Source organism: Hoeflea sp. 108 (assembly GCF_000372965.1).
Lineage (GTDB): Bacteria > Pseudomonadota > Alphaproteobacteria > Rhizobiales > Rhizobiaceae > Aminobacter.
In genome coordinates this window covers 4958604-5013881 of sequence record NZ_KB890024.1, presented here as the reverse complement: position 1 = coordinate 5013881, position 55278 = coordinate 4958604, and the positions used below count along the sequence as shown (strand labels likewise).

The window sequence follows — 55278 nt, the reverse complement described above, 5'->3', positions numbered from 1 at the left end:
GGACAAGAAGGGCGAGGCCCCCTTCTCAGTCGACGCCAACCTGCTGCACTCCTCGTCGGAGGGCAAGGTACTGGAAGATCCGGCCGTCGAGGCGCCCGAATATGTCCACATGCGCACGATTTCGCCTGAAGCCGCGCCCGATAAGGCGACCATCATCAAGATCGGCTTCGAAAAGGGCGATGCCGTTTCGATCAACGGCGAGCGCCTGTCGCCGGCGACCCTGCTCGCCAAGCTCAACGATTATGGCCGCGACAACGGCATCGGCCGCCTCGACCTTGTCGAGAACCGTTTCGTCGGCATGAAGTCGCGCGGCGTCTACGAGACCCCCGGCGGCACCATCTTGCTCTCTGCGCACCGCGCCATCGAATCGATCACGCTCGACCGCGGTGCGGCGCACCTCAAGGATGAGCTGATGCCGCGCTACGCCGAGCTGATCTACTACGGCTTCTGGTTCTCGCCCGAGCGCCAGATGCTGCAGGCGGCGATCGACCTCAGCCAGAAGGACGTCGAGGGCGAAGTTACGCTCAAGCTCTACAAGGGCAACGTCATGGTCATCGGCCGCGAGAGCGCGAAGTCGCTCTATTCCGACAAGCTGGTCACGTTCGAGGACGACCAGGGCGCCTACGACCAGAAGGACGCTGCCGGCTTCATCAAGCTCAACGCTCTGCGCCTGCGCACGCTGGCCGCGCGCAACCGGTAATGATGAGCTTTTCTTCTCCCCGTTCTAAGGGAGAAGATGCTGGCAGGCTGATGAGGGGCCATGCAAGCCCCTCATACTTACGCGCTGCCCCTCATCCGGCCCTTCGGGCCGCTTTTCCCCGTGAACTCGGAGAAGGAACCCGCCTCCTTGGCCGACGGGTAGCGTGCCCAGAAGATGTGATGTTGATAATGTAATTCCCGTACAGGAAAGCGCATCACCAAAAAGCGCTGTTGATCCAAAAGACGCGAAGTTGACATCGAATTCACGGAAAGCCTCAATGGAAACATTGAGGGGGATGAATTCCAGATGATCAGCAAGAATAGTATATGCGCGTTTTCATGTCTAATTTTGGCGTCTTGCGCATCTAGCAACACCATCAAGACATCATCTAGCACCGCTATCGTGCAGACATCAGCTGAGGCGATGTGCGGTGGTGCTGGTGCGGCAAACGTTGCGCAAAAGCAGGCAGCGATCGAAACTCTCAAAGCTGGCTTTGACCGTTACATCATCTTCGACTCGGCTGCATCGAGCGACGTTCAGGTGACGCAGATGCCCGGAAGCTACCAAACCAGTGGCACTGCCATGATCTATGGCAACAGGGCAACCTATCACGGAAATACACAATATATCCCTGGACCAACAATCGTCTCAGGCGGATATCAGCAGTCGTTTGCCATAAAGATGTTCCGCGAGGGTGAAAGCGGTGCTTCGGATGCGGTTTCTGCGCGGGAGACGCTGGGTCCGAAATGGCAGCAGCTTGTGAAGGTCGGCACAATCCGCACCTGCACCTAGGTCATAGCGCGATTGGTTGACGTGGGCGCGCTGGTGAGGGCGGGGCTCATTGCCTCGTCTCATTCACGCTCCGCCTTCATACATATCCCGGAGATATGTCCGCTTGGCCACCTCATCGCGCGCCGAGAATAGATAACTGCTGAATGCCAGCCGTTCGTGGTTGACCGCGGCCAGTTCCCAGACGCAGAACGTGGCTCGATGCGGCCCGGGCAGCGGAAACAGCGAAAAATCGGGTGCGTTGGCCGTCTTGGCATAGACGGTTTCCCACATCTCGTTGGCATTGCGCCACGAGCTCACCAGCAGGAAATGGAAGTCGCCGCCGCAGCGGTGCAGGATGACGAAGCCGAGCTCACCCTTGAGGTCGAGGCGGCCGGTCGCCGTTTCGGCTGCGAGGAAGCGGCGGGCGAGCGCGTCGGTATCGCGCGTCACCGGCGTGTCGCGCTCTGCGATGTCGTACCATTTCAGCAGGCCGCCGCCAGATGTCGCCGGCAGGCCCGGGGTCACTGATTTGGGGTAGTGGGCATAACCTTCGACATTGCCGAAGGGCGAGAGATCGGCGGGCAGGCCGCTCAGGCTGTTCATGAAAAAATCCTCGTCCGCATCGAAAAAGCCCGGTGCAGGCACCGGGCTTTTGTCATTCTGCGTCCGAGGTCCTGGCTTTGCCAGTGCTCCGGAAATGTCTCCTGACAGGGTCGTGTCAGGTCTGCGGGCTTTAGTTTCCGTCAATCTCGGCGCCGATGATGGCGATGGCCTGCTGGTAGACGCTGGCCGCGTTCCAGCCCTGGAGTGCGGCGAAATTGGCCTGGCCGGGCTGGTAGCCAGCGCCTGGCTGCCAGCCATGGCCGCGCAGGAAGTTGGCGGTTGAAGCCAGCGCGTCGGCCTTGGAGCGGACCATGTCGATCTTGCCGTTGCCGTCGCCGTCGGCGCCGTACTTCAGCACGTTGACAGGCAGGAACTGAGTCTGGCCGATTTCGCCATGGGCCGCGCCGACGGCGTTGGTCGCCAGCGTGCCCGACTGGACCAGCTTGAGGGCTGCGTAGAGCTGGTCGGTGAAATAGTCCGAGCGGCGGCAGTCATAGGCGAGCGTCGCCACGGCCGACAGCGTGTGCTGATTGCCCATATAGGCGCCGAAACCGGTTTCCATGCCCCAGATCGCGATCAGCGGGCCCGCCGGAACGCCGTAGCGCTGCTCGATGCTCTGGAAGAGTGCGGCGTTCTGCTTCTTCAGCACCTTGCCCTTCGAAGCGATGGTCTTGCCGCCGCGCTTGGCCATGAACTGGTCGAGCGAGAGCTTGAAGCTTTTCTGGTTGCGGTCGGCGTAGATCGTCTTGGTGGCATAGGTCGTATCGGACAAAGCGTCGAGCGCCCTGCCGCTGATGCCGTTGGCTGCGGCTTCCTTCGCAAACGAAGCCTTCCAGGCCTCGAAGCCGCCTGAGTTGTTGCCGCACTGGGCAGCGTATGCGCCGCCAGCCGTCACCGCCAGCATGGCGGAGGCCGCAGCAAAAGTCTTCACCTTGGCAAGTATTGCCATGCCGTACTCCTGATGCCTGAATCAATGCCCTTGGGAGGGAAGTTGCCAGCCGCACGCTCTCTTGTCATCGTTAAGAAGGCGTTTACGTCCCCACTGTCTTGCAATGGCTGGTGGCAAAAAACTCGCACACGATCAAGCGGTGAATGTGGCGAGAGCGGGGAAAAACCATGGAAGATGCCGATGTTGTGATCGTCGGTGCGGGTTCCCGGGTCTTTCGACTGCAAAGAGCTATGCCCGAGTTTGTTCAACCTCAGGGTGCCGGAGGCGGGGGACGTGGGGTTGGGGCAGGCCATCCTGCACAGGCCGGCCCGACTGGCTGCAGTGAAAGGCCGGAACAATTTGTGAGCGGAACGTCGGCATTTTGGCCGGAACGGATGCTAACGGGTCTCGTTCCCTGCTCCTGGGGGACCAAGAAAAGGAGCGAAAAGATGAAACCCACCTTGCTGCTACCCGCTGTCGCGGGGGCACTTCTCGCCTTCTCCGTCCCCTCTTTTGCGGAGACCGCCGTTTCCGCCGCCACCGATTTGAACGTGCGCGCCGGCCCCGGGCCGCAATATCCCGTCATCGGCGTGATCGATGCCGGCCAGTCAACGGTGCTGCGTGGCTGCCTCGAAAACAGCAAGTGGTGCTCGATATCAGATTCCGGCGGTGAGGGCTGGGTCTATGCCGACTATCTTGTTGGCGATTTCGGTGGTCAGGACATCGTTTTGTCTCAGCGCCCTGCAGGTTCCGACGTGGTCGTGGTCGATCCGACGGCCGCTGGCGGTGCCGGTGACGTGGTCATCGATGACACGACCGGCGCCATCATTGCCGGCGTTGCCGGACCGGCGATAGAGCCGCCTGGCGAGGTGCGCAGCTACGTAACCAGCCACCGGATCGAGCCTGTCTATCTGGACGGCGAGGTTGTCGTTGGGGGGAGCCTGCCCGATACGGTGGATCTGACCGAAATCCCCGACTACGAGTATCGCTACGTCTATGTGAACGGCCAGCCGGTGCTGGTCGAGCCGTCCAGCCGCCGCATCGTCTATGTGGTGCGTTAATCCTTGGCGAGATCGCCGGGCTTGACGCCCGGCGGTGCTCACACATGGACCTTGCTGAGATTGCCTTCGGTCGCATCGTCGGCCGGGCGCAGCGAAGCGCGAAGCAGCCAGAGATAGAAGGCTGTCACGACAAGGACGACCAGCCAACCCGGCAACGGTCCGAGGCTGGCGTTGGCGGCCAGGTCCCAGAGCGACGACACGAGGTCGGCACTGCCATGGCTTTGCAGCGTCGGGGTCGTGATCTTGAGCACCCATGCGAGCAGCAGGATCAGGAACATCCAGATGTAGTTGCGTCTCAGCCGGCGCGAGAAGGCGTCAGCGTAGGAGATGCGGAACTGCGGATCGCGGAGGCTTTCGGCCAGCATCTGCCGCCAGTTGACGGTATCTCCGGCAAGCGGCGAGAAGATCGGCGCGAAATAATAGCGTTCGAAGGTGCGCACCCGTGAACGGTAGACGTCGAAGAAGCGATAGCGGCGCGCTTCGATCCATAGCAGGAGGAAGACGAGCAGCATGGCAAACAGCAGCACGCCGTGATGAGCGCTCGGCGTCGACAGGGACACCGACAGCATCGCGGCGACTACCGTGATCGCCCAGTTGCTGGTGCGGTCGATGCGGTCGCGCCAGCCGGCCATCCTCGCCATTTCGGCGCGATGATAGTGCGCCATCGTGTTGACGATCTCGGTCGAGGTCATGGGCGTCAGCGCCCCGGGCTGGAGCAGCTCGGTCTTCACCATTTCCGGCATCGCAACCTCCCTGGTGTGGGCAGGCCGCGGCTTCCAGGTGTGCCGTAGTGCCGCGCCGGTGGCCGATGCAGCCCGCTGCCTTGGGATTTTATACCCGCCAGCCCCGAATTGTACGGAAAACCGCGGTCAGCTGTCTCTCGGCACGCTATTTTCGCGGCGCTTGACCAGGGCAGCGAAATCATCGGCCGGAATGGCCTTCGAATAGAGATAGCCTTGGCCGATGCGGCAGCCCATGCCAAGGAGCACGGCCTCGTGGGCCAACGTCTCGATGCCTTCAGCGACGACGGTCATCGCCATGTCGTTGGCCATGCCGAGCACGGCGCGCACGATCGCGGCGTCCCGGGGTTCGTTGAGCAGGTCACGCACGAAGCTGCGGTCGATCTTGAGCACGGTCAGCGGAAACCGCTTGATGGTGCTGAGCGCCGCGTGTCCGGTGCCGAAATCGTCAAAGGCGAGGCCGACGCCGGCCGTCGCGAGTTCGCGGAAAGGTGCGAGCGTGCGCTCTTCATTGTCGAGGGCGATGGTCTCGGTGATCTCGAGTTCGAGGGCGCGGGACGGCAGGCGATGCCGCTCGAGCGCTGCCATCACCGTTTCGGCCAGGTTGCCGGCGTTGACCTGCACGGCGAACAGATTGACTGCCATGCGCAGTGCCGGCAGGCCCTCGGCGCGCCAGACAGCCGATTGCCGGCAGGCCTCGTCGAGGATCCAGTTGCCGACCGTCAGCGCGCCGGAATGGGTTTCGAGTACAGCCAGGAAGTCGGCGGGCTCGAGCAGGCCGCGTGTCGGATGGTTCCAGCGCAGCAGCGCTTCGGCGCCGACCACCCTGCCCGAGTTGAGGCACACCTGAGGCTGGTAATGAAGCGTGAACTCGCCGGCGCCTATGGCCCGCAGCAGCTCGTCCTGAAGCGCCCGCCGCACCGCCACCGCGTTGAGCATGGACGGCTCGAACATGCAGTAGCTGGAGCCGCGCTGGCGCGCCCGGTAGAGGGCGAGATCGGCGCTGGCCAGCAGCTCCTCGAGGTCGCCGCCGTCGCGCGGGCCGACCGCGCCGCCGATGCTGACGCCGAGCTTCAAAAGGTGATCGCCGATGCCGAAGGGCTTGTCGAAGGACTGCAGCAAGGCACGGGCCGCAGCCGCGGCCGTCGCCGGGTCGTCGATGCGACGCAGGAGCACGGCAAATTCGTCGCTGCCAAGCCGGGCCACCATGGCATCGGCCTCGACGGCAGCGGGCAGCCGCACGGCAAGCGCCTGAAGCAGCGTGTCGCCGGTGGCATGGCCCAGCGTGTCGTTGATCCTTCTGAAGCCGTCGAGATCGATCAAGAGCACGGCAGTCTGCTCGCCGATCTCGAGCGCTTCCTCAAGGCGCATGTCGAACTGGAAGCGATTGGGCAGGCCCGTCAGCGCATCCTGGTGGGCGAGCCTGTGCAACCTGATGTCGCGCTGGCGGCGATCGGAGATATCGCGGATCAGCCCGCCCATGGCCACGCCATGGGGGCCGTTCCAGACCGACAGCGACAGCTCAATCGGGAATTCGTTGCCGTCGCGCCGCTGCGCCGTCACTTCGACTGTCTTGCCGCTCAGCTTCGAGCGCTTGCCGGAACCGACCTTGGCCACCCCGGCTTCGTGGGCGCCGCGCAGCCGTGGCGGAATGATCAGGTCGAGCGTCTGGCCGATCATCTCGTCGTAGTCGTAACCGAACATCCTTTCGGCCGTTTTGTTGACGAAGGTGATCTTGCCGTCGGCGTCGATGACCACCAGGGCGAACTCGATGTTCTCAACAAAGCCGGCCAATGACGGCGTGGCCTCGCCAGCCGCATCAGGTTGAGGAACGCCTCGCGTATGTCGTTTGCGCATCTGAACAAGCTGCTTGAAAGTAATTCAAAATTGCTTGGTGGGTCGTTTCGTAAAACACTATCATATGAACACTATTCTGGAGTGATTAACGGGTTTCGCGCAAGGTGTCGCAAACGATAATTGAGTGAAGTCTTATATAACTGGTGATATGCGCCGAGATCGTATGGGGATAAGTCTTGCGAATTGCACTGATCGTATCGGGTGCGGTCCCTTGCAGGGGCTATGGCGGCACCCAACGGCAGGTCGAGTGGCTGGCCAGGGAGCTGATGCGGCGCGACCATCAGGTCGTGGTCGTTGCCGGCCATGTCACCGGCCCTGCCTCCTTCGAGTTGCGGCAGGCCTCGACCGAGCAGCAAATCCGCGAGGCCATTCCGGCGGATACGCAACTCGTCCATTGTCATGGGCCGCATCTCGAGCTTCCGCTGCCCACCCTCAACACCATGCATGCGGTGGGGGGGAGCCTTGCCGACAGCGACGGCAACTGGAGCTTCGTCAGCGCCAGCCATGCCCGGAATCATGGCCGGCAGAGCTTCGTCTTCAACGGCTTTCCCGTCGATGAGTACCGCCTGTCCGCAGGCAAGAACGACCGGCTGCTTTTCCTTGCCGGCATAGCGCGGGCAAGCAAGAACCTGAACCGCGCGGTGGGGCTCGCGCGGAAATACGATTTTGGCCTGGACATAGCCGGAGGCGCGCGCTGGATGCTGCTGACGCGCAGCCAGGTGCGCCGCGACCTCGTCTTCTTCAAGAGCCTTTCGCCGCGCTATCATTTCCACGGCATCGTCGATGGCGACGAGAAGCTCGCTTTGCTCGGCCAAGCGCGTGCCTTCCTAAACCCGATCGCCTGGGAGGAGCCCTTTGGCATGGCACCGGTCGAGGCGATGCTGTGCGGTACGCCGGTGCTGGCGACACCCCGCGGGGCGATGCCTGAGATCGTCGATCCGGAGACGGGGCGGCTGTTCGAGACGGACAAAGAGTTTGCCGCAGCCCTCGATGATGTGTCGGCGCTGGCACCGGCGCGTTGCCGCGAGGTGGCGGCCGAACGTTTCTCCATTGCCAGGACCGCGCATGGCTATCTCGATCTCTATGCCCGTATCCTCGACGGCGAGCGTCTGCCGTGACGCCGGCGCGGCGCAAAAGTGGTGGCAAAGCTTGACTCCCCGGCCATTTTCCTGTCTACAGCCCTCGAAATTCCGCGAAGAGTTCCACTCCTAGCGGCCGACCGGGACACCCCAGAGGTTGTCAAACGATCCCGGAGGCCAACACCCGGCAGCGCGATGCGCCCCCGGGTGCTTTTTGGTTTTGGCCGCATGAATGGTTTGGCGCTTGGGCGCGGAGGCATTACTTCTCGGCCAACGCATGTGTGTCCGGGAAAGGGAAAGTCGAATGTTTGAATCGCTGCAAGAGCGGCTTGGATCGATCCTGAACGGCCTCACTGGCCGTGGCGCGCTGTCGGAGGCCGATGTTACGGCCGCTCTGCGCGAGGTCCGTCGCGCCCTGCTCGAAGCCGACGTCGCGCTCGAGGTCGTCCGTTCGTTCACCGACCGGGTGCGCGAGAAGGCCGTGGGTGCCGCGGTTCTGAAGTCGATCAAGCCCGGGCAGATGGTCGTCAAGATCGTCCATGACGAGCTGGTCGAGATGCTCGGCGCCGAAGGCGTTGCCATCGACCTCAACGCGCCGGCCCCCGTCGTCATCATGATGGTCGGCCTTCAGGGCTCGGGCAAGACGACGACCACCGCCAAGATCGCCAAGCGGATGACCGAGCGCCAGGGCAAGAAGGTCCTGATGGCCTCGCTCGACACGCGTCGCCCGGCCGCCCAGGAGCAGCTGCGCCAGCTCGGCGAGCAGACCAAGGTGGCGACGCTGCCTGTTATTGCCGGCCAGTCGCCGGTCGACATCGCCAAGCGCGCCGTCCAGGCGGCCAAGCTCGGCGGCCATGACATCGTCATCCTCGACACCGCCGGCCGCACCCATATCGATGAGCCGCTGATGGTCGAGATGGCCGACATCCGCAAGGTGTCGGACCCGCACGAAATCCTGCTCGTGGCCGACTCGCTGACCGGTCAGGACGCCGTCAACCTCGCCAAGAGTTTCGACGACCGCGTCGGCATCACCGGCCTGGTGCTGACCCGCATGGACGGCGACGGCCGTGGCGGTGCCGCCCTTTCGATGCGCGCCGTCACCGGCAAGCCGATCAAGCTGATCGGTGTCGGCGAAAAGATGGATGCGCTGGAGGAGTTCTATCCCAAGCGCATCGCCGACCGCATCCTCGGCATGGGCGACATCGTTTCGCTGGTCGAGAAGGCTGCCGAAACCATCGACGCGGAAAAGGCCGCGGCGATGGCCAAGAAGATGCAGTCGGGCAAGTTCGACCTGAACGACCTCGCCGACCAGCTTGGCCAGATGCAGAAGATGGGCGGCATGGGCGGCATCATGGGCATGATTCCCGGCATGGGCAAGATGAAGGACCAGATGGCCGCGGCCGGCCTCGACGACAAGATGTTCGGCCGCCAGCTCGCCATCATCTCGTCGATGACCAAGGCCGAGCGCGCCAATCCCGACGTGCTCAAGCATTCGCGCAAGAAGCGCATCGCCGCCGGTTCCGGCACCGATGCGGCCGAGATCAACAAGCTGCTCAAGATGCATCGCCAGATGGCCGACATGATGAAGGCGATGGGCGGCAAGGGCAAAGGCGGCGGCCTCATGCGCGGCATGATGGGCGGCCTGGCCTCCAAGATGGGCCTCGGCGGCATGATGCCCGGCGGCGGCATGCCTGACCTTTCCAAGATGGACCCCAAGCAGCTCGAGGCGCTGAAGAAGCAGGCTGAGGCAGCCGGTCTCGGCCAGGGTCTCAAAGGCCTTCCCGGTGGCATGCCGGGTCTCGGCGGCGGTCTTCCCGGCCTGCCTGGCGGCATGAAGCTTCCGGGCCTCGGCGGCGGCCTGCCCGGCCTCGGCAAGAAGAAGTGAGGGCCCATGACCGACATCGACCCTAAGGCCCGGCTGCAGGAACTGCGCGCTTCGATCGACAACATCGATGCAGCACTCATCCATATGCTGGCCGAGCGTTTCCGCTGCACCCAGGCGGTCGGCGTGCTCAAGGCCACCCATGGCCTGCCACCGGCCGACCCGGCGCGCGAGCAGACCCAGATCGCGCGTCTGCGCCGGCTTGCCGACGATGCGCATCTCGATCCCGATTTCGCGGAGAAGTTCCTTAACTTCATCATCCGCGAGGTGATCCGTCACCACGAAATGCTGGCCGCCGAACACAATGGCGCGCCAGACAAGACTACCTCCGCCTGACGGCGGAACAGACTTAAGACCAAGAACCCAAGACAGAACCACTCCAGGAGTAAGAAAATGTCCCTCAAGATCCGTCTGGCCCGCGCCGGCTCGAAGAAGCGCCCCTACTACCACATCGTCATCGCTGACGCCCGCAGCCCGCGCGACGGCCGCTTCATCGAGGCGATCGGCGCCTGGAACCCGCTGCTGCCCAAGGACGGCGACCGCATGAAGCTGGACGCCGACCGCGCCAAGTACTGGCTGTCGAACGGCGCCCTGCCGACCGACCGCGTTGCCCGCTTCCTCGATGAGGCTGGCGTCGTCAAGCGTGAAGCCCGCTCGAACCCGACCAAGGGCGAGCCGGGCAAGAAGGCCCAGGAGCGTCTGGCTGCCCTCAAGAAGGCGCAGGAAGACGCTGCTGCTGCCATCGCAGCTGCAGCTGCTGCCCCGGCCGAGGCTTCGGCCGAGTAATTTCCGGGTACCCGGAACACGTAAACGGGCAGGGAAACCTGCCCGTTTTTTTGTGCCCGCCAGTCTACTGGTCGAGGATGGAAGGGGCGGCGCTTCCGACTTTGCTGTGCCCGTGCAGGTTGATGTGTGCCGGTCCTCGCGATAGGGATTTCCACCGGCGATATCACGGTAACGGGCCACGACGTGGACGCGACGAGGGCATGGGCCGGTCCCCGCACTATGACACTTATATGACGTTGCGCTTAAGCAGGCGGTAAGCCTGCACCCGATAGGTTGCGCCGCGACGGCGCCCGGCCTTCCTGCCGTGCCGGCATGAGGCCGTGCCGTCGGGCCGAAACGTTCGGCATGCTGACAACAGATGCGATGCCTTCAGGCGTCCGGCGAGTGCCGGACCGCGGAAATCGGCAGTCGCACCAGCGACAGGTGACCGGATGCTTTTGGCAATGCGAGCTTGGGATAAGGCGAAGGCGTTTCCGCCGGAAACGCGTGACGGCGCCGCCGAGCGGCCGGCGGTCATGCGCGCTGCCGACCTGCCGCCTGATATCGATACCGAGTTCGACGATGTCAGGCTGGTGTTGCGCCGCTGGCAGGCTGCACGCGTCGATGGCGGCTTGCCGCCCTATGAAGAGTTGGCGCTCGGCAGCATCGGCCGCTTCGCCGACGAGATGGCGGTGCTGCGCCTGCAAACGGACAAGGACGGGTTCATTCTGCGCGCCGGTCCGCGCTTCACCACCATTGCCGGACTTTCCGAGCCTGCAGCGACGCTTTCCGTGCTGCCCTTCGCCTTCCGCCGCGCAATTGCCAGCGCCATGGACCAGGCCCGCGCCGCCGCTGCGCCGAAGCTGACGTTCTGCCGGTCGCTGGTCGACGGCATGGTCTCCACCGTCGAGGTGCTGGCGCTGCCGCTGGCCTGCCGCTGGCCGGGCGAATATTTCATGGTCTTCGCGCGCCCGCGCAAGAGCCAGATCGACCTTGCCCGCCTGTTGATCAACTCGACCGACGAGGGCATCCTGGCGCTCAGCCCGCTGGAAACCGCCGGTGGCGAGATGCGCGACTACCAAATTCTCTCGGTCAACAACGCCGCCGCAAGGCTGCTGGGCCTTTCGACCGAAAACACCCGTTTCCGGCTGCTGTCCGAAGCACGGGCGGCGCAGGCTTTGTCGGAGGCGCTTGCCCAGCTTGGCCTGGCCCGCGCCCATGGCGTGGCGGCACCCTCGCTCGAGCTGGCCTACGACCTCGATGGCGAGGCGGTGTCGCTGCAGGTCGGCGTGGTCGAGACGGGCGGCCTGCTTGCCGTAACGCTGACCGACGTGCGCGAGATCAAGAACCGCGAAGCGCTGTTCCGCTCGCTGTTCGACGACAATCCGGTGCCGATGTATGTGCGCAAGGCCGAGGGCGGCGCGTTCCTGAGCGTGAACGCCGCGGCGCTCAACCTCTATGGTCGCAGCCGCGACGAGTTCCTGGCGCTTGGACTTCAAGACCTCGATCACGGCGACGGACAGGCGAGTGCAGCAATCGAGGGCGAGCGCCATGCCCGCCACCGCACTTCCACCGGCACCGAGCTTGATGTCATCGAATACGCCCGCCACATCCGCTTCGGGGCGGCGCCCGCGACGCTGTCGACCATCGTCGACATCACCGAGCGCAAGCGCGCCGAGGATCGCATTTCCTTCCTTGCCCATCACGATCCGCTGACCGGCGTCGGCAACCGCACCACCTTCTCGCAGGAGATCGAGGAGGCTGTGGCCACTGCGGTCGCCGGCCACCAGCCCTTTGCTCTGCTGCTTGTCGATCTCGACGATTTCAAGGTCGTCAACGACACGCTTGGCCATGCGGCGGGCGATTCCCTGCTGATCGAGACCGCGGCCCGTATTCGTCGGCTGCTGCGCCGCAGCGACCTCGTCGCCCGTCTCGGTGGCGACGAGTTCGCAATCCTGCTGCGTGGAGCGCTGAGCCGTCCCGATGTCGAGGCGCTGGCGCGTCGCATCATCCAGGCCATCGGCGAACCGCATCTTTATGACGGCCACAAGCTGACGATCGGCGCGAGCCTCGGAGCGGCTATCGCGCCAGCCGATGCGCGCGAGACCGGCGCGCTGCTCAAATGCGCCGACCTCGCGCTCTACCGCTCCAAACGCGAGGGCAAGGGTGCGTTCCACTTCTTCGAACCGGAGATGGACGCCGAGATGCGCGACCGGCGCGAGCTCGAATTCGAGCTGCGCTGTGCCGATCTCGACCAGGAGCTCGAGCTTCACTACCAGCCGATCATCTCGGTCAAGACCGGCGGCCTGCGCGGCTTCGAGGCGCTGGTGCGCTGGCGCAATCCCCGGCGCGGCATGGTCTCGCCGGCGCAGTTCATCCCGCTGGCCGAGGAGACCGGTATGATCGAGCCGATCGGCCGCTGGGTGCTCAACGAGGCCTGCCGTCGCGCCGCTGACTGGCCGTCCGATCTCGTTATCGCGGTCAACGCATCTGCTGTGCAGTTCCGTGGCGGCCATCTCGCCGAGGATATCGGCCAGGCTCTGGCCGCATCCGGGCTTGTGCCGGCGCGACTGGAAATCGAGATCACCGAATCCGTGCTGCTTGCCGATACGGGCGCAAATCTGGCCGTGCTGCAGCGGCTCAAGGACATCGGCGTGCGGGTTGCACTCGATGATTTCGGCACCGGCTATTCGAGCATGAGCTATCTTCGCCGCTTCCAATTCAGCCGGCTAAAGATCGACCGATCCTTCGTTCGCGATATCGGCAACAGCCGCGAATCCATGGCCATCGTGCGCGCGATCATCGGCCTCGGGGCCAATCTCGGCATCGACACGACGGCTGAAGGCGTGGAGACCGGCGCACAGCTCGAACTGCTGAGGCAGGAGCGCTGCGGCGAAATCCAGGGCTTCCTGTTCAGCCCGCCAGTGGACTGCACAGGGGCCGCCCGCATCATCGAGAGTTATTGCGGCGGTGCAGTCCACGTCGCATGAGGTGATGCCTCGGCGAGCTTGCCGCCTTGACCGTGGCCGTCAGCCATCCCACCCTCCGGCCAAACGGAGGAAAATCATGTCGAAGAGAGAATCGTCCATCAATCCAGAGGGCGTCTACGAGCCGTTTTCGGCGCTCGAAGCGCCGCTGGAGGTCTTCAGCCATGGCGAGCGTTTCGGCTCCAGCTTCCGGCACCTGTCGAGCTTCGGCGGCGGCAGCCATGTCGGCGTGGCGCTGGAGGAGCTGCCGCCGGGCAAGGAAACCAACCCGTCACACTACCACATGCTCGAGGAGGAGCATCTCTACGTCCTCGACGGTGTGGCGACGCTGAAGCTCGGCGACCGTACGTATGTCATGAAGGCTGGCGATTATGTCTGCTTCCCGGCCGGCCAGAAGGTCGGCCATTCGCTGTACAACCACACCGACGCGCCCTGCCGCTACATCATCATCGGCGAGCGCAACCCCAACGACGTCATTGTCTATCCGGAATCGGGCCGCGTCAGCGTCCGGCTGACGGGCGAAGGCTACAGCGGGGCGTCGGTCATGGAGTACTGGGAGGGTATCGACGCGAGCAGGCAGCAGGCGAAGCGATGACTTTGGGCGAGACTGACCTCGGCGTCCTGCTGGCCTCCATGGAGCCGGAGCTTTGGCCCGAGACCTATGTCTTTGCGACCGTGCCGGAGGGAGCGCCGGTGCCGCCGGATACGGTGATGAGCTTTCGCGAGCGAGAGGGCACAACCCTTATCCTGCGGGAGGCAGACGCGAGGAGCGCTGGACTTGCCGCGGCCTTTTCATGCCGGATGATCACGCTGAATATCCATTCGTCGCTCGAAGCGGTCGGCTTTCTTGCCGCGATCACTGCGCATCTCGCTTCCGCGGGCATGGGCGTCAATCCGGTCTCGGCCTACTACCATGACCATCTGTTCGTGCCGGCAGGGCGAGCGGAGGAGGCGATGATGCTGCTGAGGCAGCTTGCGGCGGAGGCGGCTGCTCACGAATAGTAGTAGTGCTCGGCCGGAAGCATCTGCGGTGGGGTTTCGCCCAGCGCTTCGAACACCGAGATCTCGCAGACGCGGCAAAGGCCATCGAGGGCGAGGTCATTGGCCTCCATGCCGAAGGGGTCCTCCAGCTCTTCCGACAGCGCGTCGAGGCCGAAGAAGGTGTAGGCGATCAGCGCCGTGAACAGCGGCGTTCCCCAGCCGGCGGAGCCCGCGAGCCCGAAGGGCAGCAGCAGGCAGAAGATGTAGGCCGTGCGCTGCAAAAGTAGCGTGTAGGCGAAGGGCAGGGGCGTGCCCATGATGCGCTCGCAGCCGGCCTGAAGTGCTGCCATCGCCGACAGGCGCTCGTCGAGGATGCGGTAATCCATTGCTTCCAGCGTGCCGCTGCGCTTGAGGGCGCCGAGCTTGCCACCCATGCGCCGCATGACGGCGTCCGGTCTGTTGGTGGCGGCGTGGATTTCGTCGACGGCATCGCCGATGAAGGGGCGCGCCGCGTCACGCGTATCGATCCGGCGCAGTTCGCCGCGCAGGAAATGACAGAAGGAGAGCGAATCCATCAGCAGCGGCCGCAGCGCCTCGCGTTCTGAAATCATCGCGGTGGAGGCGCGGCACAGGTTGCGGATCTCGAACACCAACTGCCCCCACAGCTTGCGCGCCTCCCACCAGCGGTCATAGGCGGCGTTGTTGCGGAAGCCGAGATAGATGGACAGCGCCACGCCGAGCAGCGCGAAGGGCGCCACCCCGGCGTTGCCGAAATCGAGCCCCAGCGCCTGCACCAGCGCCACCACGACGGCGCCATAGGCGGCAAAGCCGATGATCTGCGGCAGGATGCGCGGCACGACGGACCCGCGCATGACGAAGAACAATTTGAGCAGGTTCGTGCGGGGGCGGACGATCATGTGGGGCGGTACCTCTTTGCAGCGGATACTGTGCCGCGGAACCGGCCAAAGTCATCCCCTCAATCGCGACAGGCGTGACGATTTCTTGGAGCTGAAGCGGAGCGCGGCTTGGGATCACTTTTCGTAGGTTCGGCCCGTCAGCTTGTCCATGACCCGGCGCAGCAGCCCACCACGCCTGAGCCGGCGAACCTCCTCCGACAGCTCGGCCGCCCTGCTGGACAGCTCGCCGATCAGGAGTTGCAGCTCTTCGCTGGGGCCAAGCCCTTCCCGCAACTTGAGGAAGCGGCGGTCATAGATTCGCCGCTGCTGGAGAAACCGTTCGATGATGGCGGCCAGCGCGCGCTCGTCCTCATCCGCTTCGCGGCGCGGCCACTCCCTTTCAGACAGGACTTCGCGATAGATCGTCTCCAGAGCCTGGGCGCCCCTGTCGCTGCTGAAATCGCGCCGGACGAGCGCGGTTACGGCTCGGGCATCGTCCGCACCGTAAGCTGTCAGCTCGCGATCGAGCAACTCCGGCGAGGCTGCATCCGACAGCGCACCATAGGCAAAGTTGATGGCTGCAAAGTCGTCGAACCTGCCTGTGGTCACAAGACCGCCGATACCGAAGCGGTCGGCATTGATCACCGCGCATCCCTTGGCCATGGCTTCGAGTGCCATCCGCCCGCTGGCGAATGCCAGTTCGATCCCGTCAAGACGTTGCACCACGTCGGTGGCCACCTTACCAACCAACTCGCCGCGGAAGGCGATGCCGTGCCGCCGGCAAGCCTCTGCGATCATTGGTGTGAAGGGGATCGCTCCTGGATGAGCGAAGACCGCTGCCGTTGTCAGCAGCGGTGGCGGCGCCAAGACGCGTCCTACACGCTGGAGGTCGACGGTGTTCGACCAGAAGGCAATCTTCGAAGCGTCCACCCCGCATTCGTCGACAAGCCGGCCGCGCAGGCCGGACCGAACATGAAGATAGCGCCTGATCCGGGGATGTATGGGAGGATCGTCAAGTTCGCTGGTGAAATCGTGACAAACGAAGATGGCCGGTGTGCCCGGAAAGCGTGCCAGGGCTGCGATTGTCGGACCGGCATGATGGCCATGGATGATGTCAGGCGCTTCGCCGAACGTTTCCAGCGACGTCAGCACCGGCGAGCCCGTCGCCCGGATTTCCGCTGCAGCCGGACCGATGACCGGCGCAAAGGTTGCCACCGAATGGCCGCGCCGACGCAGCGCCAGGACCATGTCGCGCACCAGCGTTTCGGTGCCGCTGCGTGCCCTCAAGACGGCGTTCGTCATCAGAATTCGCAGGGGCCGACCCGTGCCCTGGGCAAGGCTGCCGGTAGCGTCAAGGCTGTCGCGTGCCATGCTCCCGTCTCCGATGCATCAACCCACCCACCCATGACTTGGCGCTAATGTATCGAAGCAATGCCCGGGATCAACCATTCAGCCAACTACCGGCCGGGTCCTCGCGGACATAGAGAACATCAGGCAGGCCTTCTTCGTTGCCCGAGCCATCGCCGAAGGCTTCCGCGCGGAAGTCGTGGCGTTCGTAGAAGCGGCGTGCGCCTGAATTGGCCTGGAAGCAATGGAGCTGGACGCGGGGCATGGTCGATGTGGCGTGCCGCAGGAGGCGGCTGCCGATGCCGCGGCCGGTCCAGTCCGGATCGAAATAGAGCTGTTCGACCCAGTCGTCCTTGATCGATATGAAGCCGACGATGCGGTCTGCGGCGGTTACGACGGTGACAGCCTGGTGGGCGAGGAGCACATGCCGGACGAAATACAAGTCCTCGTCCGGCGTGTGGAGTTGTGGCATCCACTCGAAGGCAGCAAGCGCCGCCCTCAGGACGCGGGCGATGTCGTGTGCGTCGCCGGCTTCGGCCGGACGCAGCACGACATCGAACATGGCGTCAGGCGGCCTTCTGCTTCGGCTTGATCAGGCCGCGCTCGACCAGAAGTTCGGCGATCTGCACGGCGTTGAGGGCCGCGCCCTTGCGCAGGTTGTCGGAGACGATCCACATCGCCAGGCCGTTGTCGACCGTGCCGTCCTCGCGGATGCGAGAGATGTAAGTGGCGTCTTCGCCGGCCGAGTCGAGCGGCGTGGCGTAGCCGCCGTCCTCATGCTTGTCGATGACCAGGCAGCCCGGCGCTTCGCGCAGGATGTCGCGCGCCTCGTCGGCGGTGATCGGCTCTTCGAACTCGACATTGACGGCTTCGGAGTGGCCGATGAAGACAGGCACGCGCACGGCGGTGGCCGTCAGCTTGATCTTGGGGTCGAGCATCTTCTTGGTCTCGGCGACCATCTTCCACTCTTCCTTGGTGTAGCCGTCCTCCATGAAGACGTCGATGTGTGGAATGACGTTGAAGGCGATGCGCTTGCTGAACTTCTTGGCTTCGACCGGATCGGCGACGAAGACGGCGCGCGTCTGGGTGAACAGCTCGTCCATGCCTTCCTTGCCGGCGCCCGACACCGACTGGTAGGTCGCAACGACGACGCGCTTGATCTTGGCCTTGTCGTGCAGCGGCTTCAGCGCCACAACCATCTGGGCGGTCGAGCAGTTCGGGTTGGCGATGATGTTCTTCTTGGTGAAGCCGGCAATGGCGTCCGGGTTCACTTCCGGCACGATCAGCGGCACGTCCTGGTCGTAGCGGAAGGCCGACGAATTATCGATGACGACGCAACCCTGCTTGCCGATCTTGGGCGACCATTCCTTGGAGATATTGCCGCCGGCCGACATCAGGCAGAGGTCGGTGTCGGAGAAGTCGTAGGTGTCGAGCGCCTTCACCTTCAGCGTCTTGTCGCCATAGGACACTTCGGTGCCCTGGCTGCGGCGCGATGCCAGCGGCACCACTTCGCTGGCGGGGAAGCCGCGTTCCTCGAGGATATTGAGCATTTCGCGGCCCACATTGCCCGTGGCGCCGACGATCGCAACCTTGAAACCCATCAGATCACTCCTGTCCCTCTCCGCTCGTTCCTGGAGAAAACCCGCTGGCCAGCGCGGGCTTCATCCCCCGGGCCAGACCCGGGAGAGGGTGAGCAGGCCAAGGGAAATCACACCGTTTTGGTGGTGGTGGTTTTGGCCATGGTTTTGGTCGAAAGCAGGGAAACGGCTCCGCGCCCGGCACGACTTCTGTCGTGGCCGGGGAAATCGAATGCGAAAAGCGCCATCAAGAGGCCGCGCATCGGAGGGTTCCCTGTTCGCCGCCGCTTTTATCGGGTTTCGGCGAAGAGTCAATCGCGCGCGCAGGTTGCCGAGGGTAGTGTCTTTGGCAAACTTGAATTGCCTTGTACTATTCTCGTCGAGGCGCAGATGCGGGATCAGGCCAATGGGCGAGCCAATCGATGCGAAACTGCCGGTTGCGACCGTCATTGGCGGTCGTCATGGCAGTCTCCGGCCACTTGAAGCCTCCGATGCCGTCACGCTCTACCGGCTTTCGCATGACGAGAACGTCGCTGCCGCCTGGGCCGAGATGAAGGTCGGGCCGTTTGCCGACGAGACCGCATTCGCCGCCCATGTCGATGTGCTTGTCTCCGACCCGAAGCGGGCGTTTTTCGCCGTCATCGATCTTCGGGGCGCCGTGCTGGGCTGGTTGTGCCTGATGGAAGCGAGGGCCGCACATCAGGTCGTCGAGCTCGGCTACGTGCTGTTCACGTCAAGCATGCAACGCACGACGCTTGCGAGCGAGGCACTCTATCTGGTCATGCGCCACGTCTTCGAGGGGCTTGGCTATCGCCGCCTGGAATGGACCTGCACCGCCGAGAACAACCGGTCGCGAATTGCCGCCGACCGGCTCGGCTTCACTTATGAAGGGACCTTGCGCGAAGGTTTGCTGCTCAAGGGGCTGGCAAGAGATATCTGCATGTATTCGATGCTGTCGTCCGAGTGGCCGGCCTGTCGCGCCGTCATGGAAGAGTGGCTGGAGCCGGCCAATTTCCTGGATGGCAGGCAGCTGCGGTCGATGACCGAGATCAGGGCACGGCGATAGCAGGCTTGCGTCGCTGATGCTCCGCAATTGTTGATCCCTTGTGCCTGAACATTCGTTATATATGCTTGGCTACAGCGGGCGCCGTCCTTGTGACGGCCTTGTTCTTATGGCGAATTGACGGGGCGGCCGAACTCTGGAGGATCGGCAGCTTGGCGGCATGGTCCGCCGCGCATGGCAGCAGGAATGGTCCGGGCTTTGGGAGGAGCTTATGAGCGGACAGTTTTTTGGACGGCATGAGGATGCCGTGCAGGCTGCGGTCGCTTCCGACGAGGCGGCACGCTCGGCGCTGGTGGCGTCCTGGCGGCGGTCGTCGCGGCTGCATCGTCTCGACCCCGGCGAGCACAAGCCGCCGCAGCGCCTCACCGAGCAGGAGTTGCGCGACGCGCGCCAACGCATCGAACCGCTGATCCATGCCGCGCAAGCGAGCCTCGACCGGCTCTATCTCGCCGTCGGCGGCGTCGGCTGCTGCGTTCTGCTGGCCGATCGCGACGGCGTGCCGATAGAACGGCGGGGCGCGATCTCCGACAACCAGACCTTCCACAAATGGGGCCTGTGGACCGGCACCATCTGGAGCGAGGAAAGCGAAGGCACCAACGGCATCGGTACCTGCCTTGTCGAACAGCGGGCGCTCACCATCCACCGCGACCAGCATTTCTTCGCCCGCAACACGGCGCTGTCCTGCACCACGACGCCGATCTACGATCATGAGGGCAATGTCGCCGCCGCACTTGATGTTTCGTCCTGTCGGGCCGACCTGACCGAAGGTTTCGTCAATCTCATCGCCCTCGCGGTGAACGACGCCGCCCGCCGCATCGAGGCCGACAATTTCCGTCTCGCTTTCCCCGAGGCGCGCATCCTGCTGACGCCGGCTGCCGAGCGCAATCCGGGCGCCATGGTGGCCGTCGACGCCGACGATCTGGTCATCGGCGCCACCAGGCAGGCGCGCCTCGCCCACGGCATCACCCGCGAGCAGCTAGAGCGCCGGCTGCCGGTCGCCGACCTTCTGGGCATGCCCCAGCGGGTGTCGGGAGACCTCGACGAGGCCGAACGCGCGGCACTGCATCGCGCGCTGGCCCGCGCCGACGGCAACGTCTCGGCGGCGGCCCAGAAGCTCGGCATTTCCAGGGCGACGCTGCACCGCAAGCTCAACCGGCTGGGCATCCGCCGCGACCATTGAGTTTTGCAGCGCCCGACTGTCGCAGAACTGCGACAGTCGCCGCCTGCCATCGCTTCCCCTGGGGCTGACAGCTTTCGCAACATCTCCGACGCTCTTTGTCGACGCGCCGCATCCTGCGGTGCCGCTTCTCGGGAGGAAGAGATGAACAAGGTGGAATTCTCGCGCACGGCCAAGATCCCCTTCGCCAAGCGCTACGACAATTACATCGGTGGTGCGTGGGTGGCGCCGAAATCGGGCCGCTACTTCGAAAACGTCTCGCCGGTCACCGGCCGGCCGCTGGGCGAGGTCGCCCGCTCCGACGCAGCCGACATCGAGGCAGCACTCGATGCCGCCCACAAGGCCAAGGACGCCTGGGGCAAGACTGCGCCCGCGACCCGCGCGCTGATCCTCAACCGCATCGCCGACCGCATGGAGGAAAACCTCGACTGTCTGGCGCTGGCCGAGACCTGGGACAACGGCAAGCCGATCCGCGAGACGACCGCCGCCGACGTGCCGCTCGCCATCGACCATTTCCGCTATTTCGCCGGGGCGCTGCGTGGCCAGGAGGGCAGCCTGTCGCAGATCGACGACGACACCGTCGCCTATCATTTCCACGAGCCGCTGGGCGTCGTCGGCCAGATCATCCCGTGGAATTTCCCGCTGCTGATGGCCTGCTGGAAGCTGGCGCCGGCGCTCGCCGCCGGCAATTGCGTGGTGCTGAAGCCGGCCGAGCAGACGCCCGCCACCATCATGCTGTGGGCCGACCTGATCGGCGACCTGTTGCCCGAGGGCGTGCTCAACATCGTCAACGGCTTCGGCCTCGAGGCGGGCAAGCCGCTGGCGTCGAGCCCGCGCATCGCCAAGATCGCCTTCACCGGCGAGACGACGACCGGCCGGCTGATCATGCAATACGCCTCGCAGAACCTGATCCCGGTGACGCTCGAACTCGGCGGCAAGTCGCCCAACATCTTCTTCCAGGACGTGACGGCGGAAGACGACGACTTCTTCGACAAGGCGATCGAAGGCTTCGTCATGTTCGCGCTCAACCAGGGCGAGGTCTGCACCTGCCCGAGCCGGGCGCTGGTGCATGAGAAGATTTACGACAAGTTCATGGAACGCGCGCTGAAGCGCGTCGAGGCAATTGTCCAGGGCGACCCGCTCGATCCGGCCACCATGATCGGCGCGCAGGCCTCGTCGGAGCAGCTGGAGAAGATCCTGTCCTATATGGACATCGGCCGCCAGGAGGGCGCTGAGGTGCTGACCGGCGGCGAGCGCGCGCATCTGCCCGGTGACCTCGCCGGCGGCTATTACGTCAAGCCGACCGTGTTCAAGGGCCACAACAAGATGCGCATCTTCCAGGAGGAGATCTTTGGGCCTGTTGTCTCGGTCACCACCTTCAAGGATGATGACGATGCGCTGTCGATCGCCAACGACACGCTGTACGGCCTCGGTGCCGGCATCTGGAGCCGCGATGCCAACCGGCTTTACCGCTTCGGCCGCGCCATCCAGGCCGGGCGCGTGTGGACCAACTGCTACCACGCCTATCCGGCGCACGCCGCCTTCGGCGGCTACAAGCAGTCGGGCATCGGCCGCGAGACGCACAAGATGATGCTCGACCACTACCAGCAGACCAAGAACATGCTGGTCAGCTACAGCCCGAAGAAGCTCGGGTTTTTCTGAGATGACGAGCGTTCCTCTCCCCGTTCACGGGGAGAGGATGCCGGCAGGCAGGTGAGGGGCAGCGCTGACCCGACCGCGTTCGCGCCGCCCCTCATCCGTCACTTCGTGGCCCTTCTCCCTGCAGGCGGGGACAAGGAAGAACCGGAACCCACTCATGTCCTCGCATCATCCTCTCGACAAGGTCTCGGCAACACCCGGCGCCGTCGCCCTGCTCGACGAGATCATCGCCGACCACGGGCCGGTGCTGTTCCACCAGTCCGGCGGCTGCTGCGACGGCTCGTCGCCGATGTGTTATCCGCGCTCCGACTTCATCGTCGGCGACCTCGACGTGCTGATGGGCACCATCGGTGACACGCCCGTCTACATCAGCGCCTCGCAATACGAAGCCTGGAAGCACACCGACCTGATCATTGATGTGGTGCCGGGGCGCGGCGGCATGTTCTCGCTCGACAATGGCCGCGAGAAGCGGTTTCTCACCCGCTCCATCATCTGCGCCGTGCCGCTGCCAGGCAGCGTCTAGAGTAATTTCAGGAAAAGTGCGCAGCGGTTTTCCGTCCGGAATAGCGCAAAAACAAAGAGATGGAGGGTTTCCGCGATTCGAAGAAAAGCGGAAGGCCTCTAGGGCTACCTGTCGGTGAGCTTGACGCGCTGGCCGCGCTTCGGCCAGGGCCGGACCGGCAGGGGCTGGTCGAGCAGGGTGGTCAACTCGGCTGGCAGGCTCGATATGGCCTGTTTGGTGGCTGTGCCGTCGGCGATGCTGACGATGCTGTCATAGAATTCGCTGCCGTCGGCGGCGCGCGGCGGCACGGGGTCGTGCATGACGCTGATGACGGTCACGCCGGGGCAATTGTCCTTGATGGCGCGGTGGAAGGCGATCTTGGCCTCGTGGTCGAGCGCGCCGGTGGCCTCGTCGAGGAACAGCAGGCCCGGCTGGTGCAGCAGGATGCGGGCGGCGACGAGCTTCTGCTTCTGCCCGCCGGAGAAGACCTGTTCCCATATCCTGCCGTCATGCAATTCGCTGTCGAGATGCTCGATGAAGTCGCCGAGGCCGGCCTTGTGCAGCGCCACCGCCACCTTCGCCTCCGAATGGCCCTCGGCGCTGCCCGGCAAGCAGACGAGCTGCTTGAGCGTGACTTGCGGCAGCTTCACGTCCTGAGTGGCGTAAAAGGCCGAAACGTTCTCGGGAAAGACGATGTCGCCGCGGCCATACGGCCAGAGCCCGTTGATCGCCTTGACCAGCGAGGTCTTGCCGCAGCCGGATTCACCGCGCACGAAGCTCCATTCGCCGCGCCGGAAGCGCAGGCTGGTCACCGTCAGGAAGGGTTGCACGTCGCTGCCGCGATGCATCAGTTCCAGGTTGCGCAAGGCAAGTCCGAAGACGGCGTGCTGGCTGGCGAAGCGGAATTCGGCCTGGCCCGTTCGGCCATAGTGCTGCTGCGGCTGCTGAACGTTTTCGATTGCCTCGGCCAGGTCGATCACCCGCACGCTGTTGGCGCGCAGCGTGGCGATCGCCGGCATCACCTGGATGAACCAGGAGCATTGCCCGATCAGTGAGTTCACCAGCTCGGCGCCGGTGACGTAGCCCTTGAGATTGATCTGGCCCTGCATGTAGGGGATCAGCCCCGGACCGTAGGCAATGAAGCGGGCGGCGACGAAATTGTAAATCAGCTCGAACGACATGTAGCCGGCATTGACCGTGTTCAGGCGGGCCCAGGTCTTGTCGATGTCGCGGTAGTGGCGCTCGTGCATGGCCTGCTGCACGCCTTCTCCACGCGATGCGGCGACGTGGAAACTGCGGCGCAGAAGCGTGTTCATCTCGCCGCGATAGCTGCCTTCGGCCTGCTGCATCCTGACGTTCAACCGCTCCATCAGCCCGCCGAGCTTCATGGCGATGAAGGTGTTGAGCGGCACGTAGGCGGCGACCGCGCCTAGCGCCAGAACGAAGCTGCCATAGTCGCCGAGGAATTCGAGCCCACGCACCGGCGCCGATGTCTCCCACAATTTCTGGCCGACGAAGAACAGCGAGGTGGCGACGCTCATCACCCCCATCGCCAGGCCGATGGCACCGCCGGTCATGCCCTTGATGGCGTCCTGGACCCGCTGGTCGATGTTGTCGGGCGCAGCCCGGCCCTCGCCGGCGTCGTGCTGGACGTGGAAATGGGTGTGGTTGGCATCGAGCAGAGCGGCGTTGAAGCGGCCATCGAGCCAGCCCCGCCATTTGCGATGCAATGTCGTGGAGAAGAGGTGGCGGATGCCCGTGAAGCCGGCATCCTTGAGCAGCACGAGAATGAAGAGCGTGCCGGCGGCGGTGAGCAATGACGCAAGCGGCGTCACGTTGGCGGGATCGTGGAAGAAGGCGATCGAATTGACCAGTTCGCCCGAGGCTTCGGCCATCCATACGCTGGCCTTGCTGGAAAGTGCGGTCAGGAGGGCTATCACCAGCGTCAGCCCCCAGGCTTCCTTCCAGCGATCCGAGAACCAGTAGGCCCGCATCAGGCCCCAGAAGCTTCGCATCGCCGAGACCGGCGTCCGGGGAGGCGGCCTTGAGGCGCCGCGTCGCCATGTCATCGATAGGTAGCGAGGTCTGCCGACCCGAATCACTACGTTCCCTACCCCATTGCCCTTTTAGCGAAGGGTAACATGAGTGGCCGTTTCTCAAACCGGATTATATCGGGAGATGCATTGGCGGCGTTGTTTTCGCGGCATCTGTGCCGGTGGGAACACAGGCCGGGCGTGGCTGCGCGCCGGACTTGCCGGGTGTGAAAAACTCTGCTCACAGTTGTTAGAGATCAGCCGCCGGAGGGATCATGCGCGGGGAAATGCTACATTACGACGAGGCGCAAGGCTTCGGCTTTATCGAAGGCGCCGACGGCAACCGCTACGGCTTCACGCGCGAGGACCTGCGCCAGGCGATGGCAGTCGGCAAGGGAACGGAGGTCGAGTTCACCCCGTCAGGCGGACAGGCCCGCGACGTCTTTCCCATTCATGCGCCTGTTGCGCGCAGTGCCGGACCGATGCCTCAACCCGGACGATCGGTGCCGCAGTTCGGCCGCCGCGGCGTGGCGGACAGCCAGCCGGCTCCGGCGCAGGCCGTGCCTCGCGCGCCGAGATACGAACCCGCCTACAGCGATGCAGCCTATGGCGAACCGTCAACTGGACTGTGGTCTTACTTTTGGCGAGCGATCACGACGAACTATGTCAATTTCAGCGGCCGTGCACGTCGCAAGGAATATTGGGCTTTCACGCTGTTCATGATCCTGGGCGGAGTGGTGCTCGGCGCCTTGATCGGCATCTTCGCTGCAGTCTCCGGCCAGGATGAGCAGAGTCTGCCGATCATGGTGCTCTTCCTGCTCAGCGCCTTCGGCCTGGCCATGGTCTTGCCCAGCATTGCCGTCACCGTTCGGAGGATCCACGATCTCGGCTTGTCCGGCTGGTTCTATCTGCTGATCTTCGTACCCTTTGGCGGATTTGTGCTTCTGGTCTTCACCTTGCTGCCGTCGCAGAAGCACGACAACAAGTGGGGGCCGGTGCCGGAGGGCGTAAGCGTGCCCGCGCTCTACATCCCGGATGCGTAGCGACATCAACAAGGACAAAGAAAAACGGCGCCCAAGGGCGCCGTTTTCAGTTCTTCAGTCGGCAATCAGGCGAAGAACTTCGCCACGATGGCGTCACCCATCTGAGTGGTGCCGACTTCGGTCTTGCCTTCCGACATGATGTCTTTGGTGCGCAGGCCGTCGTCGAGGACAGCGGCAATCGCGGCCTCGAGGCGGTCGGCCTCGGCCACCATGTTGAACGAGTAGCGCAGGCACATGGCAAATGACGCGAGCATGGCGATCGGGTTGGCGATGCCCTGGCCGGCGATGTCGGGCGCCGAGCCGTGCACTGGCTCGTAGAGCGCCTTGCGTTTGCCGGTAAGCGCGTCGGGCGCGCCCAGCGAGGCCGAAGGCAACATGCCGAGCGAGCCGGTCAGCATCGCCGCGACATCAGACAGCATGTCGCCGAACAGGTTGTCGGTGACGATGACGTCGAATTGCTTGGGCCAGCGTACCAGCTGCATGCCGCCGGCGTCGGCCAGCATGTGGTCGAGCTTGACATCGGCATACCTGGCCTTGTGGGTGGCGGTCACCACCTCGTTCCACAATACGCCCGACTTCATGACGTTGCGCTTTTCCATCGACGTCACGCGGTTCTTGCGGGTGCGAGCCAGTTCGAAGGCGACGCCCGAGATGCGCTCGATCTCGAAGGTGTCGTAGACCTGCGTGTCGATGCCGCGCTTCTGGCCGTTGCCGAGATCGATGATCTGTTTCGGCTCGCCGAAATATACGCCGCCGGTCAGCTCGCGCACGATCAGGATGTCGAGGCCTTCGACCACGTCCTGCTTGAGCGACGACGAGCCGGCCAGCGCCGGGTAGCAGATCGCCGGACGCAGGTTGGCAAACAGCTCCATGTCCTTGCGCAGGCGCAAAAGGCCGGCCTCGGGGCGCACCTCATAGGGAACTGCGTCCCACTTCGGGCCGCCGACTGCACCGAACAGCACGGCGTCAGCCGCCATCGCCTTGGCCATGTCGGCATCCGAGATCGCCTGGCCGTGCGCGTCATAGGCCGAGCCCCCGACGAGACCTTCCTCGGTGGTGAAGCCGCTGCCGAGTTTCTCGTTCATCGCCGAGATCAGCTTGCGGACCTCGGCCATGGCCTCGGGGCCGATGCCGTCGCCGGGCAGGAGAAGAAGATTGCGCGTCGCCATGGAAAGCCTTTCCGAAAGATGCGTGAACCGCGGACTTGCTAGCCTTGGCAGGGCGTCGGTGCAAGCAGGAAAGGGCGTGCCAGAGCGGCCAAATGACTCCACCAGCTCCTGTTTTTCGCGATTTGTGTCTTCATCGGCTCCGAGGTGACCTACCCAATCTCCAGCAGCAGCGCGCGGTGATCGGATATCTCGGGTTCCTCGACCACCTCAAAGCCGCGCACATCGGCGTTGCCGCTGACCAGCATATAGTCGGCATATCGCGGCGATTTCAGGTAATGCGAGGTCCGGGTGTCGGTGAAGCCACGCGACGTCACCAGTTCGGTCAGCCCGATGTCGCGCAAAGCCGAAAGCATCCGGCTCTCGGGCAGCACGTTGAAGTCGCCGCAGACGACGAGCCCGTCGCCGTGGTGACGTATCCTGTCGATCAGCTCGATCAGCCTTGCCGTCTGGGCGTCGCGGGCAGGGGAGTCGCCCTTGCCGTCGAGCTCGCGCAGGCCGTGGAGATGAACGACGACTGTTGTCCGCCCGGTCGCGTAGTCGTGCAGTCGGACGGCATGGGCGTTGCGCGAGCGCGGGTGCTCACCGAAGCCGTCGGCCGAGAAGGCGCCGTGGATAAAGTCCTGCATCTGTCCGACGATTGGAAGCGAGCACCTGACGAAGGTCGCCAGTCCCCATTCCGACTGCAGCATCCGGTCGCCGTCATGGAGAGGGCCGCGCGCGGCGGGGCAGAAGAACGCCTGGTGGTCGGGCAGTGCGCTGGCCACCTCGGCAAACAGGTTGGCGCGCTGCAAGAGCTCGCCGCCGCCATCACGATAGGTAAGCCACGGGGAGGTTGCCGCTGGCGTGCTGGTCGCCTCCTGCAGGCAGAGCACATCAGGCTCGGCGTCCCCGACATAGGTGACAAGTTCCTCGCCGAGCCTGCCGCCCCAGCCGTTCAACGATAGGATGCGCAAGCAGTCCCCCTTGCGGTCACAAACGCTTCAGCGCCGTCACCTCGATCTCGATCTTCATCTCCGGCTTGTTGAGCTGGCAGACGATCATCGTCGCTGCCGGCCGGATGTCGCCGAAGGTCTCGCCGAGGATCGGGAACACCAGGTCCACATAGGCCTGGTCGGTGATGTAGTAATGCGCGCGCACCACGTCGGCCATATCGAAGCCGCCGTCCTTGAGCGCCTTGGCGATGGTCGCCAGGCAATTGCGCGTCTGCGCCTCCACGTTGTCGGGCATGGTCATGGTGGCGTAGTCGTAGCCCGTCGTGCCGGAAACGAAGCACCAATCTCCCTGGACCACGGCGCGTGAATAGCCGGCAGTCTTTTCGAAGGGCGATCCGGTCGAAATCAGTTTGCGCATCTCTTTCTCATTCTCCCTGTATCAACGACTTGGTCATCGCGCCCTTCAATTCGGCCGGCCATTCGGCCAATGCTGGCCAGGTGTCCGGCTCCGACGCATCGCCCTGCCTGGCGAAATAGAGCTTCCTGCCGCCGGCATCGATGCCGATGAAGGAATCGTTGATGCCGCAGGCATGGGGCACGCAGCCGGTTGCGAAGACCAGGCCCGAGGTCGTCTTTTCCGGACCGCTCGACACCGAGAGGCCCAGCGCGACGCCTTCGAGCTTGTCGCCCAACATGGCGCTCGCTGCTTTGTAGATGTCGGCGTTGTCGAAGAAGTCGACGGGGTAGAGGACGTCTTCGACCTTTAAGTTGGCCCAGGTCGTGTCAGGCTGCGGCGTGAAGGCCAGCTCGCCGGCCATGGACAGGCCGTCTCCCGGCGACCATTTGCGAACGGGCGACTTGGTGCCTGGCAGCAGGTAGGGCACGAAATAGAGCGTGTCGCTGGTCGCGGCAGCTGGCGGGGTGCCGCATTCGCCATCGCCGACCACAGTGGACTGGATGCCCGCCTCGGTCTTCCAGGCGAGCACGGTTTCCGGCCCGCAGGCGTTGCCGCCGTCGCCTATCGCAAAGATCGCCACCTTGGTGCCGTTGAGATCGACCGTGCGGTCGTGGAAGGCGACGTAGTTCTTGGCCAGTTCCTTGCCTTCATAGGCAAGCACCTTCTCGCCCTCGGCGTTCTCCTTGATGGTGAAGTTGCCGCCTTCGAAGGCAATGGTCTGCGGCTCGCTGTCCTGGGCAATGGCGAGCGTCGGCAAAAGCGCGATCGATACGGTTACAAGAAGAATGGATGGTTTCATGCGGCGCTCCATTGGCTGGGCGTGAGCGATGTGCCGAGGCGCAGTCGTGCGCATGCCCCGAATCCCGAGGCACGACAATGGCATGGCATGGGCACAGTGTCAGCCGCCGGCGGCTGCGACAGCTATACGCCAGGGCGCGGTGGCGGCGCGGCTCGCCTTCGGCCGGCTCGCACAAACCTTCAAGACGAGACATGCCTCCTGGCTCCAGGCTGGCCCGCACAGCAGCAATGCCAGGAGGTTGATCGTGCAGCAGCAGCTTTTCGCAGTACCGGCCATCGAGCCCGTTCTCGCACTCATTGCCACCGCGCTGGTCGTTATGGGCAGCCCCGGTCCCTCGACCATCAGCGTCACGGCGCTTGGCAGCGCGTTCGGATTGCGACGCTCGTTGCCCTATCTCGCGGGGGTCATCATCGGCACCAGCGTCGTGCTTGTCGCGGTCGCCGCGGGGCTTGCGTCGGTAGTCCTGTCGCAACCGAGGCTGGCGCCGCTGCTGCTCGGCCTGTCGGCGCTCTACATCCTCTATCTGGCCTTTGCGATCGCGACGGCGCCGCCGCTTGCCGAGACGCCGGCCCAGGCGTTGGCCCCTGGCTTCACCGGCGGCCTGCTGCTCGCGCTTGCCAATCCGAAGGCCTATGTCGTCATCGGCGCGGTCTTTGCCGGAACCCAGCTCGGATTGCGGCCGGAGCTGATTGAGACGTCGGTGAAGACGGCGATTCTGCTGGCGCTGATCGTAGTCATCCACTTTGCCTGGTTCGGCGCCGGCACAGCCTTTGCAGGCCTGCTGCGGCGGCCATTGCTATCACGTATCGTCAATCTCGCCTTCGCAGCTGCACTTGTGGTCACCACCTTGTCCTCCCTGCGTACGCTCTGGTGAACCGCATCCAAGGAAAAAGCCCCGTTCGATGGAACGGGGCTTTGGTCTTCTCAGCTATGAAGTGGGGGGGGCGATCAGGCCCAGGGACGGCTATCGCCGACTTTCTTTTCATAGGTGTCGATCGAGCCGGCCTTTTCCATAGTCAGGCCGATATCGTCGAGGCCGTTGAGCAGGCAGTGACGACGGAAATCGTCGAGGTCGAACTTGACCACGCCGCCGTCGGGGCCGCGGATTTCCTTGGCTTCGAGATCGACCGAGATGGTGGCGTTGGCGCCGCGCTCGGCATCGTCCATCAGCTTGTCCAGATCTTCCTGGCTGACGGTGATCGGCAGGATGCCGTTCTTGAAGCAGTTGTTGTAGAAGATGTCGGCGAACGACGTCGAGATCACGCAACGGATGCCGAAGTCGAGCAGCGCCCATGGCGCATGCTCGCGGCTCGAGCCGCAGCCGAAATTGTCGCCGGCGACGAGAATCTCGGCCTTGCGGTAGGCCGGCTTGTTAAGCACGAATTCGGCGTTCTCCGAACCGTCCTCATTGTAGCGCATCTCGGCGAAAAGCCCGGTACCAAGGCCCGTGCGCTTGATCGTCTTGAGATAATCCTTGGGGATGATCATGTCGGTGTCGACATTGACGATCGGCAGGGGGGCGGCGACGCCCGTGAGCTTGGTGAATTTTTCCATGGCTTTTGCCCGTCTGGCTGTTGCGGGGGATTTTTGCTTGCCTCGCTTTACACAAGCTTGGCCGGGAATCAAAGCGTTTCGACGCTGGGGAAGCCCGGCTGCGGCATCGAGCGATGGCTCGCTGGGCACGGACGCCCCCTCAAGGCCCCGTTCCGAAGCGACGTAAGCACCGGCCGAAATCAGGTTCGCGCCAGGCAACAATCGGGGTCTCGCGATGAATCCCCGTTCGGCTTGTGGGCGTCGCCGATGCAGCCATGGCTTGTCATCGGGGACTTGCTTGCGCTTTAACAGGGCGCGGGGTGCCTGCAACGCAAACCCGGTGCGAGGACGGCCGAATGAGAGTGATCAAGGCAGTCCTTGCCCTGCTTCTGGCTGCAGCCGTCGCCATTGTCGTCGCCCGCCTGCTCTTTCCGTTGCCCTCCATCGAAGGCCGCCCTGCTGAAGCCGCGCTGCCTGCCGTCACCGACGGGGTGCTGGGCCGGATGGCCGGCGAGGGCAGCAGCGCCAATCCGGGCAAGAGCGGCGTGGTGCCGATTGCCGGCGGTCACGATGCCATCGCCAGCCGGCTGGTTATGTCTGCGGTCGCGACGCACTCGATCGACGCGCAATATTACATCTGGCACGACGACACTTCCGGCCGCCTCCTGCTGCGGGCGCTCTACGAGGCGTCGAAACGTGGTGTGCGAGTGCGCCTGCTGCTCGACGACAATGGCGTTCCCGGTCTCGACCGGACGATGGCGACCTTGGCCGCGCAGCCAAATTTTGAGGTCCGGCTGTTCAATCCGTCGACGGTACGCCGGCCCAAAATGCTCGGCTACACCTTCGACTTCTTCCGTATGAACCGGCGCATGCACAACAAGTCGTTCATCGTCGATGGCGTGGCGGCCATCGTCGGCGGGCGCAATGTCGGCAACGAATATTTCAAGGTGGGCGACGAGTCCTATTATTTCGACCTCGACGTGCTCGGCACGGGCCCGGTCGTGCAGGACACGTCCGCCGCCTTTGACCGCTACTGGAACAGCGCCTCGGTGTTTGCCGCCGAAAGCATCCTCGACATGTCCGCGGCCAATCTGGAGACCTTCCTGGCCGAGACCGACGAAGCTGCGGCACGGCCCGAGGCGGCCGAATTCATCACCCCCGACGCACCCATCTACAAGCGGCTGCGCAGCGGCGCGCTCGGGCTCGAATGGGTCGACGTCAAGCTGGTCGTCGACGATCCGTCGAAGGGCGAGGGCAAGGCGACCAAAGACCAGCTGATGATTGCCCAGCTGGCCAAGGTGATAGGCCCGGTCAGCAAAGGCCTCGACCTGGTGTCGGCCTACTTCGTCCCGGGCAAGGCTGGCACGGACTACTTCGATGGCCTCGCCAGAGCCGGCGCCCAGGTGCGCATCCTCACCAACGCGCTGGAGACGACAGACGTCGCGATGGTGCATGCCGGCTACGCCAAGTACCGGCGCGGTCTGCTCGAGGGCGGCGTGAAGCTCTATGAGCTGAGGCCCGTCGAGGGCGCGCCCGACGGCGATGCCGAACTCAACGTCATTGGCTCGTCCGGTGCCAGCCTGCACGCCAAGACCTTCTCGGTCGACGACGACAGGATCTTCATCGGCTCGTTCAACTTCGATCCCCGCTCGGCGCTGCTCAACTGCGAGATGGGCTTCCTCATCGATAGCCCTGCCATGGCGCAGACGATATCGGGCGCGTTCGACAACCGGATCCCCGAGGACGCCTACACAGTGTCGCTGACGCCGGAGGGAAAGCTGTCGTGGACGGCGAGCCGCCCCGGCGAGGCGCCGCAAAGCTTCTCGTCCGATCCGCACAGCGGGGTGGTCAAGCGCGCACTCGTCGTCGTGCTCGGCTGGCTGCCCATCGAATGGATGCTCTAGGAGGCAGGATGACGTCGCTGTCGAAGACGCAGATCGTCAGGCTCGGGCTTCTTGCCGGCGGGGTCGGCTTGCTGGCCGGTGTCGCCGCAGGCGTCATGCTGTGGCTGATGCAACGTGCCAGCGCACTGGTGTGGTCGGTCGGCGAGTCCAGCTGGTACATTCTTGCGGTGGCGATAGCAGGCGGCGTGCTCATCGGCGTCACCAGGCATCTCGGCGCGACAGACAGTGTCGACGAACAGATCGCTGCGCTGCGCGATCCCATCCACATCCACCGCCGCAAGGCGCTTCTCGTCGGGTTCGCCGCGGTGATCGCGGTGGCTTTCGGTGGCGCCGTCGGCCCGGAGGCCGGACTCTTGGCCGTGGTGGCCGAACTCACGGCCGCGATCGCCGTCTTTCTCGGCCGCAGTCATGCCGAAGCGCGCATCATCGGCGAGGCCGGTGCCGCTGGCGCGCTCTCGGGCTTCTACGGCTCGCCGCTTGGCGGCGCCGCCTATGCCGACGAGACATCAGAGGCGCCGCGCGCATTGTTGCTGTTTGCCGGCCTGTGCGGATTGCTGGGCTTTCTGGTCGCCGCGCGGCTGCTGCTTTCAGGCGGCCTCCACCGCATCACGCTGCCGGCCTATGCCGCGCCGGGAGACGGCAGCGACCTGTTGCTATCGGTCGTGCCGGCCCTGCTCGGGGCGGCGGTTGGCGTGGCCTTTCTGTTTGCACTGCCGGCCGCCAAAAGGCTGGTCCAGCGCCTGGTCCCGCAGGCCTTCTGGCAACCGGTCCTGGGCGGTGTTGCCTTCGGTCTTGTCGCCGCCGTTCTGCCGATCCTGCGTTTTTCCGGTCATCACGAGATCGGCGCCATGCTCGAATGGGCGGCAGCCGCCGGCATGGCCACCCTTTTACTGCTCGGCCTGCTCAAGGTGCTGGCGGCCGTGCTCTGCCTGTCGACGGGATGGCTTGGCGGGGCGATCTTTCCGTTGATCTTTTCGGGTGCAGCGGCGGGAGCTTCGGTGCTTGCGGTTGCGCCCGGTATCCACCCGGCAGTCGCTATCGCGGCCGGCATGAGCGGGGCCGCCACGGCCGGGCTGGGCCGGCCGATCGCTGCAATATTGATCATGCTGTTTGTGGTCGACGGTTCGCTGTTCGGGCCGATCTGCGTCGGCGCCCTGTGCGGTTATGCCGGCAGCATGATTGCGCCGAAGCCGGCGCATTAAGGCCGCCGTAGGCGGCCCTTGTGTGTCCGGTCAGGCGCGTGCGAGCGTCATCACGCCGGTCTCGGTGCCGGTCAGGCGGCGCGAGCGGCCATCGGCGCCCACCACCATCTGGATGCGCCGGCGCTCCGACGAAAACAGTGTCGAAGTCGACACATTCACCGGCGGGTTGAAGGCCACGGTGACGCGCCAGAGGTCCGGCTTGATGGTTTCCTCAAGCCCGATGACGCGGCCCTTGGCCGGATTGCCATTGAAGGTGCCGGCGACGTTCTCGCCGACGGCAAAGGGTGCGCCGGCCTTGAGCTCGTCGGTCCCGGTCGCCTCGGAGATCGCTGTCGAGCGGGCCGAAAGCGTGTTCCAGTCGCGAGCGCCGTTCTGCTTGGCTACCAGTTCGAGAGCTTTGGCGTGGCTGATGTCAAAACCCTCGGCGGCGAGCGCGTCGCGCAGCCGGCGGGCATTGGTCTTGTAGTCGGTCGGGGTCTGACCGTTGGTCATGTTTCGCTCCTTCGCGATTGGCGAACGGCGTGTTAAAAGTCGGGAGCCCGCATTGCCGCTTCGGCCGTCGCATCGACAGGGAAACGAAGGTTTCGAGGGAAGCTTCACCGTGCCTTGCGGCTGCGGGCAGCAGGGGCTTCCCGCCCTTGACCGCCCTCAGATAGGAAGAAGCCGACGCCACGTCAACTGCCGCGCCGGCTTGGCCCTCAGGCCGCCTGATCCCATGCGGGCGCCAGGCCCGCCGGGCTGACGATGCGGCCGCTTGCAGTGGCAAGCGCATGGATCGCCTTCATCTGGATCGGCGACAGCTCGAAATCGAAGATGGCGAAGTTCTCCGGCAGCCGCTTCAGCGTCGAGGTCTTCGACAGCGTGATGACGCCGTCCTGCTGCACCAGCCAACGCAGCACCACCTGCGCCGGCGTCTTGTTGTGGCGGGCACCGATATCCTTGAGCAGCGGATCGGAAAGAACCTTGCCGTCGGCCATGGCGTAGTAGGCCGTCACCGACATGCCGAGCCGTCGCGCCGTTTCCAGCACCTTGGCCTGGTCGAGATAGGGGTGGTACTCGACCTGGTTGGTGACGATGGGGGCGGCGCTCAGCTCCACGGCTTCAGCCATCAGCGCGGAATTGTAGTTGCTGACGCCGATGTGGCGCACCTTGCCGGCCTGCCGGACCTCGTTCAGCGCGCCGATCTGCTCGGCCAGCGGTACCACCTCGTTTGGCCAATGCAGCAGGAGAAGGTCGACATGGTCGGTTGCAAGCTTCTTCAGGCTTTCGTCGACCGACTTCAGGAAGTCGGCATGGCGAAACTTGTCGACCCACACCTTGGTGGTCAGGAAGATGTCGCCGCGCGCCGTGCCCGACTTCCGGATCGCCTGGCCGACCTCGGCCTCGTTGCCGTAGATCTGGGCGGTGTCGATGTGGCGGAAGCCGAGCCTGATGGCTTCAGGCACGACCTCGAGCACTTCCTTGCCGGGCATGCGGAAGGTTCCGAAGCCGAGAGCGGGGATCGTCGCGCCATTGGCGGTCACGAATTTCATGGTGTTCTCCTTGGTTGGGAGGAGGGGCCTGGGAAGGTAGGCCCCTCCTAAGTTAGGTCCGGCTTCCGGGCGATCAACCGCCTAGGCCGGCTGGCACAACGGTTCTTGATGCCGGTTCTTGGCGCCGGTCGAGCAAGCCGCTCCAGACGGTCAGCACCAGCGCCGCCGCTACCAGTACGGCGCCGACCCAGGGCGTGGCGCCGAGGCCGAGCGGCGAGGCCACCACCAGGCCGCCGATCCAGGCGCCGAGTGCGATGCCGAGATTGAAGGCAGCGATGTTGAGGGCCGAGGCGACGTCGACGGCGGCGGGGCGATGCTCCTTGGCAAGCTGCACGACATAAATCTGCAGGCCCGGCACGTTGGCGAAGGACAGGAATCCGAGACCGACGAGTGTGACGATGGTCCAGATTGGCGAGACTGCGGTGAAGGTGAAGGCGACAAGCACCGCCGCCTGCAGCGCAAACAGCACCGTCAGCGCCTTCACCGGGTTGCGGTCGGCGATGCGGCCGCCGGCGATGTTGCCGGCCGCTATCGCCAGGCCATAGAGGACAAGCAACAGACTGACACTCGAGGCCGAAAAGCGGGTGATGGTCTCGAGGATCGAGGCGAGGTAGGTGAAGGCGACGAAAGTGCCGCCATAGCCCAACGCCGTCATGGCGAAGACCAGAAGCAGCCGGCCCGAGCCGAGCACCCTGACCTGGTCGAGCAGGCCCGATGGGGCAGCCTTCTTCAGCGTCGAGGGCAGGAGAGCTGCGATGGCGATAAAGGCGATGACGCCAAGGGCAGATACGCCCCAGAAGGTGGCGCGCCAGCCGAAAGTCTGGCCGATGAAGGTGCCGAGCGGGACTCCGGTCACGATCGCCACCGTCAGGCCCATGAACATCATGGCAATCGCCGAGGCGCGGCGGTTTTCCGGCACGAGGTCAGCGGCGATGGTGGCGCCGACCGAGAAGAACACGCCATGGGCGAAGGCCGAAAGCACGCGCGCCGCCAGCAACGTCCCGTAGCTCGGGCTGAGTGCGGCGGCAGCATTGCCGATGACGAACAGCGCCATCAGGCCGAGCAGCAGCGGCTTGCGCTCGATCCTGCCGGTCAGCGCTGTCAGGATGGGCGCGCCGAAGGTGACGCCCAGCGCATAGACGCTGACGATCAGGCCGGCGAGCGGCAAGGTGATGCCGAGGTCTTGAGCCACCGTCGGCAGAAGCCCGACGATGACGAATTCGGTGGTTCCGATCGCGTAGGCCGCAATCGTGAGCGCCAGGATGGCAAGAGGCATTGGAGCACCGTTTCCGCCCCTTTTGCGAGCGGCCAGACTAAGGCGGCGCGTGGCCGCCGGGTTGACGATGGCGGCAATATGGTGCCCGCCCACTTGCGCAATAATCCGGTATGATGGACGAATACCTGTGAAACAAATTCACAAGAGGCTGTCATGGACAATCGCGCCGGCGAGATGGAAGTGTTCGTGCGGGCCGTCGGGCTCGGCAGCTTTTCGGCCGCCGGCCGGCAGCTCGGTCTGTCGCCTTCGGCAGTCAGCAAGCTCATCACCCGCATCGAGGACAGGCTGGGCGCGCGGCTCTTGGTGCGCTCGACGCGGGCCTTGCAGCTGACGCCCGAGGGCGAAGTCTATCTCGAACGCGCCGGCCGCATCCTCGGCGAGATCGAGGAAGCGGAACGGGTGGTGACGTCAGGTGGCTCGGCTGTGCCGCGCGGCCCCCTCCGGGTCAGCGCCTCGGTTGCCTTCGGTGCCAGCCACATCGTGCCGCACATGGCCGAGTTCCTGGCGCTCTATCCCGGCATCGAGCTCGACCTGTCGCTGACCGACAGCGTCATCGACCTCTACCAGGAGCGGGCCGATGTCGCGATCCGCTCGGGCAAGCTGCGCGATTCCTCGCTGGTGGCACGCAAGATCCTTGAAATCCGCCGTGTCGTCGTCGCCTCGCCCGCCTATCTCGAACGCCATGGCACACCGCAGGTGCCGGCCGATCTCGCCGCGCATAACTGCCTGCGCTTCAACTTCCTCGCCAATCGCGACGAGTGGATTTTCCGCGACCCCGAAACCGGTGAGAATTTCGCCCAGCGCATCGGCGGCAACATGCTTGGCAACAATGGCCCGACCCTGCGCCGGCTCTGCCTCGACGGCCTCGGCCTCATCCGTTCCGGCCGCTTCCAGGTCGAGCGCGATATAACGGAGGGAAGGCTTGTGCCGGTGCTGGAGCGCTTCAATCCTCGGGACATCGAGACCATCCACGCCGTCTTCGCCGGCCATGGCCATCTCGCCGCGCGCATCCGCGCCTTCATCGATTTCCTGGCCGACAAGGCGCGGTCCTGAGGCGGGCTCAGGCTATGCCGTATTGCATCGCTGTGGCGATGCACTATCTTTGGGGAAGGGCCAAAGAGGCCCTGTCCAACGGGATTTCTTGCCGTGCGCGGGATGAAGGAAACAATGGCGGTGGTGGTTGCGGCCGGGCTGATGCTCGCGGCGGCCCCTGCGCATGCGATCGACATCCTGACGCCGCCCAATCAGGTGCTGACGCCGGCGGCCCGCATTGAGGCCCTGCGCAACGGCCAGCTCGACGACCTGCAGATCCTGCAAAACAGGCAGGACAGGCTCAACTTCCAGCTCCAGCAGCAGCAGTTCCGAGACCAGGACCGCCAGGCGATCCAGCAGCAGACGCCGCTGCGCCTCAAGGTGCCGAGGCTGCGCCAACCCTGCCAGCCGCAGGTGTTCGGCAACGCCTATGCCGGCCAGCCGGCCTGTCCCTGATCCGCCGGCGCATCGGCCCTGCCACCACTATTTGCGGATTCGACAAGCCAGAGCGTCCATTCGAACGCACGGCGCATTATCCGGCTGAAACCCCTTCCGCTAGCAAATTGTCCAGTCTGTCATAGCCGGCCGCCACGCCATCGGCCATGCCGACCTGGATTGCGCCGTCGCGGGCCTTTTCCGAACTGTAGAGAATGGTCGTCATCGAGGTGGTGCGGCCGTCCTTTTCGGTCAGCATCAGCGTCACATGCGCCTCGCCCTCGGTCCAGTCCATGTCGAAGATCTCGGTACTGGCGAGCTTCTCGGGCCTGACGATTTCACGATAGGTGCCGGTCATGCCCATGTCGCCGCGGTCGACATGTTGCCAGACGAAACGATATTGGCCGCCGACGCGCAGGTCGACGTTGCAGACCTTGAAGCTCCAGCCGTCAGGCCCGGTCAGCCAGCGCTTCAAAAGCGCCGGGATCGTCCAGCAGTCGAAAACCAGGTCGCGCGGCGCGTCGAAGACGCGCGTCATGGCGATCTCGCGCGGGCTCGGCGTCGTCACTTCCAGTTTGTGCGTCATGATCCTCTCCTCGTGTCGGTTTCGGGTCAGGCTTTGCCCTTATTAGCCTGCAGTTCGGCCAGCAGGCCGTCGAGCCGCCTGTAGTTGCCTTCCCAGACCTTGCGGTACTCCTCCAGCCAACCCACGGCCTCGGCCATCGCCTCGCCCTCGATGCGGCAGGGTCGGCGCTGGGCGTCACGGCCGCGCGAGATCAGACCGGCGCGCTCCAGCATCTTGAGGTGCTTGGAGATTGCCGGCTGGCTCATGGCGAAGGGCTCGGCCAGCTCCATCACAGAGGCTTCGCCCTGGATCAGCCGTGCGAGGATCGCCCGCCGGGTCGGATCGGCAAGGGCGGTGAAGGTGGCGTCGAGGCGTTCGGAAGGCGTCATTGCATAACCCGTATATTTGATAACCTTATGGTTATTTATGGGCGCACGTTTGTCAAGTCTGCTTCCGATGTCTCGTCGCAGCAGCTTCTGTCGCGGATATGCCTTGCGCGTTCTACGCGGCCTTGCGCTTCGACTTTGTCCTGAGGTTCTGGTTCATGCGGAACAGGTTGTCGGGGTCGTATTTGCGCTTCACCTCCATCAGCCGCGCATAGTTGCCGCCATAGGCCGCCTCCACGCGGTCGGCCTCGTCGGCGGGCATGAAGTTGATGTAGGCAGTACCCACCGCCAGCGGCCGCGTCGCGTCATAGATGCCGCGGGCCCAGCCGATGCAGGCGTCGTCCATCGAGGCTTCGCGCCAGCGCGCATGCACGTTCATGACGAAATGCGAGCTGCGCTGCGGGAAAGCCGTGGCATCGGTGGCTACCCGTTCGGCCGCGCCGCCGACATGGCCGACGAAGATCTCGCATTCGGGCCCAGGCAACGTCCTGATCGCGCCGTCGAGAATGTCGATCGTCTTGTCGGCCAGTTCGATGAAGTCGTGGCTCTTCCAGTAGTTGCGCGCGCCGGGCTGGAGCAGCGGGTCGAATGCCGTCTGCCAGCCGGTGAACGGGTTCGGCCCGACCACGTCGACGATCGGCTTGCCGATGGCCCGCAGGGCCGCCGTCGCCTTTTCGCCCGCAGCCATGTCGCCGCTCCAGCACATTGCCAGCACCAGCACCTCCTTCCAGTGCCACTGCGCGGGCAGGAACGGCAAGGGCGGGGCTTGGCGCATGACGGCCCAGCAGGTCAGTTCGTCGGGCGCGTCTTCGAGGGCCGCACGATAGGCCTTCAGCACGTCCTTGGCGTCGTCGAATGGATGCACCACCAGGCCGGCGAAAACCTGCGGACCAAGCTTATGCAGCTTGAACTCGAAGGCGGTGACCACGCCGAAATTGCCGCCGCCGCCGCGCAGCGCCCAGAACAGGTCGGGATGCTCGGCGGTGCTTGCCCGCACCAGTTCGCCATCCGCCGTCACAACGTCGGCCGACAGCAGATTATCGATGGTCAGGCCGAGCTTGCGGGTGGTCCAGCCGAAGCCACCGCCGAGCGTCAGCCCGGCGACACCGGTCGTCGAGTTGATGCCTGTCGGCACCGCCATCCCGAATGCCTGCGTCTCCTTGTCGAGGTCGGCGAGGGTTGCACCCGGCTCGACCCAGACGCGCCGGGCCACGCGGTCGACACGCACCGACTCCATGGTGCTCAAGTCGATCATCAGGCCGCCGTCGCATACGGCACTTCCGGCGATATTGTGCCCGCCGCCGCGCACGGCCGTCAGCAGGTGGTTTTCGCGTGCGAAGTTGACAGCGGCGATGACGTCGGCAGCACCTGCACAGCGCACGATGAGACCGGGCCGGCGGTCGATCATCGCATTCCAGACGCTGCGTGCCTCGTCATAGCCGGCGTCACCGGCATTGAGCAGCTGGCCGCGCAGGCTCGCGGCAAATGCATCGAGGACAGGCGCGCTCACCGTCGCCAGCCCTCCGTCAAGGGTCGTGAGGTTCAGGTCGTTCATGGAGCTTTCCTCCGATCAGAGAAAAGGCCTCCTCGTCCGCCGAAGCCGGCAATTCTGCACCTTTGATCGGGCGGTAGCAAGGCGGGCGGAGGCTTGTTGCAGAATGTGATGGGGCGCTGCCGGATACCTCGGATCGGCTGCGCGACTTGCCGTAGCTCACCCCTGCCGCCATAGTGTCTTGGAAATTCGGTTAGTTGCTTCGAAGCGCGGCGGACAATCGGAAGCCAGGCATTGGCGGAGGCCAGACATTGGCAGGTTTCAGGGCCGGTAGCATCCATCCAGGCCCACCTCAAAGCTGTTCGAACATCGAGGTGTCTGGCGAAGGCCGATGGCGACTCGCCAGCTGGGCCGGACTATCGGCTCTGGCCCTTGCGGGCGTGTTTGCCTCCGACCGGGTCCTTGCCGCCGATGACCGCATGCTTCTCTACGACCAGGACGGGCTGGCCATACGGATGCATCTTCAGGCCGGCCTGAACGCGGTGGCCGAGCACAATGTGTTCTGGAACTATGCCGACACATTCGCGCCGTCGTCCGGGTTCAATTCCAACGCCAGTTGGCTCGAGGGCTACATCCTGCCCGGCCTCAGTTTCACCCAGGATGTTGGCGGACCCGTTGCCTACGGCAAGGTCTCGGCCGTCGCCTCCGGCACGCTCGGCATCGATGCCTACGCAACCGGCAACACCGGCCGCATCACGCTGGAAGAAGGCTATCTCGGCCTACGCAGCGGCGACAAGAGCGACCCGTTCTTCGATGTCTCGGTCGGTCCGCGCACCTTCAAGGCGGGCACCGGCATGCTGCTCGCCAATGGCGGGTCGAGCGGCTTCGATCGCGGCGCGCTCAAGCTCGGTCCGCGCAAGGCCTGGGAAATGGCGTCGATCGGCCGTTTTGGCTTCGACAATTTCACCGGCACGGCCTTTTATCTCGATGCCAACGAACAGACCGAAAGCGACACCCACACCAGGATCGTGGGCGGCGACTTCCGCTACGACGGCGAGGATGACACGTTTGCCGGCATGACCTTCGGTCATGTGCTGCGCTCCGACCAGCCTTACCCGCAGGCGGCGCCTGGCGGCATCGGGGCGCCGACGCTGGTCGAGAACGGCCGCGAAGGGCTGAACTTCGTCAATCTGTACGGCCGCGCCATTCCGTTCGGCGGCAGCTTCGAAAACGTCTTCGTCGCCGGCGACTTCGCCTATCAGTGGAACGAGCGCATCGACATGCGGGCCTGGGGCGGCCGCGTCCAGGTCGGCTACACCTTTGCCGAATATTCGTGGTCGCCGACCATTGCCTATTCCTACCAGACATTCTCCGGCGACGATCCGTCGACATCGCGGCTGGAGCGCTTCGACCCGCTCTATTACGAGGGCAGCCCGAGTTCGTGGTCGACAGGCTCGAAGTCGTCGATGGTGTTCATCAATTCCAACGTCAACGCCCATCAGCTCAGTCTGCGCGTTCAGCCGACCGAGCGCGACACGCTGACATTCCGCTACGCCTATATCAGCGCCAACGAACTGCGCAGCCCGATCCAGTTCGGCCAGGGCACGCATCTCGAGGTCATCAACGGCGTGCCCAATCCGGTCGCGGGCGTATCGGCCAAGCACCTCTCGGACGACTTTTTCATCGAATACAACCGCGTGCTGAACCCCAACACATATCTGACCGCCGGGTTCAGTGTCTCAATCCCCGGTCCCGGAGCCGACTCCGTCGTCAGTTTCGATGCGCCCGTCTGGACAGGAGGCTTCGTCAATGTCGTCGTCAATTTCTGAGGCCGCAACGGGTGCAAGACGGTGCAAGTTCGCGGGCAATGCATTCCTCGCGGCAACGATCGCCGTGGCAATGCCATCGATCTCTTGGGCACAGGAGCCAAAAGTGCTGTCAGCCGCGGACTCCGATCCCGTCAAGCTGGGCTGGATGGTCGGTTCGCCACCGCCGGCCGACAAGATCATCCGCTTCACTGATCCTGACTACTTTGCCTTCCCCAGGATGCGCTGGTCGGTCTGCAATTTTCGCCAGCTGATGCCGACGGTCAATGTCAGCCGCGGCCTTGGCGCGCCGGTGCCGCTTGCGCGCGACATTGACGCCACCATCGACGCGGTCAAATTCACCCCGCTGGGCGGCGGTACGGAGATGACCTGGGCGCAGTCGCTCGATGCCAACTACACCGACGGCATCGTTGTCCTGCATGAGGGCAAGATCGTCTATGAGCGCTATTTCGGTTGCCTCGACGAGGCTGGCCAGCATGGCGCCATGTCGGTCACCAAGTCGCTGACCGGCCTGATGGGCGAGATGCTGGTGGCCGAGGGCAAGCTCGACGAGAATGCCAAGGTGGCTTCGGTCGTGCCCGAGCTCGCCAAGAGCGCCTTCGGCGATGCTACCGTCAAGCAGGTTCTCGAGATGACCACCGGCCTGCGCTACAGCGAGGACTATGCCGACCCGGATGCCGACGTCTGGGTCTATTCGGCTGCCGGCAGCCCGCTGCCCAAGCCGGAGGGTTACACCGGCCCGCGCAGCTACTTCGAATATCTGCAGACGGTGCGCAAGGAAGGCGAACATGGCGCGGCCTTCGGCTACAAGACCATCAACACCGACGCGCTTGGCTGGATCGTCGCGCGTGTCGCCGGCCAATCCGTTGCCCAGTTCATGTCCGAGCGCATCTGGAGCAAGATGGGCGCCGAGCAGGACGCCTACTACACCGTCGATTCCACCGGCACGCCCTTTGCCGGCGGCGGCTTCAACGCCGGCCTGCGCGACATGGCGCGGCTGGGCCAGGTCCTGCTCGACGACGGCGTCGTCAACGGTGAGCGCCTGGTGCCGGAGGCGGCGATCGCCCGCATCCGCGCCGGCGGCGACAAGGCGGCGTTCGAGAAGGCCGGCTACCAGCTGCTCAAGGGCTGGAGCTATCGCGGTATGTGGTGGATCACCAACAACGATCATGGTGCCTATATGGCGCGTGGCGTGCACGGCCAGGCGCTCTACATCGACCCGAAGGCGCGGGTCGTCATTGCCCGCTTCGCCTCGCACCCCACAGCCGGCAACGCCGCCAACGACCCGATCTCGCTGCCGGCCTACGAAGCAGTGGCCAAGCATCTGATGAAGTGAACGGGAAGTCGGGGCGACGGCTGTTTGTGGGTACGGGATGAGGCTGGGCGGGCTCGCTACACCACTGCGCGGCGGTAGAGATGCCAGGTCGCGTGGCCGAGCACCGGCAACACGACCAAAAGTCCGAGGAAGAAGGGCACGCAGGCGGCCAGCACCGCGAGCGTCACCACCAGTCCCCAACCGAGCATGACCAGCGGGCTCGCCAGCACTGTTCGTACCGAGGTGATCATGGCGGTGACGAAGTCGACCTCGCGGTCGAGCAGCATCGGGATGGAGATCACGGTGATGGAGAACAACACAAGCGCCAGTGCCGCGCCCTCGATGTGGCCGATGCCGAGGAAGACCCAGCCCTCGTTGGTGGTCAGGATCAGATGGGCGAACTTGTCGAGCGTGGCATAGGAACTGCGCCCGAGGATCAGCGCCATCAACAGCCTGATCTGGTACATCCAGATCCAGAACACGAACAGCATGACGAAGGCCATCCACGACACCTCGCGGCGGCGCTGGGCCCAGATCACCTTGAAGACCTCACCGAGTGTCGGTGCCTGCCCGGCCTCCAGCCTGCGGCTCACCTCGTAGAGGCCGACGGCGGCGAAGGGGCCGACCAGAGGGAAGCCGATGGCGAAGGGATAGATCAGCCAGGGTTCGTGCAGCACCACGAGCGAGGTGGTGATCGCCATGCCGATGACGACGAAGACCAGCGCGATAACGAGCCCGACACCGGGGCAGCGGGCAAAGTCGGCGGCACCTTCCGCCAGGCTCTGCTTGACGTCGGCCACCGTGAGCGCCCGCACCTCGGGCAGCGCGCCCGGCCGCTTGCCGCTGGCCTTGTTGCTTATGTCCGCCATCGCTTCCTCCCTCGCACGGCGCCGCATTCTATCGCGCCCAGCGCCTTTTGGGCGGACAAAGACGCGGACTGTATCGTTCGTCGCCAAAGCTGCACGGCAGGGAGCGGGGCGCATTGATCGAGATCAACGGACATTGCCGCAGCCGAGGCATCTTGCGGCAGGGCGAAACCGCCCGGCATCGCACAAATGCGGCAAAACAAGTTGTTGGAGCGAATGCGAGGTTCATGCGCTCCAAAGGGCAAACGCCGGACAAGAAAAAAGCGGGCAATGCCCGCTTCCCTCTGGCTCCTGAGACTTTGCATGCAGCCGGTACATCCGTGGTCGGCATGCCATCAATCAGGGCAAATGCAGCGGCCCGCGGCAAAACCCAGACATCGTATCTCGACGTGCGTTTCGCTCCCGGCAGGCTCGCCGATGGACGCTATGTGGGAAGTGCGTTTCGCGATTTCAAGGGCTTATGTCCTTGCCCGATAACGCTGGCGATATTGCGCAGGCGTAATGCCGGTGTGGCGGCGGAACAGCTGGCGGAAAAAGGCCGGGTCCTCGTAGCCTACGGCGACGGCGATTTCCTCGGTTGCTTCGGCGCTCGTCTCCAGCATCTGCTTGGCTTCCTCGATGCGCAGGCTCTGCACATAGTCGACCGGCGTGTAGCCGGTCGCGGCCTTGAAACGGCGCTTGAAGGTACGCTCCGGCAGGCCGCTTTCGGCGACCATGCGCGTCACCGGATTGGCCGAGGCATAGTTGTCAGCGATCCAGACCTGGCAGTTGCCGATGGTGGCGTCCTTGTGGCGGCGCGGCTTGGCCATCGAGGCGAAGGGCAACTGGCCGGCGCTGCGGTCGCCCAGCAAAAACACCTTGGCGATGCGCGCCGCCTCCTCCTTGCCGCAGTGGCGGCCGATCAGGTGCAGCGCCAGATCCTCCCAGGACGAGGCGCCGCCTGTGGTGATCAGTCGGCCGTCTTCTGTCGTGTCGCAGACGATGCGCTCCGGCCTGAAACGCACCAGGGGGTAGCGGTCGCGAAAGATGTCGGCAGCGATCCAGTGCGAGGCCGCGTCCTTGCCGTCGAGCAGGCCGGCCTCGGCGAGAAAGATCGAGCCGGTGCACACCGAGCAGACGGTGGCGCCCGCGGCCAGCCTGTCGCGCACCCAGGCAAGCTCTTCGGTCCAGCGCGCTGGGGCACGGTCGTCGAGCGGCAACGCCAGATCGGTGACGATGACGACGTCGCAATCGGCAGCCTCGGCCAGCGACGCCTCTGGCGATATCGGCGTGCCGATGGCGCAGGTGAAGGTCTCTTTCCGGCGTGCTACGATCGACGGCACGATGCGCCGCGCCCTGGTTTCCTGTCCGGTCAGCCGGTCCCAGATCGAGCCGGCCGCCGACAGCACCTCATAGAGTCCGTAGACGGCTGCGGGCGTCGTTTCGGGCAGTGCAAGCAGGCCGATGCGCAGCGGCTTGGCATTCAGGCTCATGCGCCATGAATGGCACGAATGCCTCGTTTTTGTCCAGATCGTCTCTCACGGCCCAGGTGGGTGTGCCGTAGCTTCCGCTCAGACCTCGGGAGGTCGAAGGAAACCAAGATGGGCAAATACGCAATCAGCCGCCGCCGCTTCCTGCTCGGTGCAGCAGTGTTCGCAGCGGCCAGCGCAACGATAAGGAACAAGACGATGGCCGGCACGCACACCACGACAAGGACAGTTCACGCCAATGGCGTCGAGATCGCCACCGAAGCCTTCGGCCATCCGTCCGCCCCGCCGGTGCTGCTGATCATGGGCGCCATGGCATCGATGCTGTGGTGGCCGGACGAATTCTGCCGCAAGCTCGTCGCACAGGGACACTATGTCATCCGCTATGACAACCGCGACACCGGCCTGTCGACCAAATATGTGCCGGGCAACCCGCCCTACAGGTTGGACGACATGGCCAGGGATGCGGCAGCCGTGCTCGACGCCCATGGCATTGCGTCGGCCCATGTCGTGGCCATGTCGCTCGGAGGCATGATTGCCCAGATCCTGGCGCTGACCGAGCCGCGGCGCGTCACCTCGCTCACCCTGATCTCGACCACGCCCATCGGGCTCGACCTCGACCTGCCGCCGCCCGACAAGGCCTATATGGAACATGCCGCGGCGGGCGAGAGCATCGACTGGTCGGACCGCACCCAGGCCATCGACTTTGTTGCCGGCGACGTCCGCATGATTGCCGGCACCGCCCATCCTCACGATGCCCCGGCGATGCGCGCCTTCATATCGAGGGACTACGATCGCTCGAGCGGATATCTGTCGGCGACCAATCATTTCATGCTGCGGGGAGGCGACGCCATCAAGGGCAGGCTGCCGACGCTCGAAGCGCCGCTTCTCGTCATCCACGGCACCGCCGATCCCATTTTCCCGGTCGAGCATGGCCGGGCATTGGCCAAAGCGGTGCCTGGTTCGACCTATCACGAACTCGCCGGCGGCGGCCACGAACTGCACGAGGCCGAATGGGACAGGATCATCGGCTTGGTGGCTGAACAGACCAGATAGAGCGCTGTCCGTCCGAACGGACGCACAGCGCTCTAAGTGTTTGAATCTGCGCATCGTGCCTTCCGAAAATCGATTCCGATTTTCTGGCCGATGCGCTAGAGCCTGCCGCGCTGCCGTGCCCGATCCCGTCGGGCGCGGCCCTTATCTTACGTCGTTGGTGCAGAGATGGCGCCTGACGACCCGGTACTCGTGCCAGATAAGCCACATCACGATCACGTCGAAGACCGTCAGAACGATCAGCCCGACCCCATGCGTGTAGGAAAAGCGGTAGAGCTGGTAGACGATGAACAGTCCGAGCACGACCAGCGACGCTGGATAGGCCCACATCCTGCCCTTCAGCAGGCCCGCCACCAGCAACAATTTCACGATGCCATGGCTCAGCAGATAAAAGGCATAAAAATGCCTTGTCTCTACGGAGAAGCTTTGCGCCCAGGACAAAAGGTGGGTGGCAAGAAAATCATGCGGGTCTTCGACCAGCTCTTCCTGCGTAAGCGTGTTGACGATGTGCTGGATCGTGTCGTTGCCGATCAGGGCGAGGGCAATGCCTCCAGCGCATTCGACCAGGGCATGCGCGCCCTTGAGCAGGACGCTTATCCTGAACACCTGGTGGATCTGCCGTTCTTCCACGCACGTCATCCCATGCAACGCCCGACGCGGAGTAGATAGCATCCATGGATCAGGAAATCACACGCTGGCTCAACGCACCGGCAGGCAACATCCCGGCGCTCGACATGGCAATGCTCTCGATAACGCGTTTCGGCGTGCCGCTGCTGATACTGCTCGTCATCCTGCAATGGTGGAGCAGGCAGGACCGTCTCCGGGTCAGGCATGTTTGCGTCGCGGCCGGGCTCTCATTCCTCATCGGCCTCGGCATCAACCAGATCATCTTGCTCTTCGTGCATCGGCTGCGGCCCTATGATGGCGGGGTCAGCCATCTCATTGTCGAGCGCAGCGCCGACTGGGCGTTCCCGTCGGACCATTCCACGGCAGCTTTTGCCATTGCCGCGGCCTTTCTGCTGCATGGCCTTGGCCGGCACGGCGCGGCCTTCCTGGCGATCGCGGTGCTGGTCGGCCTGTCGCGCGTCTATGTCGGCACCCATTATGTCGGCGATGTCGTCGGCGGTGCGCTGACCGGGCTCGTCGCGGCGCTTCTGGTGCGGGCGCTCTACTGGGAGGGCACTCGCGCCGACAGACTGATCACAGGCATTCTTTAGCCGGATTCATCAGCTCGTTTCCTCAAGAAACGTCTGAAAAAGGGCGACGCCTTGGCAGGCGCCGCCCTTTTCATGCGTGTCAGGCTTGCCGGATCAGGCGATGTCGAAGCGATCCGCGTTCATCACCTTGTTCCATGCCTTGACGAAGTCCCTGGCGAACTTCGCGCCGGCGTCGGACGAACCATAGACCTCGGCCAGCGCGCGCAGCTGCGAGTGCGAGCCGAACAGCAGGTCGACACGGGTCGCGGTCCACTTGACCTCGCCGCTCTTGCGGTCGCGGCCTTCGAACACGTCCTTGGCCTCTGATGTCGCCTTCCACTCCGTGCCCATGTCGAGCAGGTTGACGAAGAAGTCGTTGGAGAGCGTGCCGGGACGGGCGGTGAAGACGCCATGGGCGGAATCGCCCGCATTGGCGCCGAGCACGCGCAGACCACCCACCAGCACCGTCAGCTCAGGTGCGGTCAGCGTCAGCAACTGGGCCCGGTCGACGAGGTTCTCCTCGGCGCTCAGGCGCTGCCTGCCGCTCGAATAGTTGCGGAAGCCATCGGCGGACGGCTCGAGCGGGGCGAAGGAGTCGACATCGGTCTGGTCCTGCGAGGCGTCCATGCGGCCCGGCGCAAACGGCACCTTCACGTCATGGCCGGCATCCTTGGCGGCCTTCTCGACCGCTGCAGCGCCGCCGAGCACGATCAGGTCGGCCAGCGACACCTTCTTGGTGCCCGACTGTGCGTTGAACTCCGACTGGATCGCCTCGAGCTTCTCCAGCACCGAAGCCAGCTGCGCCGGCTGGTTGACGGCCCAATCCTTCTGCGGGGCAAGGCGGATGCGCGCCCCATTGGCGCCGCCGCGCATGTCCGAACCGCGGAAGGTCGAGGCCGAAGCCCAGGCGGTCGACGCCAGCTGCGACACCGTCAGGCCCGAGCCGAGGATCTTGGCCTTGAGGGCCGTAATGTCGGCGTCATTGACCAGCTCATGGTTGATGGCCGGGATCGGGTCCTGCCAGATCAGCTCTTCCTTCGGCACCAGCGGGCCGCGATAGCGGGCGAGCGGCCCCATGTCGCGGTGGGTCAGCTTGAACCAGGCACGGGCGAAGGCGTCGGCGAACTGGTCCGGATTCTCGAAGAAGCGGCGCGAGACCTTCTCGTAGGCCGGATCGAAGCGCAGCGCCAGGTCGGTCGTCAGCATCGCCGGGGCGTGGCGCTTGGACGCGTCATGCGCATCCGGCACGGTGCCGGCGCCCATATTGTGCTTCGGCGTCCACTGCTGCGCGCCGGCCGGGCTCTTGGTCAGCTCCCAGTCGTAGCCGAACAGGTTCCAGAAGAAGTTGTTGCTCCACTTGGTCGGCGTCGTCGTCCAGGTCACCTCAAGACCCGAACCGATGGTGTCACCGCCCTTGCCGGTGCCGAAGCTGTTGTGCCAGCCCAGGCCCTGCTGCTCGATGTCGGCGGCTTCAGGCTCGGCGCCGACATTGGCTGCGTCGCCTGCGCCATGGGTCTTGCCGAAGGTGTGGCCGCCGGCGATCAGCGCCACGGTTTCCTCGTCGTTCATCGCCATGCGGGCGAAGGTCTCGCGGATGTCGCGGGCGGCTGCCAGCGGGTCCGGATTGCCGTTCGGGCCCTCGGGGTTGACGTAGATCAGACCCATCTGCACCGCTGCCAGCGGTCCTTCGAGCTCGCGGTCGCCGCTGTAGCGCTCGTCGGCCAGCCACTTGCCTTCCTTACCCCAGTAGATGTCCTGTTCGGGCTCCCAGACGTCGGCACGGCCGCCGGCAAAGCCGAAGGTCTTGAAGCCCATCGTCTCCAGCGCGACGTTGCCTGTCAGGATCATCAGGTCGGCCCAGGAGATCTGGCGGCCGTATTTCTGCTTGATCGGCCACAGCAGGCGGCGGGCTTTGTCGAGGTTGACGTTGTCAGGCCAGCTGTTGAGCGGGGCAAAACGCTGCTGGCCAGCACCCGCGCCACCGCGACCGTCGCCGATGCGGTAGGTGCCGGCGCTGTGCCAGGCCATGCGGATGAAGAGCGGGCCATAATGGCCGAAATCGGCCGGCCACCAATCCTGCGAATCCGTCATCAGCGCCTTGAGGTCGGCGATCACGGCGTCGAGGTCGAGATTATCGAATTCCTTGGCGTAGTCGAAGGCCTCGCCCATCGGATCGGACAGGCTGGAATGCTGGTGCAGGACGCTCAGGTCCAGCTGGTTCGGCCACCAGTCACGATTGCCGGTACCGGTGGGCTTGTGTGCGACAGGGCATTTGCCCGCGCTCGTCTCAGTCTTGGTATCCATCTTGGTCTCCGGTCGTGGCTGCGTTGGTTGATCTGCCGGACAATGTCCGAGGCGGCCGGTCATGGCCGCACGTGGCTACGTCGAACGTCTCTGCGCGTGGCAGGTCTTCGTGGAATGCAAAACAGCACGGTCTTACCTGATGCCCTGATGACACCGGCAAACCGCGCACCGCCATCGGTCGCGATATCCAGGGATCGTGACACGGCTCCTCCTTGCCTTCCACACCAAATCTGTACCAAAGCCCTTTCATTATCTAAAGTTGGATTTCCTGATTGCAGCGATAAGGCAAGGTTATGATCAATCTGACGCTCAAGCAGCTTCGCTATTTCGAGGCGCTGGCCCGCCACAGCCATTTCGGCCGCGCGGCGGATGCCTGTGCAATCTCCCAGCCGGCGATGTCGGTGCAGATCAAGGATCTCGAGGAGAATCTAGGGTCCGAGCTGTTCGAGAGAAGCGCCCGGCAGGTCAGGCTGACCGGTTTCGGCGAGGAATTCGCCGCCCGCGTCCGCGACATCCTGCGCTCGGTCGACGAGCTCGAGGACCTGGCGCGCGCCTCCCGCGAGCGGCTGGTGGGGCGGCTGCGCATCGGCGTCATTCCGACTGTCGCGCCTTATCTTCTGCCCACCATCATCGGTAATCTCACCCGCCTGCATGACGGGCTCGACATCCATGTGCGCGAGACACAGACGCAGAAGCTCATTCACGAGCTGTCGGAAGGCCGGCTCGACACGGCCATCGTCGCCTTGCCTGTCTCCGAGCCGTCGCTGACCGAGGTCGCGCTGTTCGAGGAGAATTTCGTGCTCGTCCGACCCGGCGAGGACGCCGGCAAGCCGGTACCCAACCGCGAGATGCTGCGCGAAATGCGCCTGCTGCTGCTCGAGGAGGGCCATTGCTTCCGCGAGCAGGCGCTGTCCTTCTGCAACATGCAGTCGACCCGCCCGCGCGAACTTTTGGACGGCAGCTCGCTGTCGACGCTGGTGCAGATGGTCGGCGCCGGCATCGGCGTGACGCTGATCCCCGAAATGGCGGTCCCGGTTGAAACGATGTCGGCCTCGGTCTCCATCGCCCGCTTCAGGAGCCCGCAGCCGTCGCGCACCATCGGCATGATCTGGCGCAAGGCGAGCCCGCTCGCCGACCAGCTCATGCAGATCTCGGAAGTGGTGCGCCAGTCGGCCGAAGGCCTGCGCGGGCAGGGCGCCGTATCAAGCCAGGCCTGAGCCCCGCGCCGGCTTTTTGCCGTCGTGGCCACCGGCGCGTCCAGCGCCACTTCGGCAAGATTGCGACGCGGCTTTCCGCCAAGCTTGCGCCAGAACAGGATGGTCCGGCGTTTTCGCGATGCGAGGACAGGCGGAAATGCTCTACTGTCGCCACCAGGCGAGGCGGGCGCCATTCGTGGCTGGGGCCGAGCATCCGCTCTGCTCGGTGAACAATACAAGCGGCGTGGCGGACGCCGCAGCAAGCGAGGAGGACATGATGGACAAGGCAAAGACGGGCGCGAGCGGCGCTGAAGCCTCGAAGCAGATCGACGCCAGGATCGCCGAGCTCTCGGACTGGCGCGGCGCCATGCTCGCGCGCCTGCGCAAGCTCATCCACGAGGCCGACCCCGAGGTGGTCGAGGAGGTCAAATGGGGCGGCACGCCGGTCTGGTCGCATGCCGGCATCATCACCACTGGAGAAACTTACAAGGCGGTGGTCAAGCTGACCTTCGCCAAGGGCGCACAGGTCGACGACCCCAAGAGCCTGTTCAACTCCAGCCTCGAAGGCAACGTCCGCCGCGCCATCGATTTTCGCGAGGGCGAGGCGGTCGACGAGGAGGCACTGAGGGCGCTGATCCGCGCTGCCGTGGCGGTCAATGTGGCAAGCCAGGCAGCCAAGAAGCGGAAGAGCTAGCGCTGTGAAGCGTGCCTAGGCCGCACGGGCGCGGAAAATGATCGCCCCGAACATCAGCACGCCGGCGAACACGACCAGGGAGGAGATGGCAACCACCGGCTCCAGCGACGGGGTGCCCGTCAGCAGAAGGTAGAGCGCCGGCGTCATCACGATCACTCCGCCAGTGTAGACATAATACTGCACCTTCGCCAGCCGGCTCCCCGCGCCATGCGGGTTCAGGGCATGAAACGTGCCGAAAATCGCCATCGTCACCCAACCGAGCAAGTTGATATGTGCATGTGCGCCGGTTGCCGAATAGTCATGCGCAATCGACATCTTCAGCCCGACCAGAATGCCGGCCACGAGGAAACAAATGGCGGTCAGGAAATACATCTTGGCAATATTCGGCATTCTTCCCCCCATCGTCATTTTCAGTTCCGGACGGCCGGCCCCTCAGGGCTTACGCCGCCTGCCATCGGAGCCCTTCCAACCGCCGAGCATGTCGAGTGCCTCCAGGCCGTCGGAGCTCTGCTCGTTGTGCTCATATGAGCCCGCCAAGGCGACCCACGCCCTGCTCAATGCACGGGTCAGGGACAAGGATTGCGGGCGGGCGGGCTGCTCCACCGCGGCCTGACCAATCTGCTGCATCTGAACTGCTTCGTTCGGCATGTTCGTGCCCTCCCAGGCGCTCGCTCCACCATTCCCCAGTGCCATCGCCCGCCGGCCGCCGCCCACGGCGGGCGGGCCTCTGTCCAAGACCCCGAGACATTTCTGGGTGATGTCGGCTAGCCTGTCACTGCCCGGAACAAGCGTGGCGTGCGCATTGGGACGTTCGGTCATCAAGTAGGGACGCCAGGTCAAGGCGGCTGATCTTCGCCTCATGTAGAACCATTGTCGTTCTCACATGAAGTTCCGGAGTTCGTTTTGAAAAAATCTGCCAGAATTACGATCGTTTATTCCATGATGATCTTGGGCCTGTCCTCGGCGCAGGCTGCCGACGTGATCAGCGAGCAGACTCCGTCGCCAGTCGCGGAGCGCTTTGCCTATGACTGGAGCGGCCTCCACGTAGGTGTCCACGGCGGCATCGGCGGCGGCACGTTCGACAATTCGTACATCATCGAAACTGAGGTTGGCCCGATTGGCTATTACGTCAGCGACCGGGCATTTGGTGGTTTCGGTGGCTTCCAGGTCGGCTACAACAGGCAATTCGCTTCGAATTGGGTCGCGGGCGTCGAGGCGGATTTGTCCCTGTCCGAGATCAAGGCCGAGCATAGCGAGTCGACCGAAGGCTTCAGCTCCCGATATACGGTCCAGGTCGATTGGTTCGGCACCGTGCGCGGCCGTCTCGGCTACGCCGAAGAGAATGTTCTGTTCTACGGCACGGGCGGCGCAGCCTATGGCAAGATTTCTTATTCAGACAGCGATAGCGACGGGTTCAGCGAGGCGCTTTCCGACACCAATTTGGGCTGGACCGCCGGCGCGGGCGTCGAATATGGCATCACCGATAATGTCACGCTGAAGACCGAATATCTCTACGTCGATCTCGGCAGCCTGAAGGGGACGAATCTTATCTTCACCGGAGACCGGATCGAGATGGATACCGCCTTCCATACGCTGAAGACCGGCTTGAACTACAAGTTCTGAGCTCGGGCGCATGATGAAAAGAGGCGGCCTACAGGCCGCCTTTTGTCTGCCGCGAGCCTTCTTGCCTGTCTCAGGCGCGCGCGGCCGCGAGCCAGGCTTCGACGATGGCGCCGCCATTGCCGTCGCCGCGCCTCAGCAAGGTGTCGTAGGTCGCCATGCGCAGCGAATCCCTTGATAGCGTGCGGACAGAGCTGGGACTGATCTGGTACCGCTTGTGAAAGGCCCGGCTGAAATGTGCCTCGCTGCGAAAGCCGTGATTGCGGGCGATGGCTGATATCTTGTGATCCGGGGTCGAGCGCAGAATGCTCTGCAGGCTTGCCCTCAGCCGCTCGGCCAGCATCCAGCGCTGCACGCCGCCATGCGGCTCGAACAGGCGGAACAGCTTCGACCGCGAGACCCCCAGCGCCGCCACCAGCTCATCCGGGCCGAAGTCGGGATCGGACAGGCCCTGTCGCGCCGCCGACGATGCGCGCTGGAACAGAAAACGCTTGTCGCGCCGTTCCCGCGTTGCGGGCGTTGCAAAGGCGGCCGCGGCAAAATTCAGGATGCCCTCGACGATCACCTGGCCCTGGTGAACGCTGAGGCCGTCGATGTGCTCGGCCAGTGCCCTGATCTGGCCGCCCAGCATGGCGCCGGTGGGGTCGTTCGCTGTCAGCACCAGACCGTGCGTGTTGCTCTGGAATTCGACCGGCACGCTTGCCTTGTCGAAGGTCAGCGCGATGGCTTCGAAGCCCGACGTCTGGCTCTCATAGGGCAAGGAGTAGTCGACGACGACGATGTCGCCGGGCTCATGTTCCTGGATCAGCCCGTCATAGTTGCTCGTCACCCGCCCTTCCAGGACCATGAACAGCACCATATGCGGGGTCGGCCGCTCGTCGATGACCTGCTGCGTCCGCGACATGGCCATCGCCGAACCGCCGTTCACATGCAGGAAAGCGCCCGGAAGCTGCCAGGCGCACCCGTGAAAATCAAAAAGCGCAGGATCCGCATCCTCCGGAATGGAGCAGTCGACAAGCAGGGAAATCGCATCTTTCCACGCGGCCAGACACTCCGCGCCGGGCGGAAACGGCCATTCCTGTCGTTGTGGTGTCGCCATGGTCGCCCCCGCTCCCAGAACCGCATGCTGTCGCTTGCACCGGCGCTGCGCCGGCCAAGTCATATGAGGTGATCTGCAACTGCCGCGCTAGTCAATGGCGGGGGACGCTCGGTCAAGCGGTTGAGACGCATGGTCAAGGCATCGGGCCATCTGTTTACCGGAACGCAGGTCCGCGCGCCCCTTCCACGCAGGAGATTGGCTTGAGGATCGCGGATCCGGGCAATTGGCGCGGCCCGCTTGCGCAAATTCATCCACGAGGCCGACCCAAGGAGGCCACG

55 protein-coding genes (1 of these 55 cut by a window edge) are annotated in these 55278 nt (G+C 64.4%); 27 read left to right on the top strand and 28 right to left on the bottom strand.

What is annotated here, in order from left to right:
* Both B015_RS0124935 and B015_RS0124930 read left to right on the top strand, forming a co-directional pair.
* Positions 1–700 carry the 3' portion of an argininosuccinate synthase gene (locus B015_RS0124935; protein ID WP_018430485.1) on the top strand. Its footprint begins 518 nt before the window's first position, so the window shows 700 of its 1218 coding nt (coding positions 519–1218); its start codon lies off the left edge, out of view; its stop codon occupies positions 698–700.
* A 306-nt stretch (positions 701–1006) separates the two neighbouring features.
* Positions 1007–1492, top strand: coding sequence for a hypothetical protein (locus B015_RS0124930; protein ID WP_051091925.1), 486 nt, complete (start codon positions 1007–1009; stop codon positions 1490–1492).
* Positions 1493–1555: 63 nt separating this feature from the next.
* Here the strand turns inward: B015_RS0124930 and B015_RS31575 are convergent, their stop codons facing one another.
* Complete coding sequence (locus B015_RS31575; protein ID WP_157632828.1) at positions 1556–2074, bottom strand: hypothetical protein; 519 nt, start codon at positions 2072–2074, stop codon at positions 1556–1558.
* Positions 2075–2204: 130 nt separating this feature from the next.
* Complete coding sequence (locus B015_RS0124920; protein ID WP_245262356.1) at positions 2205–2978, bottom strand: lytic transglycosylase domain-containing protein; 774 nt, start codon at positions 2976–2978, stop codon at positions 2205–2207.
* A gap of 473 nt (positions 2979–3451) precedes the next feature.
* Between B015_RS0124920 and B015_RS0124915 the strand changes: the two genes are divergently transcribed.
* Entirely contained in the window at positions 3452–4063 is a 612-nt protein-coding gene (locus B015_RS0124915; protein WP_018430480.1) for a DUF1236 domain-containing protein, read from the top strand.
* Between the two features lie 38 nt (positions 4064–4101).
* Here the strand turns inward: B015_RS0124915 and B015_RS0124910 are convergent, their stop codons facing one another.
* Positions 4102–4797, bottom strand: coding sequence for a DUF2270 domain-containing protein (locus B015_RS0124910; RefSeq protein WP_245262354.1), 696 nt, complete (start codon positions 4795–4797; stop codon positions 4102–4104).
* A 135-nt stretch (positions 4798–4932) separates the two neighbouring features.
* The gene (locus B015_RS31570; protein ID WP_018430478.1) at positions 4933–6597 is read right to left on the bottom strand and encodes an EAL domain-containing protein; all 1665 of its coding nucleotides are present in this window, start codon (positions 6595–6597) and stop codon (positions 4933–4935) included.
* 239 nt (positions 6598–6836) lie between these two features.
* On the opposite strand from B015_RS31570, the gene B015_RS0124900 reads away from it, so the two are divergent.
* The 7 genes from B015_RS0124900 (at position 6837) to B015_RS0124870 (ending at position 14375) form a co-directional block, all read left to right on the top strand.
* Complete coding sequence (locus B015_RS0124900; protein WP_018430477.1) at positions 6837–7778, top strand: glycosyltransferase; 942 nt, start codon at positions 6837–6839, stop codon at positions 7776–7778.
* Positions 7779–8043: 265 nt separating this feature from the next.
* The gene (gene ffh, locus B015_RS0124895; RefSeq protein WP_018430476.1) at positions 8044–9624 is read left to right on the top strand and encodes a signal recognition particle protein; all 1581 of its coding nucleotides are present in this window, start codon (positions 8044–8046) and stop codon (positions 9622–9624) included.
* Positions 9625–9630: 6 nt separating this feature from the next.
* On the top strand, positions 9631–9957 hold the full coding sequence (locus B015_RS0124890; RefSeq protein WP_018430475.1) for a chorismate mutase: 327 nt from the start codon (positions 9631–9633) through the stop codon (positions 9955–9957).
* Positions 9958–10014: 57 nt separating this feature from the next.
* Positions 10015–10407: a 30S ribosomal protein S16 gene (gene rpsP / locus B015_RS0124885; protein WP_018430474.1), complete on the top strand. Its 393-nt coding sequence runs from the start codon at positions 10015–10017 to the stop codon at positions 10405–10407.
* Positions 10408–10850: 443 nt separating this feature from the next.
* Complete coding sequence (locus B015_RS31565) at positions 10851–13376, top strand: EAL domain-containing protein (RefSeq protein WP_198292879.1); 2526 nt, start codon at positions 10851–10853, stop codon at positions 13374–13376.
* Between the two features lie 76 nt (positions 13377–13452).
* Entirely contained in the window at positions 13453–13968 is a 516-nt protein-coding gene (locus B015_RS0124875; RefSeq protein WP_018430472.1) for a cupin domain-containing protein, read from the top strand.
* Complete coding sequence (locus B015_RS0124870; protein ID WP_018430471.1) at positions 13965–14375, top strand: ACT domain-containing protein; 411 nt, start codon at positions 13965–13967, stop codon at positions 14373–14375. The genes B015_RS0124875 and B015_RS0124870 overlap by 4 nt, the downstream gene beginning before the upstream one ends.
* Here B015_RS0124870 and B015_RS0124865 read toward each other — a convergent pair.
* The 5 genes from B015_RS0124865 to B015_RS34100 all read right to left on the bottom strand — a co-directional run bounded on the left by B015_RS0124865 (position 14366) and on the right by B015_RS34100 (position 18437).
* Positions 14366–15271: a bestrophin family ion channel gene (locus tag B015_RS0124865; RefSeq protein ID WP_018430470.1), complete on the bottom strand. Its 906-nt coding sequence runs from the start codon at positions 15269–15271 to the stop codon at positions 14366–14368. The two genes, B015_RS0124870 and B015_RS0124865, sit on opposite strands and share 10 nt — an antisense overlap.
* Before the next feature lie 114 nt (positions 15272–15385).
* Entirely contained in the window at positions 15386–16621 is a 1236-nt protein-coding gene (locus B015_RS0124860) for a glycosyltransferase (protein ID WP_081623533.1), read from the bottom strand.
* A 70-nt stretch (positions 16622–16691) separates the two neighbouring features.
* A complete protein-coding gene (locus tag B015_RS0124855) occupies positions 16692–17159 on the bottom strand; it encodes a GNAT family N-acetyltransferase (RefSeq protein ID WP_018430468.1) in 468 nt (155 codons plus the stop codon).
* A gap of 4 nt (positions 17160–17163) precedes the next feature.
* The gene (locus B015_RS0124850) at positions 17164–18198 is read right to left on the bottom strand and encodes an aspartate-semialdehyde dehydrogenase (protein ID WP_018430467.1); all 1035 of its coding nucleotides are present in this window, start codon (positions 18196–18198) and stop codon (positions 17164–17166) included.
* Between the two features lie 107 nt (positions 18199–18305).
* The gene (locus B015_RS34100; RefSeq protein WP_018430466.1) at positions 18306–18437 is read right to left on the bottom strand and encodes a hypothetical protein; all 132 of its coding nucleotides are present in this window, start codon (positions 18435–18437) and stop codon (positions 18306–18308) included.
* Between the two features lie 143 nt (positions 18438–18580).
* Here B015_RS34100 and B015_RS31560 point away from each other — a divergent pair, with 143 nt between their 5' ends.
* From B015_RS31560 to B015_RS0124830, 4 genes are all read left to right on the top strand, one after another.
* A complete protein-coding gene (locus B015_RS31560) occupies positions 18581–19240 on the top strand; it encodes a GNAT family protein (protein WP_018430465.1) in 660 nt (219 codons plus the stop codon).
* Positions 19241–19448: 208 nt separating this feature from the next.
* Positions 19449–20417 carry a helix-turn-helix domain-containing protein gene (locus B015_RS0124840; RefSeq protein ID WP_018430464.1) on the top strand — a complete coding sequence of 323 codons (969 nt, stop codon included), beginning with the start codon at positions 19449–19451 and terminating at the stop codon, positions 20415–20417.
* Positions 20418–20558: 141 nt separating this feature from the next.
* Positions 20559–22076, top strand: a complete 1518-nt coding sequence (gene adh, locus B015_RS0124835; RefSeq protein ID WP_018430463.1) for an aldehyde dehydrogenase — start codon at positions 20559–20561, stop codon at positions 22074–22076.
* Positions 22077–22230: 154 nt separating this feature from the next.
* Positions 22231–22596 (top strand): DUF779 domain-containing protein, encoded by a 366-nt coding sequence (locus B015_RS0124830; protein WP_018430462.1) that lies wholly within the window; start codon positions 22231–22233, stop codon positions 22594–22596.
* A gap of 104 nt (positions 22597–22700) precedes the next feature.
* Here the strand turns inward: B015_RS0124830 and B015_RS0124825 are convergent, their stop codons facing one another.
* Positions 22701–24590, bottom strand: a complete 1890-nt coding sequence (locus B015_RS0124825) for an ABC transporter ATP-binding protein/permease (RefSeq protein ID WP_026227697.1) — start codon at positions 24588–24590, stop codon at positions 22701–22703.
* A 293-nt stretch (positions 24591–24883) separates the two neighbouring features.
* On the opposite strand from B015_RS0124825, the gene B015_RS0124820 reads away from it, so the two are divergent.
* Positions 24884–25651 carry a DUF805 domain-containing protein gene (locus B015_RS0124820; protein ID WP_026227696.1) on the top strand — a complete coding sequence of 256 codons (768 nt, stop codon included), beginning with the start codon at positions 24884–24886 and terminating at the stop codon, positions 25649–25651.
* 65 nt (positions 25652–25716) lie between these two features.
* Here B015_RS0124820 and leuB read toward each other — a convergent pair whose 3' ends face one another.
* The 4 genes from leuB to B015_RS0124800 all read right to left on the bottom strand — a co-directional run bounded on the left by leuB (position 25717) and on the right by B015_RS0124800 (position 29008).
* Positions 25717–26820: a 3-isopropylmalate dehydrogenase gene (gene leuB, locus B015_RS0124815; RefSeq protein ID WP_018430459.1), complete on the bottom strand. Its 1104-nt coding sequence runs from the start codon at positions 26818–26820 to the stop codon at positions 25717–25719.
* 149 nt (positions 26821–26969) lie between these two features.
* The gene (locus B015_RS0124810) at positions 26970–27773 is read right to left on the bottom strand and encodes an endonuclease/exonuclease/phosphatase family protein (RefSeq protein ID WP_026227695.1); all 804 of its coding nucleotides are present in this window, start codon (positions 27771–27773) and stop codon (positions 26970–26972) included.
* A gap of 16 nt (positions 27774–27789) precedes the next feature.
* Positions 27790–28170: a RidA family protein gene (locus tag B015_RS0124805; RefSeq protein ID WP_018430457.1), complete on the bottom strand. Its 381-nt coding sequence runs from the start codon at positions 28168–28170 to the stop codon at positions 27790–27792.
* Positions 28171–28177: 7 nt separating this feature from the next.
* On the bottom strand, positions 28178–29008 hold the full coding sequence (locus B015_RS0124800) for a hypothetical protein (RefSeq protein ID WP_157632826.1): 831 nt from the start codon (positions 29006–29008) through the stop codon (positions 28178–28180).
* Between the two features lie 244 nt (positions 29009–29252).
* On the opposite strand from B015_RS0124800, the gene B015_RS0124795 reads away from it, so the two are divergent.
* Positions 29253–29882: a LysE family transporter gene (locus tag B015_RS0124795; protein ID WP_026227694.1), complete on the top strand. Its 630-nt coding sequence runs from the start codon at positions 29253–29255 to the stop codon at positions 29880–29882.
* 74 nt (positions 29883–29956) lie between these two features.
* On the opposite strand, the gene leuD is transcribed toward B015_RS0124795, so the two are convergent.
* A complete protein-coding gene (gene leuD / locus B015_RS0124790; RefSeq protein ID WP_018430454.1) occupies positions 29957–30562 on the bottom strand; it encodes a 3-isopropylmalate dehydratase small subunit in 606 nt (201 codons plus the stop codon).
* A gap of 335 nt (positions 30563–30897) precedes the next feature.
* On the opposite strand from leuD, the gene B015_RS0124785 reads away from it, so the two are divergent.
* A complete protein-coding gene (locus B015_RS0124785; protein WP_040456368.1) occupies positions 30898–32445 on the top strand; it encodes a phospholipase D family protein in 1548 nt (515 codons plus the stop codon).
* 8 nt (positions 32446–32453) lie between these two features.
* On the top strand, positions 32454–33647 hold the full coding sequence (locus tag B015_RS0124780) for a chloride channel protein (RefSeq protein WP_018430452.1): 1194 nt from the start codon (positions 32454–32456) through the stop codon (positions 33645–33647).
* Between the two features lie 30 nt (positions 33648–33677).
* Here B015_RS0124780 and B015_RS0124775 read toward each other — a convergent pair whose 3' ends face one another.
* The 3 genes from B015_RS0124775 to B015_RS0124765 all read right to left on the bottom strand — a co-directional run bounded on the left by B015_RS0124775 (position 33678) and on the right by B015_RS0124765 (position 36455).
* Complete coding sequence (locus B015_RS0124775; protein WP_018430451.1) at positions 33678–34139, bottom strand: glyoxalase superfamily protein; 462 nt, start codon at positions 34137–34139, stop codon at positions 33678–33680.
* A 206-nt stretch (positions 34140–34345) separates the two neighbouring features.
* A complete protein-coding gene (locus tag B015_RS0124770; protein WP_018430450.1) occupies positions 34346–35179 on the bottom strand; it encodes an aldo/keto reductase in 834 nt (277 codons plus the stop codon).
* Positions 35180–35252: 73 nt separating this feature from the next.
* Positions 35253–36455, bottom strand: coding sequence for an MFS transporter (locus B015_RS0124765; protein ID WP_018430449.1), 1203 nt, complete (start codon positions 36453–36455; stop codon positions 35253–35255).
* 153 nt (positions 36456–36608) lie between these two features.
* Here B015_RS0124765 and B015_RS0124760 point away from each other — a divergent pair, with 153 nt between their 5' ends.
* Together B015_RS0124760 and B015_RS31555 are read left to right on the top strand one after the other, a co-directional pair.
* Positions 36609–37508 carry a LysR family transcriptional regulator gene (locus B015_RS0124760; RefSeq protein WP_018430448.1) on the top strand — a complete coding sequence of 300 codons (900 nt, stop codon included), beginning with the start codon at positions 36609–36611 and terminating at the stop codon, positions 37506–37508.
* Between the two features lie 102 nt (positions 37509–37610).
* Positions 37611–37943, top strand: coding sequence for a hypothetical protein (locus B015_RS31555; protein ID WP_018430447.1), 333 nt, complete (start codon positions 37611–37613; stop codon positions 37941–37943).
* Between the two features lie 76 nt (positions 37944–38019).
* Here the strand turns inward: B015_RS31555 and B015_RS0124750 are convergent, their stop codons facing one another.
* From B015_RS0124750 to B015_RS0124740, 3 genes are all read right to left on the bottom strand, one after another.
* On the bottom strand, positions 38020–38508 hold the full coding sequence (locus B015_RS0124750; protein ID WP_018430446.1) for an SRPBCC family protein: 489 nt from the start codon (positions 38506–38508) through the stop codon (positions 38020–38022).
* A 26-nt stretch (positions 38509–38534) separates the two neighbouring features.
* Positions 38535–38876 (bottom strand): metalloregulator ArsR/SmtB family transcription factor, encoded by a 342-nt coding sequence (locus tag B015_RS0124745; protein WP_018430445.1) that lies wholly within the window; start codon positions 38874–38876, stop codon positions 38535–38537.
* 112 nt (positions 38877–38988) lie between these two features.
* Positions 38989–40428 (bottom strand): FAD-binding oxidoreductase, encoded by a 1440-nt coding sequence (locus tag B015_RS0124740; protein ID WP_018430444.1) that lies wholly within the window; start codon positions 40426–40428, stop codon positions 38989–38991.
* A gap of 416 nt (positions 40429–40844) precedes the next feature.
* Between B015_RS0124740 and B015_RS0124735 the strand changes: the two genes are divergently transcribed.
* Together B015_RS0124735 and B015_RS0124730 are read left to right on the top strand one after the other, a co-directional pair.
* Positions 40845–42194 (top strand): alginate export family protein, encoded by a 1350-nt coding sequence (locus B015_RS0124735; RefSeq protein WP_026227692.1) that lies wholly within the window; start codon positions 40845–40847, stop codon positions 42192–42194.
* A 70-nt stretch (positions 42195–42264) separates the two neighbouring features.
* Complete coding sequence (locus B015_RS0124730; RefSeq protein WP_026227691.1) at positions 42265–43527, top strand: serine hydrolase; 1263 nt, start codon at positions 42265–42267, stop codon at positions 43525–43527.
* A gap of 56 nt (positions 43528–43583) precedes the next feature.
* On the opposite strand, the gene B015_RS0124725 is transcribed toward B015_RS0124730, so the two are convergent.
* The gene (locus B015_RS0124725; RefSeq protein WP_018430441.1) at positions 43584–44375 is read right to left on the bottom strand and encodes a DUF2189 domain-containing protein; all 792 of its coding nucleotides are present in this window, start codon (positions 44373–44375) and stop codon (positions 43584–43586) included.
* Positions 44376–44830: 455 nt separating this feature from the next.
* On the bottom strand, positions 44831–45844 hold the full coding sequence (locus B015_RS0124720; protein WP_018430440.1) for a helix-turn-helix domain-containing protein: 1014 nt from the start codon (positions 45842–45844) through the stop codon (positions 44831–44833).
* A gap of 195 nt (positions 45845–46039) precedes the next feature.
* Here B015_RS0124720 and B015_RS0124715 point away from each other — a divergent pair, with 195 nt between their 5' ends.
* Entirely contained in the window at positions 46040–46894 is an 855-nt protein-coding gene (locus B015_RS0124715; RefSeq protein ID WP_040457121.1) for an alpha/beta hydrolase, read from the top strand.
* A 141-nt stretch (positions 46895–47035) separates the two neighbouring features.
* Here the strand turns inward: B015_RS0124715 and B015_RS0124710 are convergent, their stop codons facing one another.
* Positions 47036–47530 carry a DUF2127 domain-containing protein gene (locus tag B015_RS0124710; protein WP_018430438.1) on the bottom strand — a complete coding sequence of 165 codons (495 nt, stop codon included), beginning with the start codon at positions 47528–47530 and terminating at the stop codon, positions 47036–47038.
* Positions 47531–47565: 35 nt separating this feature from the next.
* On the opposite strand from B015_RS0124710, the gene B015_RS0124705 reads away from it, so the two are divergent.
* The gene (locus B015_RS0124705) at positions 47566–48108 is read left to right on the top strand and encodes a phosphatase PAP2 family protein (protein WP_018430437.1); all 543 of its coding nucleotides are present in this window, start codon (positions 47566–47568) and stop codon (positions 48106–48108) included.
* 93 nt (positions 48109–48201) lie between these two features.
* On the opposite strand, the gene katG is transcribed toward B015_RS0124705, so the two are convergent.
* Positions 48202–50391: a catalase/peroxidase HPI gene (katG, locus tag B015_RS0124700; RefSeq protein ID WP_018430436.1), complete on the bottom strand. Its 2190-nt coding sequence runs from the start codon at positions 50389–50391 to the stop codon at positions 48202–48204.
* A 293-nt stretch (positions 50392–50684) separates the two neighbouring features.
* On the opposite strand from katG, the gene B015_RS0124695 reads away from it, so the two are divergent.
* Entirely contained in the window at positions 50685–51608 is a 924-nt protein-coding gene (locus B015_RS0124695) for a LysR substrate-binding domain-containing protein (protein ID WP_018430435.1), read from the top strand.
* Between the two features lie 256 nt (positions 51609–51864).
* A complete protein-coding gene (locus B015_RS0124690) occupies positions 51865–52281 on the top strand; it encodes a DUF1801 domain-containing protein (RefSeq protein WP_026227688.1) in 417 nt (138 codons plus the stop codon).
* A gap of 15 nt (positions 52282–52296) precedes the next feature.
* Here B015_RS0124690 and B015_RS0124685 read toward each other — a convergent pair whose 3' ends face one another.
* Together B015_RS0124685 and B015_RS33450 are read right to left on the bottom strand one after the other, a co-directional pair.
* Complete coding sequence (locus B015_RS0124685) at positions 52297–52671, bottom strand: hypothetical protein (protein ID WP_018430433.1); 375 nt, start codon at positions 52669–52671, stop codon at positions 52297–52299.
* A gap of 42 nt (positions 52672–52713) precedes the next feature.
* The gene (locus tag B015_RS33450) at positions 52714–52929 is read right to left on the bottom strand and encodes a hypothetical protein (RefSeq protein ID WP_157632825.1); all 216 of its coding nucleotides are present in this window, start codon (positions 52927–52929) and stop codon (positions 52714–52716) included.
* Between the two features lie 255 nt (positions 52930–53184).
* Between B015_RS33450 and B015_RS0124675 the strand changes: the two genes are divergently transcribed.
* Positions 53185–53904, top strand: a complete 720-nt coding sequence (locus tag B015_RS0124675) for an outer membrane protein (protein WP_245262274.1) — start codon at positions 53185–53187, stop codon at positions 53902–53904.
* A gap of 70 nt (positions 53905–53974) precedes the next feature.
* Here B015_RS0124675 and B015_RS0124670 read toward each other — a convergent pair whose 3' ends face one another.
* Positions 53975–55000 (bottom strand): AraC family transcriptional regulator, encoded by a 1026-nt coding sequence (locus B015_RS0124670; protein WP_081623530.1) that lies wholly within the window; start codon positions 54998–55000, stop codon positions 53975–53977.
* Between the last annotated feature and the right edge of the window lie 278 nt (positions 55001–55278).

Bases quoted from the DNA above. Each gene is read 5' to 3' on its own strand.
- B015_RS0124830 (WP_018430462.1), top strand. From the start codon at position 22,231: ATGTCCTCGCATCATCCTCTCGACAAGGTCTCGGCAACACCCGGCGCC.
- B015_RS31555 (WP_018430447.1), top strand. From the start codon at position 37,611: ATGAAGGAAACAATGGCGGTGGTGGTTGCGGCCGGGCTGATGCTCGCG.
- B015_RS0124820 (WP_026227696.1), top strand. From the start codon at position 24,884: ATGCGCGGGGAAATGCTACATTACGACGAGGCGCAAGGCTTCGGCTTT.
- B015_RS0124690 (WP_026227688.1), top strand. From the start codon at position 51,865: ATGGACAAGGCAAAGACGGGCGCGAGCGGCGCTGAAGCCTCGAAGCAG.
- B015_RS0124870 (WP_018430471.1), top strand. From the start codon at position 13,965: ATGACTTTGGGCGAGACTGACCTCGGCGTCCTGCTGGCCTCCATGGAG.
- B015_RS0124695 (WP_018430435.1), top strand. From the start codon at position 50,685: ATGATCAATCTGACGCTCAAGCAGCTTCGCTATTTCGAGGCGCTGGCC.
- B015_RS0124725 (WP_018430441.1), bottom strand. From the start codon at position 44,375: ATGGCGGACATAAGCAACAAGGCCAGCGGCAAGCGGCCGGGCGCGCTG.
- B015_RS0124745 (WP_018430445.1), bottom strand. From the start codon at position 38,876: ATGACGCCTTCCGAACGCCTCGACGCCACCTTCACCGCCCTTGCCGAT.
- B015_RS0124715 (WP_040457121.1), top strand. From the start codon at position 46,040: ATGGCCGGCACGCACACCACGACAAGGACAGTTCACGCCAATGGCGTC.
- B015_RS0124710 (WP_018430438.1), bottom strand. From the start codon at position 47,530: ATGACGTGCGTGGAAGAACGGCAGATCCACCAGGTGTTCAGGATAAGC.
- B015_RS0124910 (WP_245262354.1), bottom strand. From the start codon at position 4,797: ATGGTGAAGACCGAGCTGCTCCAGCCCGGGGCGCTGACGCCCATGACC.
- B015_RS0124775 (WP_018430451.1), bottom strand. From the start codon at position 34,139: ATGACCAACGGTCAGACCCCGACCGACTACAAGACCAATGCCCGCCGG.
- B015_RS0124850 (WP_018430467.1), bottom strand. From the start codon at position 18,198: ATGGGTTTCAAGGTTGCGATCGTCGGCGCCACGGGCAATGTGGGCCGC.
- ffh (WP_018430476.1), top strand. From the start codon at position 8,044: ATGTTTGAATCGCTGCAAGAGCGGCTTGGATCGATCCTGAACGGCCTC.
- B015_RS31560 (WP_018430465.1), top strand. From the start codon at position 18,581: ATGGGCGAGCCAATCGATGCGAAACTGCCGGTTGCGACCGTCATTGGC.
- leuD (WP_018430454.1), bottom strand. From the start codon at position 30,562: ATGGAAAAATTCACCAAGCTCACGGGCGTCGCCGCCCCCCTGCCGATC.
- B015_RS0124785 (WP_040456368.1), top strand. From the start codon at position 30,898: ATGAGAGTGATCAAGGCAGTCCTTGCCCTGCTTCTGGCTGCAGCCGTC.
- B015_RS0124890 (WP_018430475.1), top strand. From the start codon at position 9,631: ATGACCGACATCGACCCTAAGGCCCGGCTGCAGGAACTGCGCGCTTCG.
- B015_RS0124920 (WP_245262356.1), bottom strand. From the start codon at position 2,978: ATGCTGGCGGTGACGGCTGGCGGCGCATACGCTGCCCAGTGCGGCAAC.
- B015_RS0124875 (WP_018430472.1), top strand. From the start codon at position 13,453: ATGTCGAAGAGAGAATCGTCCATCAATCCAGAGGGCGTCTACGAGCCG.
- B015_RS0124800 (WP_157632826.1), bottom strand. From the start codon at position 29,008: ATGAAACCATCCATTCTTCTTGTAACCGTATCGATCGCGCTTTTGCCG.
- B015_RS0124840 (WP_018430464.1), top strand. From the start codon at position 19,449: ATGAGCGGACAGTTTTTTGGACGGCATGAGGATGCCGTGCAGGCTGCG.
- B015_RS0124915 (WP_018430480.1), top strand. From the start codon at position 3,452: ATGAAACCCACCTTGCTGCTACCCGCTGTCGCGGGGGCACTTCTCGCC.
- B015_RS0124740 (WP_018430444.1), bottom strand. From the start codon at position 40,428: ATGAACGACCTGAACCTCACGACCCTTGACGGAGGGCTGGCGACGGTG.
- B015_RS0124720 (WP_018430440.1), bottom strand. From the start codon at position 45,844: ATGAGCCTGAATGCCAAGCCGCTGCGCATCGGCCTGCTTGCACTGCCC.
- B015_RS0124705 (WP_018430437.1), top strand. From the start codon at position 47,566: ATGGATCAGGAAATCACACGCTGGCTCAACGCACCGGCAGGCAACATC.
- B015_RS0124930 (WP_051091925.1), top strand. From the start codon at position 1,007: ATGATCAGCAAGAATAGTATATGCGCGTTTTCATGTCTAATTTTGGCG.
- adh (WP_018430463.1), top strand. From the start codon at position 20,559: ATGAACAAGGTGGAATTCTCGCGCACGGCCAAGATCCCCTTCGCCAAG.
- B015_RS0124765 (WP_018430449.1), bottom strand. From the start codon at position 36,455: ATGCCTCTTGCCATCCTGGCGCTCACGATTGCGGCCTACGCGATCGGA.
- rpsP (WP_018430474.1), top strand. From the start codon at position 10,015: ATGTCCCTCAAGATCCGTCTGGCCCGCGCCGGCTCGAAGAAGCGCCCC.
- B015_RS31565 (WP_198292879.1), top strand. From the start codon at position 10,851: ATGCGAGCTTGGGATAAGGCGAAGGCGTTTCCGCCGGAAACGCGTGAC.
- B015_RS0124735 (WP_026227692.1), top strand. From the start codon at position 40,845: ATGCTTCTCTACGACCAGGACGGGCTGGCCATACGGATGCATCTTCAG.
- B015_RS31575 (WP_157632828.1), bottom strand. From the start codon at position 2,074: ATGAACAGCCTGAGCGGCCTGCCCGCCGATCTCTCGCCCTTCGGCAAT.
- B015_RS0124860 (WP_081623533.1), bottom strand. From the start codon at position 16,621: ATGGCACGCGACAGCCTTGACGCTACCGGCAGCCTTGCCCAGGGCACG.
- katG (WP_018430436.1), bottom strand. From the start codon at position 50,391: ATGGATACCAAGACTGAGACGAGCGCGGGCAAATGCCCTGTCGCACAC.
- B015_RS0124685 (WP_018430433.1), bottom strand. From the start codon at position 52,671: ATGCCGAATATTGCCAAGATGTATTTCCTGACCGCCATTTGTTTCCTC.
- B015_RS33450 (WP_157632825.1), bottom strand. From the start codon at position 52,929: ATGCCGAACGAAGCAGTTCAGATGCAGCAGATTGGTCAGGCCGCGGTG.
- B015_RS0124750 (WP_018430446.1), bottom strand. From the start codon at position 38,508: ATGACGCACAAACTGGAAGTGACGACGCCGAGCCCGCGCGAGATCGCC.
- B015_RS0124760 (WP_018430448.1), top strand. From the start codon at position 36,609: ATGGACAATCGCGCCGGCGAGATGGAAGTGTTCGTGCGGGCCGTCGGG.
- B015_RS0124670 (WP_081623530.1), bottom strand. From the start codon at position 55,000: ATGGCGACACCACAACGACAGGAATGGCCGTTTCCGCCCGGCGCGGAG.
- B015_RS34100 (WP_018430466.1), bottom strand. From the start codon at position 18,437: ATGCGCGGCCTCTTGATGGCGCTTTTCGCATTCGATTTCCCCGGCCAC.
- B015_RS0124780 (WP_018430452.1), top strand. From the start codon at position 32,454: ATGACGTCGCTGTCGAAGACGCAGATCGTCAGGCTCGGGCTTCTTGCC.
- B015_RS0124855 (WP_018430468.1), bottom strand. From the start codon at position 17,159: ATGTTCGATGTCGTGCTGCGTCCGGCCGAAGCCGGCGACGCACACGAC.
- leuB (WP_018430459.1), bottom strand. From the start codon at position 26,820: ATGGCGACGCGCAATCTTCTTCTCCTGCCCGGCGACGGCATCGGCCCC.
- B015_RS0124805 (WP_018430457.1), bottom strand. From the start codon at position 28,170: ATGCGCAAACTGATTTCGACCGGATCGCCCTTCGAAAAGACTGCCGGC.
- B015_RS0124730 (WP_026227691.1), top strand. From the start codon at position 42,265: ATGCCATCGATCTCTTGGGCACAGGAGCCAAAAGTGCTGTCAGCCGCG.
- B015_RS0124865 (WP_018430470.1), bottom strand. From the start codon at position 15,271: ATGATCGTCCGCCCCCGCACGAACCTGCTCAAATTGTTCTTCGTCATG.
- B015_RS0124825 (WP_026227697.1), bottom strand. From the start codon at position 24,590: ATGCGAAGCTTCTGGGGCCTGATGCGGGCCTACTGGTTCTCGGATCGC.
- B015_RS0124770 (WP_018430450.1), bottom strand. From the start codon at position 35,179: ATGAAATTCGTGACCGCCAATGGCGCGACGATCCCCGCTCTCGGCTTC.